This window comes from Streptococcus australis (genome assembly GCF_015553625.1).
In the GTDB taxonomy this organism is placed as follows: Bacteria; Bacillota; Bacilli; order Lactobacillales; family Streptococcaceae; genus Streptococcus; species Streptococcus australis_B.
Genome location: NZ_JADNGY010000005.1, coordinates 1 through 55958, shown reverse-complemented (window position 1 = coordinate 55958; position 55958 = coordinate 1). Strand labels below are relative to the sequence as shown.

The window sequence follows — 55958 nt, the reverse complement described above, 5'->3', positions numbered from 1 at the left end:
GGATCGCGGGATGGTCTAAAAATTCTTCCTCCACTGTTTATTCATGAGGAAGATGGAAGCTATACGCCGGAGATTCATGAGATTTATTATGGAAACTAAAGCTTATATGTATGTAGTCCAGTGTGCGGATGGGACCCTCTATACTGGCTACACCACCGATATCGAGCGCCGTATCAAAACTCACAATGCTGGCAAAGGCGCCAAATATACCCGTCCTAGACTTCCTGTGACCTTGATCTACCAGGAGTCTTTTCCCGACAAAAGAGCTGCTATGTCAGCCGAGGCACTCTTTAAACGGAAGAGCCGAGAGGAAAAACTGACCTATATCAAGCATCAACAATCCAAGATAGATCCCGAACAAAAAAACACCTAGATGGTGTAACAATCATCTGTTTGCATGCTAAAAGGAGCTCCCAAGAGCTCCTTTTTTTAATTATCTAAGATTCGTCATCAAGGGTCTTTAAAAAAGCCCAATTCCCAACGCTTTGTTTCCCATAATCTAGCACCATAGAATCTAATAGGACGAATTCATTTTTTTCATAGAAGAAGACATTTTGTTGCGTACTAGTAATCAAGCCTAGACGCTTACAACCTTTGGCCTTGACGTAAGGTTCAATCCCGTTTTGGAGAAAATGACTACCAACCCCTTGACCCTGAACAGTTGGGCTCACAGCTAATATCATTAGATACCAATCAAAGTTTCCAGATTTTTTTAAATGTTGCTCCGAACGCTCCACTAGGTCCAGATATTTCATCAATTTCCAAGGGCTAATGTAACGGAACAATTTGATAATTCCATTTAGTAGGTAAGAGACCATTGAGAAATCTTTTTGTTGCAAGAGCCCTACTGCTATAATTTCTCCATCTCGTTCAGCAACTAAGCAAGTTTCCCCTTTGATGTACAGCTTGACTAATAAGGTATGCAATAGTTCAATAAAGGCCGGAAAGTATTCAGGCTTTTTTAAATCTTCTTTAATGACGGTTAAAAATGGATAATTCATAAAAGCATCAGAACAGACTTTTCCAATCGTCTTGTACTCGTCTAGCCTCGCTTCTCTATATACGATCCTTTCCATACGCCAACTCCTTTATTCTTATAAATCTATTATACTGTAAAACACTCTTATTTTCGATTGCAATGTGAAATAATCACATAAATTCTTACAAATCAGAAGCTATTTGAATAGTGAAAGAAATGTTAATCAGATTTATGAACATTGGGAACCAATTTTTGACGAAAGACCAAGATGATTCCTTTCTCCAAACAAAAAAATAGCCCTTCTAGATGGCTAGAAAGACTATTTTATACGTTAGGAACAAAGTAATTAAATGCGCTCTTTCCAAGAAGTTGCGACTTGGTCCAAGACTTGGTTGAGTTCTTCAATGTTGCGACGACCTTCGGTACGCAACCATTCACGAGCCGCCTCTTCCCCATTCTTGATGTAGGCTTCTACAGATCCAGCCCAAGTTGCACGACCACAAAGGACCCCGTTGAAGTTCGCGCCTGCTTCATGGGCAAAGACGAGGGTTTCTTGGAAGAGTTTTGCAGAAACACCGGCACTCAAGTAGATGTATGGAAGGTTGGTTGCTTCTTCTTGTTCTTTAAAGAAGGCTGCCGCTTCTTCACGGCTATGAACGATTTCTCCATCGCCAAAACCTTCAACGTATTTGACATTGACTGGCACTTCTACCTTCAAGACATCGATGTTGAAGCGTGGGTCTGAGAAGACTTTCATAGCTTCGATGACCTTACGAGGTTTTACTTTCGCATATTCTACAGAACCTGCATCCGCAATAGTTTCATCATAAGCCAAGATTTCAAGGAAGAATGGAATTTCTTCTGCAGCACATTCTGAACCGATGCGTTCGATATAGGCTTGTTTTTCTTGGTTGAGTTCTTCTGCACTATCCACATCATAGTAGAGCAAGAATTTCACTGCATCTGCGCCCTGTTCTTTGATGCGTTTAGCTGACCAAAGGTTAAGGCAGTCTGGCAGACGTTTAGTGCTAGAAGTGTCGTAGCCGGTTTTTTCATAAGCCAACAAGAGACCTGCTTCTGCATCCAAGACCTTGGTTGCTGGAAGTCCATACTCAGGGTCCAAGAGCATAGAAGATGCGAATGGCGTCAATTCTTCAGCCACCAAGACCTTCAATTCTTCCATTTGAGCTACTGTTGGTTCTGTGTCTTGATATTGAGCCATGAGGCGTTTCAAGGCACCACGTTGGTCAAAGGCCAAGGCTGAGATTACACCCTCTTTGGTGCTCAATTTTTCTAAATAGTTGCGTTTTTGTTCTGTTAATACCATCTTATACCTCTTTTACAATTATATTCTGATACAAATCATCGTAGTGGGCCATATTGACATGCCCTGTTATCTTTTCTTGGGCATTTAGCATCCCTAAGACCATAGCATGGGTCAAGAGGGCCGCGTCATCTTTTCCGCTACTGAGGGCAGCAGAGATCCCAGCCACGGTTGAATCTCCAGATCCCACTGGATTGACCACTTCTATTTTTGGAATATCGACCTTATAGAAGCTGTCTCCATGTTTGGCAAAGGCACCATCTCCACCTAAGGAGACGATAATCCATTCGATTCCTTCAAACAGTGGGTCTTTCAAAACTACTTTTAAGTCCTCAAAATCCGCCGAAACATCTCGTCCTAATAGTTGAGATAATTCTTCGCGATTGGGTTTAATCACCGTTGGTTTGAATGGTGAGTGAAGGACCGCTTCTAAAGATTTGCCTGATGAATCAAGTACAACCTTGCGTCCTGCTTCTTTTGCAATCTCAATTAGGCTCGCATAATAGTCCACTGGTAGCCCTGTAGGAAGACTCCCTGAAATAGCAATCACATCCGCTGTCGGCATGAGGAGTTTGAAATGATGAAGGAATCCTAAAGCTTCCGTCCGGATAATTTCTGGACCCGCTTCTAAGATTTCTGTTTGATTTCCTTCATGCAAGATGGCGATACAGTTCCGCGTATCTCCCAGGATATCATAGAAGAAGGATTGGACATCTCGTGGAAGATGGGTCTTGATGAATTGACCATTGGTCCCCCCAACAAAACCTGTTGCTCCAACTGTTTCACCGCTCTCAGCTAGGACACGGGTGACATTTAACCCTTTACCACCAGCCGTCTTAGAAACTTCCGACACACGATTCACAGTATCCAACTTTAATTCTTCCAAGGGATAAGAAATATCAATGGAAGGATTCAAGGTGACAGTTAAGATCATAAGCTCACCTCTTAGTCGTGGTATTCACCACGGTCCCATTTTTCAAGGAATTCTGTAAAGAAGTCTGCATCTTCTTGGTGATCATTATGGGTTTCCAAATGTTGAATCTTGGCAATCAATTTCTTGTTTTCTTCACTTGGTTTGTATTCTGCATGAATGAAAGCTTCAATGATATCACACATGAGCAATTCACCGGTTATTTTCCCACCAAAACCAATGACATTAGCATTGAGTTCTTCTTTTGCATAAAGAGCCGTTGTCATGTCGCGTACCAAGGCTGAACGAATTCCAGGAACCTTGTTAACAGCGTTGTTAATTCCAACACCAGTACCACAGATACATACTCCAAGATCAGCTTGACCACTAGCGACTGCTTCTCCGACTTTTTTCCCAAAAATTGGGTAGTGGGTACGCGCGTGGTCATAGGTTCCGAAGTCAAGAACTTCATAACCTTTTGATTTCAAAAATTCAGAAACAGCCATTTTTTCATTTGTGACAATATGGTCACATCCAATTGCAATTTTCATTCGTTTACTCCTCCCCTTAGCACATCTTGTTGAGCATATCGACACGGATTTGGTGGCGACCGCCGTCATACTTACCGTTTACAAAACCTTTGGCGATATTTTTGGCCAATTGGTCACCCACGATTTGAGCGCCCATGGTGATCATGCGAGAATTGTTGTGGCCACGAGTCATGTAGGCAGAACGCTCATCTGAAACTTCTGCCGCAACCATTCCTTTAATTTTAGTAGCGACCATGAATGGACCAGCACCATAGGCATCAATGACGATACCAAGATTGTCTTCTGCTTGTTTGACTTCCTTAGCGACAGCCAAAGTCACATCGACAAAGTCTTGCCCTTCTTCTGTCACATCCACTACTTGGAAACCTTCTGCTTCCAAATATTCTTTGACTACTTCTTTTAAGCGGATACCTGCTGCATCCGCACCAATAATAACTGACATATTATGCTCCTTCTTTTAATTCATTTTTCAATCAAATACAGAAACTTCTATATTCAACAACATTATTATCTATAAAATTTCGATTTCAAAACTTAGTTCAGCTGCTTGACCTGCTGGCAAAAGTCGAACTTGCTTTTTATATTCCAAATAATCACTCTCTTCAAGGGAAGTGGATAAACCAGACCAAGGTTCTAATGCGATAAATGGCCCTTTATTTGGCGTTGTCCAGATAATCAAGTTTGAAAAATCTGGAAAATGAAGACTTACCCCCTTCTCGTGCTTTTTAGAGCGAAGGGTCACCCTTCTTGATTGTAAGCAATCTAAGGTGATGGCATCCTTTTGGAAGAGATCGTAATCGAGATTTAGGATTTTCTCTTGCTGTAAGAAAGGTGTCCGATCAAAGACATTTAGCAAGCCTGTCTCTGGATAGGATTTAGGAATACTACAGGTCTCTTCTTGTTCGAATTCCAGGTAGTAATCTTCAAACCCTTCATCCGCCAGTAACGGACAATTAAATCCTGGATGGCCACCAACGAAAAAGGGCATGACTCCTTCCTCACCAAGATGGTGAACCCGATAGGTTACTTGAATCTTCTTACCAAGTAATTGATAAGAAATTTCTAATCTGAAATGATAGGGATATTGCTGATACATTTCTTCCGTATCTTCTATCCCAAAAGTCACCCGATCTTCTGTTTGCTCTACCAGCTCAAAGTTTTTCTTGCGAACCAGCCCGTGGCGAGGGATCTTCCCAACACCTTGAGGGCGATACATGGTTGTATCATTTCGAACCGAACCACAGATAGGAAAGAGAACTGGGGCTTGGCCACTCCAATACTGAGCATCACCCTGCCAAAGATATTCGATACCTTCCTGATCCTTGATAGAGGTCAGCTCACCACCTAACTCCTTGAAACAAACTTCCAGATCATTATTTTTTAAAGCTATCCTCATATTTCACTCCTTAGCATGTTATTTTAGAGAAAAAACTAGGCTACCCCTCCATGTCTGGAAAATTGATACCCTAGTTTTATCAAGTTACATATTTAGGAGCGGATTATTTTGCATTTGCTGCGTATTCTTCGTTACGTTTGATCATTTGTTTTCTGTACCATGCAAAGATTCCAACGTAGAATGCTAAGAAGGCAACAACACCAATAATCAATTTAATATCACCAGTTGTTGCATTACCGATTGTCCAACCAAGCAATTTTTCAACAGGTCCTTCAAGAGTTGAGTGAGTGATCAATTGAGCTTTGTCAACTCCTTCTGGAAAGGCTTTTACACTTTTCGCCAATTCAGTAGCGAATGGTGCGATAAGAGTACCTGAAAGAAGGAAGAGTGGCAACAAGAGTGTTCCAAACACGATCATACGGATCAATTTACCACGTGTTACAACCAACAAAGCTGGAGTCACACCCATAGCGATGATCCCTGCAAGTGGCAAGATACCATTTCCGACTTTAGAAAGAAGCACTGCTTCGATCAACATGATTGGTGCAAGTACGTTGGCACAAGCCCAGATTTCTGCACGACCAGCGATAAATGGCCAGTCCAAACCGATATTGAATTTACGTCCTTGAAGACGTTTAGTAGCAACGTTTGTAATACCTTGTGACAATGGTTCTACCGCTGCGATGAACCAAGAACCGATCAATGAGAACAATTCCAAGCAGACACCGGCAGTCAAACCAAGGCTCAACCAGCCTTTAATAACAAGTTCCCATTTTTCAGCACCTTCAACACCAGCAACTGGATGTGGAGTACCCATGATACCGATGACGATTCCAAGAAGGAAACCGATGAAGAATTTAGATCCCCAAAAACCGATCTTCTTGTTTAATTTAGCAGCATCGAAGTCGTATTTATCAAGACCTGGGAAGAATTTGTCAAAGATTTTATCCAAAACCATGATGATTGGGTTCATCATGTAGTTCATGTGAGTTGATGTCATTGGTGAAGAGCTAGGTGCATTCAACAAGTCATCAAATGTTGGTTTCATCAAGTCTGAGTTGATGATCTTCATAATCCCTACAAGGACAACTGCAAGAGTTGCAACGAAGAGGGAAACTCCTGCGCTAACTCCATTTTTATCCGCATACCATTTAATCAAAAGACCTGTGATAGACAAGTGCCAGATATCAAAGATATCGACATCAAGTGTATCTGTTTTCTTCATTGCAAGCATGACAATATTGACAACCAACATAACTAGCAAGAAGTAAAGTGTCCAGGCAGACCCCCAAGTGATGGTAGCAAGTGGTGCCCAACCAACGTCTGTGATATTCAATTGAATACCAGTGTTCTCAACGAATTTTGCAAGAGACGCTGAGAAAGCGCCATTCAACATACCGATGATCGCACCGATACCAGTAAGGGCGATGGCAAGTTTAATACCACCTTCAAGCGCTTTGGAGAATTTCACTCCAAACAAAAGTGCCAATAGAGTTAGGACGATCAACATGATGATCGGTGCACCCATATCTAGAATGGGTTTGAAAAACTTATTGGCAAAATCGATAATGCCATTCATAATAAATCCTCCCGATTTATATTTTTATATTTTACAAAATTAAGAATGTCAGCAGTTCCAGGCATAGGAATCGCTCACAAAATACAGATGAACAAATTAGCTTAAGCCGTGTTCTTTGATTGCTGCTTCGATATTGTCATATACCGGAGCGCTCATAGCTGGAATACGGAACAAGATTGGACCAGCTTCAACTACTGGAATCCCAGGATCAAAGCCTAAATCTGTTGCAGCGATTGGTGTAAAGATATCATAGCCTTTAATCAAGTCTTCATTCACATCTTTTACCATTACCGCATCACATTGTACATCATATCCACGGTTTGAAAGCTCTTCTTCTAGAGCACTTTTAATTTGGTGGCTTGAGTTAACCCCTGCACCACAGGCAGCTAAAATTTTAATCATTTGAATGACCTCCATTATAAATATATTTAATTGTTACTATTAAGCAATCGCTTCTGTGATATAGCGATATAAGTCTTCTTCAGTTTCCAATTTCGACATGTTTTCAAGATTTCCGTTTGTCGTAAAGAAATCCATCAAATGCGCCAAAATGTTTGTTTGGCTGGAACTAGAATTGTTAATGATGAAGAATAAAAGCGAAACATCTACTTCCTTATCAGGCGCGATCATATTGTGGAAGGTTACCGGATTTTTCAATCGAACAACTACAATATTCTCTGTTAGGTTATGGATGATATCCGTATGAGGAATCGCTACATTCGGAAGATCCTTTCCTAGAAATTCCATATCCAAGCCAGTAGGGAACGATTTCTCTCTCTCTTTTAATGCAGCTTGATAAGAATCTGTCACAATCTGACGTTCTTCCAATAAAGTTGCAACCTGGTCAAACAATTCTTCTTGATTCGAAACATCTAGGCAAAAGACTAATTCCCGATTAAACAGTTGATTTAATCCCATCTTTTCACCCCTTCCACTTTTTAAATATCTTTTAATTACATGATAAGTATATCATTATATGAATGCGCTGTCAATTACAATATGTAATTTTTTGTTCTTTTTTGTTTATTTTTTTATAGATTTATTTATAACCCCTCCCCTATTAAAGGATATAAAAAAGACCAGAATCTGCTTGAATCCTGGCCGTTTAGCTGTTTATTTTCTAATTTTTACAAAATTTTTGTATAAGAATTGTATTTTTCTCGCACCTTATTAGAGATAGAATGATCGGTAATCACCGCATCTAAATCATCTAGACGGTAAAAAGCATAGAAAGAATAGCTGTCAAACTTACTGTTATCTGCTACTACATACTTTTCAATGGCATTGTTAAGAATAATTTTATTACCATTTCCTTCTTCTTCGTTTGCAGTCATTGCTGTATGACCGTCGATTCCATTTACCCCGATAAAGGCTTTCGAAACCTTAATTTCCTTTAAGAGCTTATTAGCAAACTGCCCTACAAAGGTCTGTGTCTTGACCCTATAGCGTCCGCCAACTAGAATGATATCACAATTCGGTTGGTCTTTTAATTTTTCAAAAATCGGCAAGGAATTGGTGACAATACTGACATGTTTCCCATCAAGATAATCGCCAATAAAATCTGTAGTGGTCCCTGCTCCAATAAAAATTGTATCGCCTTCATCAATCAAAGCTGCACATTTTTGAGCAATCTCCCTTTTCTCTTCCACGTTCAACATGTTCTTTTCTGTATGGGAAACTTCTGCCAGACTATCTTTGATTTTTCGATGGGCCCCTCCATGAACACGAACCAACAAGCCTTGTTCTTCTAAGTCCATCAAATCTCGTCGAATTGTCATATCGGTTACACCCAAGAGATCGCTTAGATCCTTAACAGAGACCACTTCATTTTTATCCAACTCTTGTAAGATTGCTACATGTCTACTCTCTTTCATATGACGTCCTACTTTCCTATTTCTGCTTTCATTATACTATAATAGTAAACATTTTCAATAAGAAACAAACATTTTATCGATTTTTTTCTATATTAATCGCTTATTTTGTTGGTCATTTTTGTAGAAAAAATTTATTTTTTGTTCATCTTTTTAAAAAAAGTAGAATTTTTTTAGCAAATCTGTTGACAGGACTTATAAAAAGTTGTATTCTTAATATGTTAACAGAATTGATAGCGCTATCACAGAGTGATAGCAAACGTTTTGTTTACGAATTTCGGTCTCCTTATAAATATACAAGGGTAAACATGTGTTTACCCTTGTATTTTTTATTTATCTCCTTTGTTCCGAATCACAAAGCCTGTTTTCTTCTCGCTTGAAGTATTGCGTGGTTTTTTATTATCCTTACGGTAACGCTTCTCTTTATCAAAGCGATCCTTTGAACGTCCACCTTTACGATAGTCATCACGACGACCATTGCCACGGCGATCACGATCTCGACGGTCATCCCCACGACGGCCTCCTCGACCACCCTTACCTTTGCCACCAAAGCCACCACCAGATGGTTTAAATGGTAACGGTTTTTCACGTGCAATCTCAACCTCTGGAAGACTGTCTGGATCCTGAACCGTCAAGCTAAGGATGTACATAGCCAATTCTTCTGGGCTGAATTCTGAGGCCAATTGACGAGCATCCTTGCCAAACTTCTCAAAGTTTCTACGAATCTCCTCATTAGCAAAATCACGTTCGATTTTCTTAAGAGCGACCTGCTTCTTAGCTTGAAAGGCTTCTTCTGCACTTGCTGGCTTGAGACCTTTCATGCGTTTTTTAGTCAAGTTCTCAATGATTTGGAGATAACCCATTTCATTAGGTGAAACGAAGGTAATTGACTGACCTGACTTACCTGCACGCCCTGTACGACCAATCCGGTGAACATAACTCTCAGGGTCTTGAGGAATATCATAGTTGTAGACATGGGTCACACCTGAGATATCCAAACCACGAGCAGCAACGTCTGTTGCAACGAGGACATCGAGGTTGCCATTTTTAAAATCACGAAGGACACGAAGACGTTTGTTTTGGTCCAAATCTCCATGAATCCCTTCTGCACGGAAACCACGGATCTTCAATCCACGAGTTAACTCGTCTACACGGCGTTTCGTACGACCAAAAACGATTGACAATTCAGGTTGATCAACATCCATCAGACGTGTCATGGTGTCAAATTTTTCTTGTTCCTTAACACGGATATAGTACTGGTCTACCAGTTCTGTTGTTAATTCTTTGGCAGCAATCTTGACATGCTCAGGTTCTTTCATGAATTGAACACCGATCCGTTTGATGGCATCAGGCATGGTTGCTGAAAAGAGGAGAGTCTGACGATTTTCTGGGACACGTGAGATGATTGCTTCGATATCTTCCAGGAATCCCATATTAAGCATTTCGTCTGCTTCATCAAGGATGAGAGTTTCAATATCTTGTAATTTCAAGGCCTTGCGTTTGATCAAGTCTAGGAGACGTCCTGGTGTTCCTACAACGATATGAGCCCCTGATTTAAGTGCCTTAATTTGTTTTTCAATACTTGAACCACCGTATACTGAACGGACTTTCACACCCTTACTACGACCAAAGCGGAAGAGTTCTTCCTGGCTTTGAACAGCCAGTTCACGAGTTGGGGCGATGACCAAAGCTTGGATAGTTGCTTCTTCTGTACGAATTTTTTCAAGGGTTGGCAAGCCAAAGGCTGCTGTTTTCCCTGTACCAGTCTGTGCTTGACCGATTACATCTTTACCTTCAAGAGCCAAAGGAATGGTTTGCTCTTGGATAGGACTTGCTTCTACAAATCCTGCTTTTTCAATTTCTGCTAACAAATCAGCAGAAAGATTAAATTCATTAAATTTCACGTTATTCTTCTTTCTAAAGATGGTGCGAAGCCATCCTATAGCGCTTAGTTTATACTTTTCTTGTCATGACGTACTTTCACCTTTTATGAAAGATCGTGTTGCTTCTTTTCCACGAAAGAAAAGTACTGCTTTCTTTGCAACTTATCTAGTATACCACAGACCTGGGTTAAAAGATAGTAAAACGAAACAAGTTAAAAGCTTTTTATTGCGTAACCCCTTTCAAAAAAGTTCTTTTCACCTTTGATTCATTAGTATAACCCTTTTTATTTCTTTTTAAATTTACAATAATATAAAAGGACGCAAAATCTCTTCTTCGCTTTGAATCCTATCACAAAAAAAGCGTTACAATAGGCTTTCTAAAAGTTTTTTCTCACAAAAAATCCACTTTTATTTTGGGATTGTTTTCTTGATTTTTAAAATAAAAGTATGTATAATGAATTTAGTATTTAGGATATTTCAGAATGATTAAAATGCTTCATTCATTTAACTGATTCAACGATTCAATCCAATTATAAATTGTTTATAATCCACTCAGTACTTTTAAATCTACTCCTACTATTTCCAAGAAGATTATGTACAGTCGATCACTTGTATCAAAACTGCCTCTTCTTCTTAGGGGAGGCAGAGTTAAAAATGAAGGATTTTCTGAAATAGCCAAGATACGAAAGAGGTAAGGAATTTCTTCCCTACCTCTCTTTTTTATCGTTTATGGGCAATCCAGCGCAAAATACGAGACAAGATGATCCAGAGTACAAAGCTTGCTATGGAGATATACAGCCATGCATTAGGATCGTCAGTAAACGGCAATGGAACGTTCATTCCAAAGAAACCAGTGACAACTGCTAAGACTGCTAACAGAGCTTCCAAGATAGTCAAAGTTGTCAAATTGTCATTCAGGTTGTTGTTTAGGATGTTATTGTAGGAGCTAGACAACTGTTGCAAGACTTGACAGTTCAACTCCGTCATATAGACCAACTGTCTGGCCTCGATCATGGCATCATCAAACTGTTCTTTTTCGACATCATCAAATTGGCGGTAGATTAGGTGAGCCTTGATATGTTCCAAGAGCATGCGATTTTGCTTGGCAGCGGATGCCAGATAGACCATACCTGTTTCCACGTCAGAAAGAGCATACAGGTTCTTACTAGTTGTTGTTTTTCGTAAGAGACGAGTGATTTCATCCTTGTGCTTATCTAGACGCTCAATAATCGGATAATAAGCATTACTAATCATCTCAAGCCCTGCAAATAAAAGCTTAAAGGTCGATAAACTCTCGTGATTATCGACATAGCGTTCCATTTGTGCAATAATATAGGCGTTGTCTCGGTTACTAATAGTCACAAGACGTGGTCCCTGGACAATGAAGGTCATCGGAATGGTTTCATAATATTCCTTTTCCTTTTCCATGTCCAAGACATTATAGATAAAAGTCACGGTCCCATTCTCACGGTTGTAATCCATGTGGGCACGTTCGTTTTTATCCAATGCATATTCAATGGTTTCTTGATCAATACCATACTTTTGGTACAACTGGGAGGTTTCCGCAATCAAGTCAGAATCAATATTAATCCAACTCCGGCCATCTCCTAACTTTTTTTCAACGAACATTTTGCTCCCTCTTTACCTTATCTGCCAGTGCTCCTATCCGATTGTCCTAAATCGCTAGATGAAGACTGTTTAAATTTATTTTTTATCAACGCAATACAGCTGCTGCCAAGGCCTGCTGGATTTCGATGACACTATTGTCGCTCTTAAATTGAAGTGTTTCTGATGGTTCTACAGCTGATGAAACCCAAATTTTTAATTCAGCATCCAAATCAAAATGACCAGATGTTTCTACTGAAAAACGCGAAATAGAACGATAAGGAAGGGATTTATAAGATGTTTTCTTCCCTGTCATTCCTTGCTTGTCCACCAAAATCAGACGGTACTCAGTAAAGACAATCAAGTCACGAATCAAACTAAAAGCCAGAGTTACCTGCTCACCTGGAACCAGGATATCCCCTAAATCTTTTTCAACCTTATCGACGTCTTTTTGAGAAGCATTGCCCATCAAACCTGCAAAAATACCCATGATTATTTCCTCCACAATTTGTGCATTTTCTATCTTAATAACTATACCATATTTTTTGCGAGTTAAAAAGTTGCGGGAACGTTTTTTAGATAGTATAATGAAAGAGTCACAAGAGGAGCAGCAGCTGAGATTGGTTAGATGGAATACCAAAAGTGTTCGTTACTGACCTAAACTCTTACCACCTGATCAGGTTAAGACCTGCGTAGGGATGTGTCTCAAAACAGAATGAAATAGAGAACTTCTATGACGTCGTTTTGGTGTGGCAACAAATGAGCCAATCAAAACGATTGGTATAGGAGGTTTTTTTATGTCGAAAACTACAGTTCGACCAATGATTGAGGTTGCTCTTTTAGCGACCATAGCTTATATTTTGGATTTGGTTACTCAACCGATGTCCTTAGGTCCTTGGATTTCTCTATCTTTTAAGATGGTTCCCATCTTTCTCCTCAGTTTCCGCTGGGGTGTGAAGGCTGGTGCCGTGGGAGGCTTCATCTGGGGTTTGTTACAAGTCGTAACAGGGGAAGCAGCTGGTGGTTGGTTGACTCCAATCCAAGGTTTCTTAGAGTACTTTGTAGCCTTTAGTCTGATTGGACTGAGTGGAGCTGTCAAACCTGCTCTTGACAAGGCTATCCGAGAAAAGAAACGACTACAGACGCTTACTTATATCACAGTCGGAGTCATCTTGGGTGGTTTTGCACGCTACACAATTCACTACATTGCTGGTGTCATCTTCTGGGGAAGCTATGCTCCAGCTGGCCAAAGTGCCTACCTGTACTCTCTGATTGTGAATAGCTCGTCCTTCTTAGGCGAGACCATTGCCAGCCTCATTGTCTTCTTTATCTTACAAGAATTTTTGGGAAGACTCCTCATTACAGAACAATAAAAAGCCAGCTCACTTGAGCTGGTTTTTTATTAAAGAAAAAATATTCTTAGAAACTTTCCTTAAGTGAGTACGGACGTCAGCGAACTTCTACGAAGTTCCATGACTTAGTTTTGAACCCCTTCGCTCTTTAATTTCTGGGCTCAGGCTAAAACAGTTTCCCAAACTGTTTTACTTTCAAAACTCCCGAGTGCTTGAAACAACATTGTTTCAAGCATTTTTCTCACAGCGGAAAGTTTCAGTACTGGCTTTAATGACTATAAAAATATGGAATTATTTTTATTTATTGAAAAATCACTTGATTTTTTATGTAAAATGGAAGTTTGTCTTCATCCCAAAACCAGCTCAAGTGAGCTGGTTTTTCAATTTATATATTTTATTCGCCAAAAGTAGTTAGTAAGGCAGTTAGCTAGTTCGCAAAATAGCGACTAGCGTTCAACAATTAGGAACTTTAGTTCCAATTGTTGGTACTGAGTTACATCTTTTCCTCTAGTTCAACATCTGGGTACTTGTCTGCAAACCAACGGAGGGCAAAGTCATTTTCAAAGAGGAAGACAGGTTGGTCAAAGCGGTCTTTGGCCAAGATGTTGCGGCTTGAAGACATGCGTTCATCTAGATCCTCAGGTTTGATCCAGCGAACCGTCTTTTTACCCATTGGGCTCATCACCACTTCGGCATTGTATTCATTTTCCATCCGGTGCTTAAAGACTTCAAACTGGAGCTGCCCGACAGCACCCAACATGTATTCACCCGTTTGGTAGTTGGTATAGAGCTGGATAGCTCCTTCTTGCACCAATTGCTCGATTCCCTTATGGAAGGACTTTTGCTTCATGACATTCTTGGCAGATACCTTCATGAAGATTTCAGGAGTAAAGGTTGGCAGTGGTTCAAATTCAAACTTATTCTTCCCAACTGTTAGCGTATCCCCGACCTGATACGTACCGGTATCGTAGACCCCGATGATGTCTCCTGCTACGGCATTGGTGACATTCTCACGGCTTTCCGCCATAAACTGGGTGACATTAGATAGCTTAGCACTCTTACCAGTACGAGGCAGATTGACACTCATCCCCCGCTCAAATTCACCAGACACGATCCGCACAAAGGCAATCCGGTCACGGTGACGAGGGTCCATATTGGCTTGGATTTTAAAGACAAATCCTGAGAAATCCTTGTCATAAGGATCGACAATTTCTCCATCTGTCTTCTTGTGGCCGTGTGGCTCTGGAGCAAACTTGAGGAATGTTTCCAAGAAAGTCTGCACACCAAAGTTGGTAAGAGCGGAACCAAAGAAGACAGGAGTTAATTCACCTGCAAGGATAGCTTCTTCTGAAAATTCATTTCCTGCTTCATTCAAAAGCTCAATATCATCTTTTACTTGCTCGTAGAATGGATTGTTAGCAAAAAGCTTGTCTCCGTCTTCTAGACTCGCAAAGCGTTCGTCTCCTTTATAGAGTTCCAAACGTTGGTTATAAAGGTCATAGAGTCCTTCAAAGGCTTTCCCCATCCCAATCGGCCAGTTCATAGGGTAACTTGCGATGCCCAAGACCTCTTCCAATTCTTGCAAGAGATCCAGTGGCTCGCGACCGTCACGGTCCAGCTTGTTCATAAAGGTAAAGACTGGAATGCCACGGTGTTTGACAACCTCAAATAATTTCTTGGTTTGAGCCTCGATACCCTTGGCAGAGTCCACCACCATGACCGCAGCATCCACTGCCATCAAGGTCCGATAAGTATCTTCTGAAAAGTCCTCGTGCCCTGGGGTATCAAGGATGTTGACCCGTTTTCCATCATAGTCAAACTGCATGACAGATGAGGTTACTGAAATCCCACGTTGCTTCTCGATATCCATCCAGTCAGACTTGGCAAAGTTTCCTGTTTTCTTTCCTTTTACAGTACCAGCTTCCCGAATCTCTCCCCCAAAGTAGAGCAACTGCTCTGTAATCGTCGTTTTACCAGCATCCGGGTGGGAGATGATGGCAAAGGTACGGCGTTTTTTAATTTCGTCAGTTATTGTCATTCTTTCTTCCTCAGTTATTTTTTTTAAAACGTATTTTTTAGTAAGTAGGATCCTTCTACATTGGTTCTCTCCTTTTACCTTAACTAACCTATTATAGCGGAAATAGAGGCTTTTTTCAATCGTCAGTATAGTTACAAATTAAAAAGCCTGAGTGAGAACTACAATGGTTCTACATCCCAGACTTCATTAAATAACAAGTACTATTAGAAGGCGCCAAATCCTCCACCACCACCTCCTCCAGAGAAGCCACCACCATCAAAGCCACCGTTGCCATCTGAAGAGTTAATAGAGAAGTTTGAAACACTATAGGAATTATCTACATAGCCCATTAAAGTAGAGCCATCTAGGAAGGTATTTGAAGAGGATGTTAGCCAAACAAGAGTATCCCAATCTTCATATGGTAAGGAAATCTGATGATTTTGGAGTACCTGACTCACTTTTTTAGCTTGACCATACAAGGTTGCGTACACCAAAATACGATTCCATAGGACCACACTCTCAAGTTCTGCTTGGTTGAAATTTGGAATACTTTCGATCATATTTCTAAAAGCCATCCATTGGAATTGCGAATCCAAGTTCTCTAAGGATTGTAGATGATCTTCACGGATTTTCACAACAATATAAAATGGAATGAATAACAGAACCAAAAGTAAAATGATCCAAAAATAGAATGAAGATAGGTGTGAACCAAATCCAAATGTTAAGAAACACATGCTCACAAATAAGATCAGTAAGAGCCAAAAGTGTAAGGCACAGCCTGTTTTTGAAAAAGCTTCTTCTTTCTCAGTTAAGTCTCTAAAATAAGAGGGCAATCCTAATTTCGCAATCTCCTTGTCAACACCTTTTGACAATTGCTGGGCATCTTTTTTTAAAAGCGATTGAACATCACTTCCGACCTTTCGAATGCGATCTCGTTGTGCCTCTGTTTTAGCAGCCCGAAAATCTTTTTTTAGAGCTACTTGATTAATTTTATATTTTGAGAATACCTCGCTGATATTGATTTCCGTTTCTTGATCAAAGATCATGTCAATAAACTTCAATTCAAAATCAGCCAAGCCTTCATGGTGAAGACAGGTCAACCTTTCCCCGTTTTCATCCCTAGTCAAACGAAGATTTCCTCGGTCAATGAGATCTAACATTGTTGCTTGAATGAGATGGTTAAATTTTAATTGACCTTTCTCTCTAAATATCACCATTTGTTCAAAATCAAGTTGATACAGCGCCTTAGCTAGAACTAATGGTGGTAAATTCTGCGGTGGTTCGTATAATCTTACTCCTTTTGCAATCCGACGATTTCTGGTACTGATCATATAGCGAATCCATGGAATAAAAGCTAGGACAAATAAAAGAATCGATACAATTGGCACGACTCTGAGAAACAGTGTCTTGTAGATGAATGTTTTTTGTTGAATGGATCTCTCTTTTTTTAGGAATTTATCTTTTCTATTTTCTTTTTTTATCTTATTAGATTGGCCTCGACGCAGAGCTTCTGTCATGGGCCAGTATGCGTGGAGTTCCAATTTTCCATTCTTTGGGAAGTTCCGTAACTGAATGTGATAGCCAGTCGCAGTCCGGTCAATCTGGGCTGGTGGGTTAAAATAACCGGTATGAGCATACAATTCTCCCTGCTTGGCATCCAAACCATCCACATAAAAATCTAATTTCGCGATATCCTCATCCCCATCTGAAAGAGGGAACCAATTGAGCTCCGCTATATCGGAATACAGGTCTAGAATATGATCAATCTTCCATACAACCTTGATGGTAACTTTGCCTCCAACAATCCTCGAATTGTAGATTTTTAATAGACGACCATCTCCGAGATCCGATTCTTCTACACGAATATCTCGTTTTTCCCCGTCCACATAAGCTTCAACTTGAGGATTTTCATGGATTTTAAATCCTTTAGGAAGGGGATCTGCACTCCCTAAAGTTACATACTGACCATTGTAGCCCGTATGAAAATCATAGGTAATCTCTTGAGTGAATGTTGCCTGGCTATCTTCCTGCAAATGGAGGTGTCCTACATAGGACTCAATCGAATACTGAACGTCATCCTCTGCCTGAGCCGGACTAACTGTGCAAAATAAGCCACACAAGATACAAATGACTAGTAAAAACCTCTTCATTTCAAACTCCTATTAACTAAAAGAAGGTTGAGACTGATTGTCTCAACCTCCTTCAACTTTTTATCGACTGACTCTTTTTCTAACAGGTCTGCGACTGAAAAATACATTAAAGAGAAGCAAGGCTGCTGCTAGGATGCTGGAAACCACGACATAATTCACCAAGAGACTATCCCCTTTGATAATTGGTGGTCGCGCCATGAGTCCATAATTGCCTCCAGTGACTTGGTTGACTCCCACAAGGAATAAATCCAAGACGAAAGTATAAAGAACAATCTCTCGATTTTTTAAGAGACTCGAATCATAGAATCTCAAGAGATAAATCAAGGAATTAACCAAGAGACAGTAATGCCCGAGGAGGAAAGAAAAGCTCGTAATATGAGGGAAGGTGTAGGGATCAAAGACTGGATAGCCCAAGGCAAAGATCGCTCCACTCACTCCCATCAAGGCAAAGAACTGCTTGCTCTTCCATCGGTCTGGCAACAGCAAGACAGCAAACATAGCCAAACGACAATGGTACAAGGGTAAACTATTGGACCAGGGAAGCTGAAAAGCAAAATACCAGATATAGAGACAGATCAATTGAAATATTTGTAGGTTTCGAAAGATCTTCCGAAATTGTTCATTTTGGTAGTAACGTAATGAAGCCCATACTGCCATTACGATTAAAAGAACCATGACCCCATACCAAAGGAGCGGTATAACAGGTGGTACAGTGGATTCAGTTGTAAAAAAATGATGCATAAGGTCTCCTTATTAAACGGATTCAGATGTTCTTTTTCTTTTCTTACTGGACTTAATAAGATGATTGATCAGGATGAGGGTCCCTGTCATCAGGATAGTCACGATCAAGTAATTGAGCACGAGCCCATGATCGCCAATTACAGGAGGACGACGCATAAAGCCGTAATTTCCACCCGTTACGAGATTAGCAAGCTGAATAATAGCGTTGACACCAAAGGTCATCTGACAGATTTTCCAAGCATCTCCTTCTTCTACTTGGTAGAATTGGACCAGATAGATCAAGCAATTGGCCAAGAGGGCCCAGTGGCCAAAAACATTGTTGATCGAGGATACGTGAGGAAAAGGATAGGGATAAAAGACGGGATGAACCAAGGCCATGATGGACCCAAAGACACCAACAAGAGCAAAATATTGCTTGAAGCTTCCCTTAGGAGCCAAAAGAATCATCCACATAGCCATCCGGCTATGATAGAAGGGCAAGCTCTCTGAAAAAGACAAATGTGCTGCAATATACCAAGAGTTGATTATCAGCAACTGAATCAATTGCCCCCAATACCAAAAGTTTTGATAGCCTTTGGAAGAAGCAAATCGAATAGACAGATAGCCTACCACCATCAATGAGACCGGCAACAAAAAGTACCAAGCTCCCAATTGAGGAGGGGCCGTTGGTTGACTGGTGAAAAATAAATCCCAAAGTGGCATGATTTCCTAACCTCAGCTCATCAATTTTCTATTCTGAACGTGAAACGACCGTCTCTTCAACCATCTTGTATTTGTACTTATAACGCTGGTTGACCAAGCAAATTCCAGCTACCATCACCAAGCTAACCAAAAGGTAGTTCAAGAGAGCACCATGGTCCCCAATGATGGGTGGACGCCGTAAGAAGCCGTAATCCCCTTTCGTCAAAAGGTTGACCAAGAAAATCAAGGCATTCATGCCAAAGGTAATCTTGAAAATTCTCAAACTGTCTTGTTTTTCAGATTGATAATAATCTTGCAGATAAATCAAGCTATTGGCAAGCAAGGCCCAGTGGCTAAAAATTAGATTCAGAACGGTGATATGAGGGAAAGGGAAGGGATCAAAGGCTGGGTAAACCAAGGCCGCAATCGATCCTAGAACTCCCAAGAGAGCAAAATATTGCTTGATATAGGTCCCTCTAGGTGCAAAAAGAATCACTAGCATGGCCAAGCGGCAATGATAGAATGGCAAATTATCCGTCAACGGCATGTGGGCAAGAATATACCAAGCATTAATGGTCAAGACTTGAATCAACTGTGCCCAATACCAAAAGCGTTGGTAGCTTTTGGACTGTGCATATCTAATGGAAAAGTAGCCAACCACCAACAAAGAAGTTGGCAGAATGAAATACCAGAGCCCAAATTCAGGTGGGGCTGATTTTTGGTTTGTAAACAATAAATCCCAAAGTGTCATTTTCATATTCCTTTAATTTATAGATCGTTTTTAATCACAATACAAATCTCGTTTCCCATCATAGACCTCCCAAAGGAAGTTCAATTGTTCTTCTGTATTGCGCTTGGTAGAAAGAGCAGGTATTTTTTCTCTCTCAAAAAAGGCAAGGTCGGAAATTTCCTGGTTCTTTTCAAAATTTCCATCTAATAATTCACATTCAAATACCAATTTCACATATTGGCGACTTTGCAATTGGTAGCGATTGGTATCAAATACTGCCAACAATCTGATTACACGCGCAGAATAGCCCGTTTCTTCTTGGATTTCCTTTAAAATGTTTTCCGTCGGAGAATAGCCAACCTCACCAAAGCCACCCGGCAAGGCCCAGGTCTCTTCTCCCTGACCTTTCACCAGACAAAGTTTTCCATCTTTGACAATCCATGCCCTAACATCAATCAAGGGAGTGTCGTAATGGTCTGTCGGGCGAAACAAATCCGATAATTCTTGTGGATTCAAATCAGTCGCTTCTCTCACAAGATCCTGTAAAATGGCACGAATATCCTGATAGCGCTCTTGATCAAATGGATCTTTTGAGAACGCTAAGCCTGTATTAGTGATTGAAATCAAGCGCTGAATGTTCTTTAGCACATTATTACTCGCCATTCTCCAACTCCTCTACCAATTTGGCTAAATTCATAGAATTGCTTCCCTTGATGAGGATTTGGTCCTGCTCTTTTAAGCTTTCCTTGACTTGTTTGACCAGGTCCTCAAACTGGTCTTTCTCAGCGGTCTTTTTGAAATAATAGACATGTCCGAGTGGGAACATCTGACTCGCTAATTGAGCCAGTCCCGCAATATCTTGACCGTAGAAAATAACGGTATCCAAGACATCCGGTGACAGGCTGAGAATCATTTGGTTGTGCAGATCAATAGATTGCTCCCCTAGTTCTTTCATATCCGCTAAGACCGCTAGCTTGCGGCCATTTGGATTGGCAGGAATGGTCGAGAAGGTTTCTAAAATCAGGCGCATGGCCGTCGGATTGGCATTGTAGACATCGGATAGGATATCCGCTCCGTTACTTGCCTTCTTCCATTCTGTACGGTTCTTAGTAAGCTCTAAGCCTTTAAAGCTTGCACGGATGGCCTCTTCACTGACTCCTTCTTTCAAGGCAACATAGGCCGCAATCATGGCATTGGTCGCATTGTATTTGCCTGTGACAGGTAAGTCAATAGCATCTGATAAGAAATTCGCTTCAAAGGTTAGGCTGTCCTTGCGTTCCTCCAACTTGGTAATACTGATATCTGCTCCTTCACCAAAGCGCACAAGCTCTTGTTGACTCGGTAAAAAATCCTCGACAATAGGATCGGCCGGCACTAGAAGCAAGCCACCAGCTGGCATCCCATCCGCAATTTGCAATTTTCCTTTAGCGATTTCTTTGCGGTCTTTGAAAAACTCAAGATGAGCTTCCCCAATAAGGGTCACGATGGCTGCTTTTGGATGGGCAATTTCTGAGAGGAGATGGATATCTCCCAGATGGTCCTGCCCCATTTCAAGGACAAGCTTCTCTGTCCCTTCTGGCATATGGAGAACCGTATAAGGGAGGCCAATTTCGTTATTGTAGTTCCCTTGTGTTTTATAGGTTTTGTAGGTAGTTGACAGCAATTGAGCCAACATATCTTTGGTCGTTGTCTTACCGTTTGAACCGGTGACCGCCAAGACATCTACTTGACTTTTCTCCAAAACATATTGGGCTAATTTTTGAAAGGCCGCTAGAACATCATCTACCAACAAATATGGGTGGCCTTCTACTTCTTTTTCAGACAAGGTCGCTACAGCCCCATTTTCAAAGGCCGTCTCGATGAAATCATGGCCATCACGCGCCCCCTTAAGAGGGACAAAAAGATCTCCAGGCCCAATCAAACGGCTATCGAATTCAGGCTTGGCAAGAGTTACATCTTCAAATTGACTGATATCATTGCTAGCAGCCAGGACACCTGCTACTTCGTGCAAGGTTACATTCATGGTATTCTCCTCTAAAAAGTGGGAGCAGGAAGAAAAGTGACTCCTCTATGAGTTGACTTCATCTCCCACTCCCGCTAGGAACAGTTTCTTAAAGCAAGTGCGCTTCACGCTTTTCAAAGGTTTCTTTGGCTAATTCTACCAAGCGCTCGATTAAATCAGAATAGGCCAAGCCCATGTTATCCCAAAGTAAAGGATACATAGACCATTGGGTAAATCCTGGCATGGTATTGAGCTCATTCAAGTAGATGCCTCCATCCTCTGTGTAGAAGAAATCACAACGAGAGAGACCTTTGCCACCAATAGCACGGAAGGCCAATTCGGCATTCTGACGCATAGTCGCTGCAACTTCTGCTGGGATTTCAGCCGGAATTGCCATCGTAATCTTATTATCGATGTATTTAGCTTCGTAGTCATAAAAGGCTACATCTTTGACCACTTCACCAGGGAGGGTACTTTTCACATCGTAGTTGCCTAATAGTCCCACTTCGATTTCGCGCGCTACGACACCTTGCTCAACCAGAACACGGCTATCGTATTTAAAGGCCAATTCCAAAGACTGACGGAGTTCTGCTTGGTTCTCTGCTTTTGAAATCCCAACACTAGAGCCCATATTAGAAGGCTTGGTAAAGACCGGATAGGTTAATTCTTTTTCGATCAAGGCAATCTTAGCCTCTAGGTCGTCTCCTTCAAGGACAGCCACATAAGGAACTTGTGGAATCCCTGCAGATTCTAGGACCCGTTTCGTAGTAATCTTATCCATAGCTACACTAGAAGAAAGGATATCACAACCCACATAAGGGAGTTTCAAGACTTCTAAGAATCCTTGAACCGATCCATCTTCGCCCATCGGTCCGTGAAGGACTGGAAAGACAACCGCTCCTTCTTGGTAGATGCTGCTCGGAGATACTTTTGCGTCCCAATCAATGGTTTCATTGGTCATTAAGCGTTCGGTTTCAGCAGGCTTCTCTTCAAAGCTTTGGGTCTTGATGAAGTCCCCAGCCTGAGTAATGAAATAGGTCTCGACCGAATACTTGTCATAATTAATCGCCCGCATGACGCTTTCAGCTGAAAGTACCGACACTTCACGCTCTGCGCTACGGCCACCATAAAGAAGTACTATTTTTTCTTTTGCCATCGTTTGGTCCTAATCCTTTGTTTAATTTTGTGCTTCATAATCGACTTATCAAAAGCACTCCTCACATACGAGTTCGTCCCTCTAGTATACCACACTTTAAAAAGAAAGAAAACGAGGGAGAACACCTAAAAAACAAAAAGAGAGTGGGACAGAAATCAGTCATTCGTTAGAATTCGATTTCGTCGTCCCACCTCCGCACAGCTTCAACAGTCTGGGAGACTGTTGAAGGTTGCAGATAAAGGAAACTTTGTTTCCCTCATTAGGTCATATTTGGAGCTTAAAAAGCGAACAAAGAGCCCACTCAACCACTGCGTCTTGCTCGACAATCAAAAAATAATTGAGAGGCTAGGACTTTTGTCCCAGCCTCTCTGTAACCGCTTATAACTCGGTTCGATTTTCAATCGCTCGAAGAAGGGTCACTTCATCCGCATACTCGATATCGGCTCCGACGGCTAATCCACGTGCCAGGCGGGTCACTTTGATACCAGCTGGTTTGAGGACGCGTGAGATATACATAGAAGTTGCTTCCCCATCTGCTGTTGCATTGGTCGCCACAATCACTTCTTGGACCTCATGATCCATTAATCGTGTGATCAAGGACTTGAGATTAATATCATCCGGTCCGACCCCATTCATGGGCGAAATCAAGCCATGAAGGACATGGTAGCGTCCGTGGTACTCCTGGATATTTTCCATGGCCGACACATCTCGACTATCTTCCACCACTAAGATGGTCGATGGATCGCGAGTCTCGTCTCGACAAATGGCACACTCTTCTTCATCTGTTAGGTTCCCACAGATGGAACAATAGCTTAATTCCCGCTTTGCTGACAAGAGATTTTTAGCAAACTCATTGACATCATCATCACTCATTCCGATGGTATAAAAGGCCAGACGAGTTGCCGTCTTGATCCCAATACCAGGGAGCTTCGAATAACTTTCAATTAATTTTGCGATAGGTGTTGGATAGAGCATAGCTTCCTTTCTAATTCATAGGATGTTTTTGCTGGTAGAGATTGATAATCTCTCTGGTAATACTGTGACTAACTGTCGCTTGGAGATTGGTGTTGTGAGGAAAGACCACTGCAACTGCAATCTGAGGATTTTCAGATGGAGCATAGGCGATGACATTGGTATTTACAGCAGGGGTCCCACCATTTACAAATGTTTCTGCAGTCCCGGTCTTCGCACTGATTGGAACTGACGCACCTTCTCCGATGGTTTTACCAGTTGTTAAGCCACTGGTTCCGTATACAACCTGATAAAAACCTTGTTTGATGATGGCTAGATTTTCGGGGGTTAGAGCCACTTGATTGAGTTCTTTTGTTGCAATCTCTTCTTTCAGAGGGCCCAAGCCTCCCTTGGCGTCATTTTCATAGATCCCTTGGACCAGGTGTGGAGCCACGCGCTTCCCATCGTTGGCAATGGTTGCAACATATTGAGCCAACTGCATAGGCGTATAGTTATCAAACTGACCAAAAGCGTCTGTTAAGTAATTGCCAATAGTATACTCTTTGGGAACGTAGCCCGTCGATTCGTTCGGAAGGTCAATCCCTGTTTCTGTTCCCAGACCATAGGAGGCGAAAGTCGAACGCAGTTTCTCCATAGCAGGATCCAATTGATCCGTCTTTAAGGTCATATTGGGCTGATAGGGTTGGCCCATTAAATTAAGAGCAATCTGCACCATATAGGTATTGGAAGAATATTCTAACGCTTGTACCGCATTGATTTCTCGGCTTCCAAACTGGGTGAACCAGGAAGTGATTGGAGCTGAGCCAGAAAATGAAATTGGTTGATCCAATAAGACTTGATTCCCAGAAATCACCCCATTTTCCCATCCCGCTGTCAAGGTAGCCGCTTTAACGACAGATCCTGGGACAAAGACATTGGTCACTGTTCCTAAAGCATCAGGGGTAAGATCTTGTGAACCTGCTTCATGCTTCATCCCCGCCATAGCAAGGATTTTACCCGTTTTTGGATCCAAGGCAACAGCATAGACTCCTTCTGAGTAGGTCGCATTGCCAGCAGCTAATTCTGCCTGGAAGGACTTCTTCAAGATGTCTTCCACTCCTCTTTGGAAATCCAAATCAATCGAAAGCTTGATATTATTTCCCTTGCTTCCTTTTGAGAGGGTTTCGATCTTTTCGACATTGCCGTTCTTGTCCAAATGGATCTCTTTTTCAACCCGTTCTCCTTGGAGGACAGACTCATATTGTTTTTCTAAATAAGAAGTTCCGACGCGATCATTTAAGGCGTAGCCTTTTTCCAAATAATCATCGGCTTCTTCAGCTGGTAGACCGGCTTGCTCTGTCGACACACTACCGACAATAGAAGCCAAAGGACTATCGACTACTTTTCGATCCCAACTCGTGATCACTTCAAATCCTGGAAATTCTTTTAAATGATCTTTGACTGTCGTCACCTGCTCATCGGACATCGGATCCGTCACAATCGTAGCACTGGCGAAGTTTTCGACTGCATTCATTTGGCTAAAGAGATAGATGGCCTTTTTTTCTTCATCCGTATAGCCTAATTTAGCTGGGTCAATACTGTCCACCGCATACTGGTAGATTTTCGCTTCTGGAAGTGGGTTACCATCCGTATCGATGCGTTCCTCCTTCGGCAGTTTGTCCACTACTTCTTTGTAGACTTCTGTGTTTGCGAGATAAAAGTCAATTTCTTGACGCTTGGTGACTTGAGGATTTGACACGCTTACGTAATTTAGGAGAAGCTGTGCTGTTTGACGCATCTCTTCCGCAGTAAATTTATTGCTACGTGTAAAGGACAAGACCTTCTTATCGACATTCTCTACCAGCGGCTGACCAGAAGCATCATAAATCTGTCCCCGGATACTTCCTCTTGTTAAATGTTTTTTGGTAGCTTTTGCTAATTTTTGTGTATAAAAGCCTTGATGAGTAATCTGCATGTACCCTAGTCGAGCAATTAAAATCAGAAAGAGGGTACAAACAATGCTGAATAGTAAATAAAGTCGCCTAGTAATCCACCGATTATCAAATTTTCTCACCTTCGCATTCGCTTTTTTTGAACGTTTCGATTTTCGAGCCATACCTCTCCTTTCATCTGGATTCTCAGCCCCAGCCCCTATCAAGGCAACCTAAAAATAGGATAACTTTAAAGGGAACCTGAGGAATATTTCTATTTTAAACTCAACCTCCATTATAGCACATTTCATCCAGACGCGAGTCGCTAGACCGGATAAAAAAATAGCCATTGTGAACTCCATGGCAACTATTCTTTTAGCAATATGAACAATATAAACAATTTTCTACCAAAAGCGGATCCTTCATCAAATCACAAGAGACAGGAGACTGGATATTTTTTGGTATAATAGAAGCATCGACAAAGTTAGTAAAGGAAACGATATGAAACTAATCTCATGGAATATTGACTCATTGAATGCCGCCTTGACGAGTGACTCTGCGCGCGCGAAGCTCTCGCAAGACGTCCTCCAAACCTTGGTAGCCGAGGATGCGGATATCATTGCCATCCAGGAAACAAAATTATCTGCCAAAGGACCAACGAAAAAACACTTAGAGGTCTTAGAAGAACTTTTCCCTGGATATGAAAACACTTGGCGGTCATCTGTAGAACCCGCTCGTAAAGGATATGCAGGAACCATGTTCCTCTACAAAAAAGAATTGACACCAACAGTAAGCTTCCCAGAAATCGGTGCTCCTTCTACTATGGACCTCGAAGGTCGCATTATTACTCTTGAATTTGATGACTTCTTTGTGACCCAGGTCTATACTCCGAATGCTGGAGATGGGCTCAAACGCTTAGAAGAACGCCAAATCTGGAATGCCAAATATGCAGACTACTTGGCAGAACTAGACCAGCAAAAACCTGTCCTGGCAACAGGAGACTACAACGTAGCCCACAAGGAAATCGACTTGGCCAATCCAGCCAGCAACCGTCGTTCCCCAGGCTTTACCGACGAAGAGCGCGCTGGCTTCACCAACTTGCTAGCCAAAGGATTCACTGATACTTTCCGCCACTTGCATGGGGACCTTCCAGATCAATATACTTGGTGGGCACAACGTAGCAAGACTTCAAAAATCAACAATACAGGATGGAGAATTGACTACTGGCTCACTTCTAACCGAGTTGCGGATAAGGTGACCAAATCAGCTATGATTGACTCCGGTGCCCGTCAAGATCATACACCGATTGTCATGGAGATTGAGCTCTAAGGAGAACGCTAATGGACTATCAAGCTGTCATTCCTGAATTTGTAGTATCTGACATCGAAAAATCCCACCACTTCTACTGCGACTTGCTGGGATTCTCCGTCGAATACGAACGTCCAGAGGAGAAATTTCTCTTCCTCTCGCTTGAAGACTGCCAACTTATGCTAGAAGAAGGCAGTACAGAAGAATTATCCCAATTGACTTATCCTTTCGGACGCGGTGTCAATATTTCCTTTGGCATCAAGGATGTCCCTCAGCTCCACCAAAAACTGCTGGAAGCTAAATATCCTATCCATCGTCCCCTAACAAAAAGAAAATTTCGAGTGGGGGATAGCTTTATTTATCCCCATGAATTTGCGATTTTGGATCCAGATGGTTACTTTTTACGATTTAGTGAATAAGAAAAAGGAGGCTACTGGCCCCTTTTTCAATAGGGAAATATAAATTGACAGACCTGTAAATCCAGTGGTAAAAACCTTTGTTAAAGCCTATGAAATCAACATGTCAAAGAACTTTGATAGCCCTTTTTTATAAAATTTAGTAGAATGAAATCAGGAAGCGAGGAAATCTTATGCAAGTCGGGAAACAAATCCAGCACTATCGTAAAGAGAAAAACTTATCTCAAGACGAATTAGCTGAAATCATCTTTGTCAGCCGTCAATCCATTTCCAACTGGGAACGCGGCGCAACCTATCCTGATATTCAAAACCTTCTCTTACTAAGCAAGGTCTTTGAAGTGTCATTGGACAAACTAGTCAAAGGAGATTTGGAAACCATGAAACAAATTATTCACGACCAAGAATTTATGAGCTATAAAAAAGATGAAGTGGTCTTTAGCTTACTGCTAATTGGCAGTCCTATCATCAGCACTCCCCTCATTCTTTATTTGGATGGATACGGCATCGCTATTAGTTGCTTGATTCTTGCTGTCGCTTTATTCTATGCCCTACGCATTGAGAAATTCAAGAAAAAGCATAATCTTCGTACTTATCGCCAGATTGTCGCCTATGAACAAGGACGCAGTCTGAGCGAGATTGAAGAAGCGGAAGAAAGGGGTAAAGCTCCCTACCAAAGAATCATCCTTCCTATTCTATTTTGCCTTGGAGTTGGCGCTATTACTCTACTGATTTCTTGGCTCTTACTTACTTTCTTCCCTATCAAATAAAAGCGAAGTCATTAGACCTCGCTTTTTAAATGTCTTTAAAGTTATAGAGTTGCGGATAGTGATCACATTCGGGATTTTTAGGATGGCAGATAGCCCGTCCAAAATAGATCATCGCCTGATGAGCTGGGAGCCAGCGTTCAGGAGGAAGAACGTCCATCACCCGTTTTTCCACTTCTAATGGGGTTGCTGATTTCTTGACGATGTCATGGTGCTTGCAAATCCGCTCTACATGGGTATCAACAGCAAAGGCAGGAATTCCGAAACCTACACTCATGACCACATTGGCTGTTTTGCGTCCCACTCCGGCTAAACTCTCCAGCTCCTCCCGTGTCTGAGGCACTTGGCCATTAAAGTTATCCAACAATTGTTGGGCACATTTTTTGAGAAATTTAGCCTTATTGCGATAGAGGCCTAATTTGGAAATATGCTTGGCAATGTCGGCTTCACTGGCGACCGCCATGGCTTGAGGAGTTGGGAAGGCTTCAAACAAGGCAGGAGTTGCCTTATTAACCGCCGCATCCGTTGTTTGAGCAGAGAGCATCACCGCTACTAATAATTCAAAATGGTTGCGAAAATCCAAACTTGGTTGAGCATCCGGAAATAGGGCAATAATTTCTTCAATCACATGACGTGCCCTTTTTTTTGATAAGACCATAACTTCTCCTTTGCATTTCTAGACTTTATTATAGCATGAAGTCAGTCTATTTCTGAAGGAATCGGCTTCAGAAAAGGAAGTGGGACAGAATGAATTGTAAATGATCTTCATTCTATCCCACTTTCTACTTATATTAGAGACATCTTGACTCTATTGTTTATTTTACACCAATCTCTTCAAGAAAGTAATCAAGGTTTGAGCAGAGCGCTCGCCAGCCTCTACGATAAATTCATCAAAAGAGATATTAGCTGCATGATCTGCCGTGTCACTCATAGCCCGAATGACCATGAAAGGACGGCCGGCTGCATGAGCCGCTTGGGCAATGGCTGCCCCTTCCATCTCAACGGCCAATACTTCTGGGAAATGTTCTCGAATCGCTGCGACTTTTTCTTCACTCGCGATAAAGCTATCTCCAGTCGCAATCAGGCCTACATGGGTTGGTGTTTGTTCCTCAGCTAGAACTTTTTTCATCTCTGATACAAAATAACGGCTGGATTCAAAGTAGAGTGGTTGCCCTGCCATCTGGCCATAGGCATAACCAAAAGCTGTCACATCAACATCGTGGTAGACCAATTTGTCCGCAAGGACGATATCTCCAACATCCATCCCTGGTGCTACAGCACCTGCAGAACCTGTATTGATAATGGCTTCCACTTTAAAATCATTGGCCAAAACAGCCACACTCATGGCTGACATGACCTTGCCGATGCCACTTTCAACCAAGACCACCTCATGGCGCCCAATCGATCCTGTATAGTAAACTTTTCCTAGGCGAAGATGTTTCTCTCCATTCTTCAAAGCTTCCACTAAGATTTTTAACTCTTGGGGCATGGCCGCAATGATTCCAATTTTCATATTCGTTACTCCTTTGGTAGACGCTCCTTATAGGCGCCAAATTGCAAGAATTAACAAGATGAGGAGCAGGATGACCCAAAATAAGATCTTATTCAATTTTGATTGAATCACCTCATCTTTTTGGTTCTCAATCCGACGGCTCTTGGTCACAGTAGGTTGGACTCTGATCGGAATAGTCTCCTGAGGATACGATGCTCCACGTCCACTATCTACTTCCCTTGAAGTCACTGGCCGTTCATAACCAAATCCCCTGTTTCCTGTCGGGAGAATTTTTGTTTCTTCCTCATCAAAGAGCGGGGGACCAGAGATAGCTTCTCCCCGGTTTGCCCGCTCAATCATTTCATCTGTTAATAAAGGTTTGCCCATCGGTGTCTCCTCTATTCTTTATTTGTTTTGTAGGTGTTTCCAATATTGAACTGCCATGATGGTTTTAGCATCACAGATATCACCCGTTTGGATCAAATCCTCAGCTTCTGCTAAAGTCACCTCAAGGAGTTCCAAGGTCTCGTCTTCATCTTGAGGGCGAGGATTTTCCACTTTTTTTAAGTTGGTCGCAACATAGAGTTTGATCCGCTCGTTACAAAATCCAATGGCAGAATAAAAATCATACAACAACTCTAGATCCGCTGTGTAACCAATTTCTTCTTCCAATTCACGCAGAGCAGCTGCTTGAGGATCCGCATTTTCACCCTTTTCCAACTTCCCTGCTGGAATCTCTACAGAAGTCCTTTCGATCGCCTTGCGGTACTGCTTGACCAAGATCGTTTTACCATCTTCTGTGATCGGCAAAACCGCTACTGCTCCATTATGGAAGATTAAATCACGCTGCGCTTGACCTTTTCCGCTAGGTAGTTCCACTTGATCTGTGACGACTTGGAAAATCGGTCCTTGATAAATCTCCTTGCGCTCAATGGTTTTTTCTTCAAATTGCATGAAAATCTCCTATTTATTTTTAGGATGGTGAGGAAGGCGAGTCGCGTACTCATCCTTATTGACTTGACGACCACGACCAATCGCAATCGCGTCTGCTGGCACATCCTTGGTAATGGTAGATCCAGCACCGACTAGAGAATTATCTCCTAGCTCAACTGGCGCAATGATGGTCGAATTCGAACCGACAAAGACATTGTTCCCAATTACTGTCTTGTATTTATTTTTCCCATCATAGTTGACGGTGATGGTCCCCGCACCAAAGTTGACGTTGCTGCCAACTTCACAGTTGCCAATGTAGGTCAAATGACCAGCTTTGGTATTTTCGCCAATAGACGAACCTTTGACTTCGACAAAGTTTCCAATATGGACATCTTTTGCCAAGCTAGACCCTGGACGAATATGAGCGTAAGGTCCTACTGTCACGCCATCGGCTACTGTGCTTTCTTCAATCATAGAGTTGGTAATAACGGCACCTGAACCGATTTCACTGTTCACGATATAGGTTCCATTGGTTAAGACTGTCTCAGCCCCAATTTTTGTTTGGCCTTTTAGAGTGACATTGGCTTCGATTTGCACTTCTGGTGCGATTTCAACATCGATATCGATATAGGCCGCATCTGGATTGACAAAGCTCACTCCATTGACCATATGAGCTTGGTTAATGCGGCGACGCATGATACCTTCTGCTGTCGCAAGGGCTACGCGGTCGTTAACCCCGAGACTTTCATCAAAGTCTTTGAGCGTATAGGCACCAACTTTTTCACCAGCTTCACGGAAAATCCCAATCACGTCTGTGATATAGTATTCGCCTTGAGCATTGTTGGTGTTGACATTCTTCAAAGCTTCAAAGAGGCGGGCATTGTCAAAAACATAAGTCCCTGTATTGATTTCTTTGATTTGCTTTTCAAAATCTGTCGCATCTTTTTGCTCGACGATGCGAAGCACTTCTGCATTGTCATTACGGACAATCCGGCCATAACCAAATGGATTGGCTGCTTCTGCTGTTAAAATCGTTGCCACATTTTTGTGGTTGATATGAAAATCGATCAAGTGTTTGAGGCTTTCACCCGTAATCAAAGGTGTATCCCCTGCGATGACAAGGGTGTGGCCTTCAAGAGCTTCCAAGACTGGCTCTGCCATCATAACTGCATGACCAGTTCCCAATTGTTCGATTTGTTTGACAAACTCTGTTTGGCCTTCTAATACCTTTTCTACCAATTCCGCCTTGTGGCCGACAACCGTTACAGTTTTCTCAGGTGAGATGGCTCCGACACTTCGGAAAACATGCTCCAACATAGAGATCCCCGCAACCTTGTGTAGAACCTTGGGCAAATCTGATTTCATACGGGTACCTTTTCCCGCTGCTAAAATAATGGCATAATTTGGCATATACATTCTCTTTTCTGTACAATATCGCTTACATTATACCATTTTTTAGCCCTTTTGGAAAATTAGATCCGAACCAAAGGGAGTGGGAAAGAACTTCGACTAATTAAAAAGAGTTCGTTTTCCCACCCCCGCACAGCTCCAACAGTCTGGGAGACTGTTGGAGGTTGCAGATAAAGAAAACATGGTTTTCCATCTTCATAGGTCATCTTTGGAGCTAAGTAGCGAACAAAGATGCCAATCAACCACTGCGTCATACAGTTATTCCTATTAAACATCGAAGGCTGGACAGTTTTTGCCCAGCCTCGTTCTATAATGGATAAACCTTGCGAAATTCTTCTAAAACCACCTTACTGTCAGGTGTAAAAGCCAGACCGGCTTCTCCTAACCAGTCTTTGAAAAAGTCCTCATGAACCTGACGCCAATAGGCCAGAGATTTGTCTCCTTCACCTTCCTTGAAGGCATGGTCAGCAGACACTTGATGGAAGGGCTGAACAGAAACCTTGGTAATTTCGACAATGCAGACAGCCTGATTTTGACTGTCTAAAATGACATCGAAGGTCCCTTCTTGGGGAAGGGGTTCGTCCTCTAGTGCGTAAAGGTCGTAGGCTGAAACCGTAGCCGTTTTTTCACCTTTTAGAACCAAATCAGCCAAGAGATCAGCTTCCACTCCAAAAGCCCAGACATCGATTTCATCTCCAATCAAGGGGTTGATTTGTTTGTAGACATTCCACATTTCTTGCGGTGTCATGGGTTCTCCTTTGTAATTTTTTACTTTCTTCTTTTATATGTTTAAGATGGTCTGGATGGTCAATTTCTAAATCAAAAATCTCTGGAATAGAGCTGTAATGGAGAATACATTCGATACCCATCTGATTCATTTTTTGTATGAAAGAAGTATTCAGATAGCCTGCTACAGCAAAATCAATCTTTTTCATCCTTGCTTTATCCTGCATCTGTCTCAACATATCTAACATAATTGGACTTTCCATATCATGCCATTGACTGTTTCTCACAGTCGCAAAAATAAAAGAAGTTAAATCATTCATTCCAACTACAATCTTTGAAATACCAGTTTCCAGTATCCTGTCCAAGTCGAAATAAGCTGATGGTAATTCAATCATCGTGCCGACTTTCCCGGTAAAACCATACTGACGCAATACTGTAATAGCTTGTTTTAATTGGTCGGCATCATTCACAAAAGGAAAAATAACAGACAGATTGGGATTGGTTTGAAAAACTTCTGTAACAACATTTGTCTCAGCCTGAAATTCATCTGGACACGCCAACAAACGCCTGATACCTCTGTATCCAAATAAGGGGTGGCGTTCGTCAAAATACTCTTTAGTCCCGTCTAGAATATTTGCTTCTGCATTTGTTAACTCTGAAAAGCGATACCAGACTTCTTCATCTGAGTACAAATGACAAATAGTGTCTAGATAATCTTTCACAAATTGCTGACAATTTGGTAATAGGATGTTTTGGTTTAGTTCTCTCAACAAGTATTCCCCACGAATCAAGCCGACGTGGTGCAATAAATGGGGATAAACTTTTTCAACAATTTTTTCGCCACTAAGAGCTAGTTGATTTTGCATGTTCATTCACCTCGTCTTAAAAGCTACACTATCAGCTATCATTATATGACGCTTTCCTTTAGTTCAAAGGCTTCATAAGGTTCAACTAACTCATATCCTAAAAATTCTGCTACTTTTTTGGAAGCCTCGTTATGAGCATCCCAAAGTGGAAACATATCTCTATTTAAACTCTCTAGAATCATTGCAGCACCAAGCTTTTTAGCAAATCCATTTCCTTGTTCGTTTGGTCTAGTTGCAACTTCCACTTCAACTGCTCCATGGTAAACTAACCCTGAGGAAATCCCAGCAATCACTTTATTATTTTTAAGAATCACAAAGCCAAATCCACCTTTTAAAGCAAAATCCTGATAGGATTCAAAATCCCCTTGTAAATCTTGTGACCATTCTTCCTCAGAAAAGCTGTCATAAATATGATTATCAATAGGCATAATATTGTAATCTTCCTCTAACTGACTAACTAGATCATTTAGAAATTCAACTTGAAAATTTGCCTTATCTTTAAAAGAATAGCGAGTAAAAGAAATTAGCTCCACTTTCCGATATAGAAAATTTTGCCAATTGGTATTTTCTGAAATGATAATCTTATAATCTAAACCATATTTCCTAACAAAATCTTCCCAAAATCTGGAATCCAACTCCCCTGCTAGGAATAGAAAATTCCCAACATCATAAAAACTTGTTGTCCTATCACTGTTTCGGTAGACAGTTCCGATTTGAGATTTAAGACCATAGAGAACCATATTTTTCTTCCATGTTTTAAATAGTTCCATAATTCTCCTTCTTTACCTTCCAATTCATGTAAGAGGTCTTATCTAATTCTGGAAATCCTCGCAACTCTGCCTTGGCCTTCAATACTACAGGCGAAGCATTGTCTGCAGTAACTTCTTCCAAATTCAACCAAATTGCATTTGCTGAATCATTGCTTCCATCAAGAAGCTCCTGAGGAAGGGATTGTTGAGAGCGTTCGAAATCGAGGACGATATCATAAAAGGCCATGATATGGTGTACTGCGAAATCTTGCCCTTCTTCCTGAACCAGCACATCATAAATCCTAGGTTTTGAATAAGAGCTTATCGCATATCCTGTCTCTTCCTGAACTTCTCTCTTGAGAGTTTCTGTCAACCCCTCACCGAGTTCCTGACTACCACCCGGTAAATCAAAACGATACTGATAAGGTCCTCTCGTTTTCTCAATGCAGAGAAGTTTCCCGTCTTGAAAACAGACTCCATATACACCAAAGTGTTTTTTGATTTCCATATTCCATTCTTTCTAATACTCAATGAAAATCAAAGAGCAAACCAGGAAGCTAGCCGCAGGCTGTACTTGAGTACGGCAAGGCGAAGCTGACGTGGTTTGAATTTGATTTTCGAAGAGTATAAAAATCCAAGATTGCTAGCTCACCTTATCCTTTAAAAGGAAAGAGGCTATAAATTTCATGCTCCTTGATATACTTCTTTAGTATCTCCATATTCTCTTCGATTTTTGTCTGAATATCTGTCTCTTCACAAGTTGACTCAGTAATAAAGAGGTGAATCTTCAACAAATCTGCCAAGTATAGCAGACGACGTTCCATTTCTGATTCAGGGCTTGGAGCCTTTTCGATTTTTGCAAGCTTTTGCTCCAGGCTATCGCCATTCAAAAATCTCTGATGAACTCTCCTTCTAATTTTTTGAGTTAATTCCTCCCCTTGTTCTAACGGAGACAAAAGGAGTTTTTTATAGACGAATACCTGATTTTCTACCTCTCTTTCCAGATAAGCCAATAAAACCAGAGAGCTATCAATAAAGGTCCAGGTGTTAAAATTCCCTTCAAATGGAACCTGTATGATCCTATCTAATAATTCCTTAGCCGTTTCCTCTTGACCATCCAGATAAAGTAAATAGGCCAGATGATTCAGTGATTCGAGATAGACAGCTTGGGTCTTCTTATTCTTTTTGGGTACAAGACTGATATAGGATGCTAAATCAACATCATTTTCAACCTCTTCAATTAGTTCTTTAACATTCATTTCTTTTCTCCTATCCAGTTCATTTTTTGTTATAGAGAAGGGCTTTAATTGCAAATCTATCTCAGCTCACTCTTACCTTAATAGAAATTCTTTCGCTGTCGCTTGGACGTCTGGGGAAAGGTAGTGCTCTATTAAGTCACCTGTCCCAGCAATAAATTCCTCCAGAGGGACATCTTCTCTTTGGCCCCAAAAATTTGAAAAAGCGAAATAGAACTCCAAAAACTCCGTCAAACTATCGCTGAGTTTGTAGAAAATAGGATCTCCAGGCCTGCCCGCGTAAACTGGAGAACTTTCATCTTGCATATCACAGAAAAGAATATCGTCTGTATCTGTAGTAGCATATCTGGTATTGCCCTTCACTAAACTGAAGAACATCTTGTAAGGCCCAACATTCGACTGTCCTGGTAGGAGAATCTAATGGCAACAAAATGATATTAAAATTTTGATTGGCAAAAGATAAATTCTCTTTGAACACTATATGTTGATAGTAATCAAGTAATTCTCCTGTCAAATCTGAGGACTGAATCCTTAAATTTTCGTTTGAAAAACTCACTGGTTGGGGAATAAACGTTGTTTCCTTATAGAGTCTAATGATCTTTTTTAATACAGTCACTACTGCCATTTTTCTCTCCTTGGTCATTCCTCTTATATCTCCTTTAAGAATTCAAGCCATATCTTCACCTCTGGATTTATGTCATGCGCTATCTCAGCATGCTTCCTATAATCCATATCCAAGTAGCCTTGTTCATTCCGGAAAATAATGCCTTGTTCATAACATGCTTTAAGGGTTGCAAGCATAGATTTCAATGACCGGTATTCGACCTGGGTCTCTTCTTCAAATACATAAAAACCAAGAATTTGTCCCTGAGCTTCTGAAGCTAGGTTCATGGCATAAAAATCTCCACCTCCACTGGCAAAAATTGGGAACCAAGATTTGTCCCAAGCATCCGTTTCTCTTAGTTCTAAGTAGGTCTGGATACTTTCTTCCAGAGACATCAAATAGAAACCAGGAAAAAATGCCAGCTCACCGAGTGCGATTCCCTCACAATCTTTTGACCCGTTTCTCCAAGTATAAAGAGCACGCAAGTCCTGAGTTGGCTGCAATGGGATTTCCTCAAACAATTCTTGGATTTTTAGAGAAGATATGCCCGGATTTAGATGGTCTACACAAGGATGATCTAGCTGTTGGAGACTTTTTTCAATCTCATTTAATAATTGGGGGATCATTTCCATTTGTTCTCCTTACCTTGTAAATCATTAGAGACGAGTTCCTTCGTCCCTAGAAAAGAGCTTGCGATTATTCAATCCCATCCTCTTTATTGTACTCTATCATGCATTTGACCGCATATTCTACCCATTCCCAAAAATCGTTAAACTCTTTTCGTTGTTCCCAGCCTTCTGCAGCAAAATCATGAATGAGTTGGACCTTATTGCCCTTTCCTATTTCAAAACAAGCTGTATCATCACAATCTCCTCTTTTAGCAAATGGAATCAACTTTCGGGTTGGGTACCTTTCCTGCAATCCCTCATACAAAGACAGGGCCCATTCTGAATCTAACAGATACCAAATATCAAAATCAACTAAATTGAGTTCGATCAATTTTTTAAACGATTCAGGATACTGAAATATCCTTTCATCCAGTAAATAGTTTTTCATCTCTTATTTCTCCTTTTAGAATCATCAAACCATTCTTTCTTGCCTATCCGCTATTTTGCGTAAGTACTCTTCCCATGTGAGGATTATAAACCTTAAATAGATCATCCTCACTCAGCTAAGTCTTGGGTTGAGGCTGTCAACTACTCTTAAAATACGCGACCTCGAAGTCCATAAATTTCATTCTTAAAATTCAAAGGAAAATAGATGACTAGTCTGAGATGGACAAATAAGAGACTAATATATCCTTAACCAATTCTAGAAAGGCAACTTTATTTCTTGGCTCTTTTGAAGCAAAACCAAATTCATATTCAAAAAAATGCTCAACCACTTTATCTCCAGCCCGTATAACATCCTCAATGGTCTCAAGCACTTGCTTCTGCTTCTCTTCTTCTAGGCTCAAGAAATCCTCTTTCACAAATGCATCAAATACTTTAAGGACATCTTCCTTTTTACTCATATCAAAAGGATATAGAAACTCAGCCTCTTCACTGGTTACAACATTACTTTCTATGGACATCATTAGGTTCCACAATACTAAATAGTGTCTATGAAAATTATCTCTACTTTTCAACTTTTCCCCCAATTTTTGCGACACATCCTTTACTGAACAGGTTTAGACTAGCATTCTTGACTATTACTTACTTTATTGAGAAACTCTCCCCTTTGACCATCATCCCTTCCTAATCTCAAATTACTGGTAATATTATTTTAAAACTTCTCCCGAACGAATATAGGTTTTAAAGAAGTTTTTAGGTACAGAGGCAATCTTAGGTGTAATGGATAAGCCATAGTTTGCAAAATCTAAAGCTACCTTCTCAGAATCGATGGTATCATAATACTCAACATACAATCTGCATAAGTTCACTTTGGTGATAGAGAATTCTTTTAGCAACCCATCCTTCTCAAGATCCTTCTCGGGATTTATGCTTGAAAATACGGTAGGATACGATGAATACTGAGTAGTAAAATCGATGGCCTCTTGGACAGCATTTTCCAATTCAGCTTGATCCATGCCATTTCTATTATCGATAGAACCTAATCGAGTCCTTAGAGCACAATCCACTTCTTCTAACAGTCCCGAGTCCAGAAAGAGGGGATGAATGCCAATATTAACGAAATAGGCAGTACCATCTGATTTTCGTTGAAAATAGATCACCGTGTAAAAATCATGATTGATTTTATAATAGTTATTGGTTCGCTTTAGTCGCGAAAAGCCATTTTTTACGAAGAGTTCTTTGGCCTCTTTCATTTCATTACCTGCTCTTTCATAGGATGTTAAGAGTTGTTCGTTACAGTTTACTAGGAGTCTAAATGGATATAGATCATTCCTACAACTTTTCCATTCTCAATATTGTATTGTTTCACTGTATCTATGTAGCCAATCAATCCTTCATCACTAATCTCTTCTAGCGTTGCTGGTACTATGTTATCTTTTAATTTAAAATCCCTAGCTTTATTCATGTTACCTACATCCTCAATGGAGGTCCAAAAAAGCATATATTCATCGCAATAAAAATAGATCTGATCATCACAAAACTCCGGTATTTTACAGAACTCAACTCCGTCACTTTGCCTTTCTATCGCTCCACTATCTTGATAAACAAAGTATGTTTTCTTCATATCTTATCTCTCCTTTTAGAAGCATTTTCTTCTGATATTTTCTGCCTGAAATCTCGAATGATGTAGACTAGAGTCTTATTTTTTAAAGGAATACTTAATGTTAGGGTAATTTAGGCTTTGCTCTTTTTAATAAACTAGTAAAATCCTTAAAACTATTCTTACAATATTCTTCTTGAGCTGTTTCAATCGGTAAAAAACGAATGCCTCGACCACAGTGATTCGTTTCGATGGCTTCTTTTACTTCCTCCGTAACGACAAAGCCAGCCGCTGCAAGTAATTCAACCCTTCCAGGCTTAAAAATATCATAGTCAACATCCTCTTTTAAGACCAGTTTTCTTGAAACTGTATACATCGTTTTAGAAGGTAATGATTCTGTTTTCTCATAATCAATAAAATCAGGAGCAGGATTATCTTTGGTATAGGTATTAAATTTTAATAGATAAAAGTCAGGAGATTCCATGACATCGCCATTCACTGTAAATTTAAGCTTTTTCCAAACATGACCTTGAATCTTGAATTGTTTAAAAATGGTTGCTAACTTTTTAGAAAGGATAAAACCATGGGAATACCAATAATAATCATAATCAAAATTTATTTTATTTATGTATTGTTTTTTATTCACAAAATTATAATAGATCACATCAGGACAATTTGGATTGTAAATATAATCTATTGGTTTAGTCCATTCTTCTTCGTAAGGTTTTTTTTGTATTTCAAAATCAACTCGCCCATATTCAACATCAAAATTAAAAGTCTTATTGGATTTATCATCCATTATAAAATAATAATTCATCGTTTTCTCCTAGCTTAATCTACCTTTACAATTAATAATTCTAGATTTTGGTTTTACCATTGCCCCTATCAGTAACTTCTATACTTTTTACCAGCTTTTAATGCATCTAAAGCAGCCTCTGTTACAGAAAGCTGTTCATTATCAAGAGCAAAATCTCTGGCTTTTAGTATTTGCTGATTGCTGTTCGTTTACTTTTTTTATTTGAAATTCTTTTGTTCCTATTGACTTCTCCATGTATTCTACATTGCTACTCTAAGATTGTTCCAAGTATCATCTTATTTTGCTCGGATATCTGAAAGTCATCCATGAAATAGGGTAAAAAGTCATCAAGCAAGGGATGGCTAAGACCGTCGATTGGGAGGCCTCTTTTCTGACGTTCTTTTAGTAAAACTAAGATTTCAATTGGGAAATACTGCCATAGTAAGGTATTGAAGTCTACTAAATGACTATCTTTGGTGTTCGCTAAATGATAATCACACATGGATAAAATTGTTTCTCTAAAAACATCAACATCCTCTGAAAAAATAGTTTCCATAACCTGTTTATAGGCATCATTCACATTATGATAAGGGTTCGAGTCCAATGGTTTATATTTAGGATCATAAGCATTCTCCAGTAGGCTAGCAAGTCGATTATGCTCTCCATTTCCATAAAGAAAAACGACTAAAGGCAATAAACTACTGGATGAAAAGAAAATAGGTTGCTTCCCTTTTTCAACTTGAGCTTCTTTAAAATAGACTAATTTATCAATTAAAAACTCTACATAAGCATCATCTAAATAGGCAAGGGCAAATAAGATATTCAAACAAATATCTGTATCAAAGTTTGAGCCACCTTTAGCTAAATATTTAGCAGAAGCCATATCACCCATTACAGAACAAAAACAGCCGTTTAGTAAAGATTGATAGGTTTCTGATGTTTTACTTTCTATAAAGTTAGAGACTAGAGGATACGGACTTATAGAATCAATCATATCTACATAATCATACAGGTATGATCTTATCTCACCATTTTCTTCGTAGTTAACTTGAACGCTTTTCTTATCAGATTTTAGAGCTGTTAAAATGGACTCAGTATTAGATAGGTTTTCTGCCTCTAAGTGAAAATCTCTGGCCTTCAGTATTTTATTTTTGATAGTTGTTAGTTTTCTTTTTTGATTTGAAAGTGTTTTATTCATATTGACCTCTAAAATTTCATTTCTTACACTCAACTACCGGTGTTTTTGAGGTTCATCTCTTTCTGTTTTCCTACATTATCCATGTATGTCACAAGGAAGAATTGATCCACTTCCCATCATCGAGCCATTCTTTCTTATCAATCCACCATTTCCCCTTTTGAAACACCATTTGAAAACGATAGAGAGTTTCTATACCAGAATGATTCTCCTTGATATAAATATAAGCTTGATTCCCGTCATGCTCTTCATCAACGATGGGATGTGTTTCTAATTTATAGTCAAACGGAAACCGGACAGATAAAGATACTTCCCTTGCTCTGAGTGGTTTTTTTGATGTACAAAACTGATTAAAAATAGTAGCTAATTCATCCTTCAACATCTCTTTATAGGCTTGGTTTCTTAGGTTCCTAGTGGCTTTTCTTTCCCAAGAATACATAGCCTGCATAAACTGGAGTAAGGTTTCTTTTGCTAGATTTGTATGGCTCATATTTCCTCCTACTTAAACAACAGGGATAATGCTTCGTTTATTATGAAAACATAGGTCATAAAAACCTGTATTGAACTCTTTTTTTAACCCTCTCTCATGCAAACATGTGGTAACTCACTTCTAAGAAGTTCCCTTTGCTTCTGATTTGTTCTTCCCGTTGTTAAAAATCGGAGATGTTTCAGACTCTTCAAGTAGCTAACTGTTGATGCGTAGTTAAAAATATTCGTATCGACAAAATCCAAAAAACGAAGCTCACTAGAGGGCTGGATAAAATCCAATTCTGGTAAATTTTTATTTGCTGTAAATGAAAGATAGAGCAACTGATTTAAATCCCTTATAAAATCAAAGTCCGGCAACTTTACACCATAATCAACGTGCAGATAACGCATACCTGTATGAAAAGAAATGTTCTCTATCGTTTCCAAATTTGTCATAGAAGATATCCCTAGAGCTTTCACACAATCATTTTGGGGTAAGATGATCTTTCTTACTTTACTAGCCCCAACTATTAAAATCTTTTCTACTTGTTCATATGTTGAAAAGTCTAGCACGTCAGATTTACTTCCCATCAAGTAAATCACTCTCGTCTTGCTAGGTAACGAAAGCTGATTAAAATCCACATCCTTCAGCATATCCTCTGGGTTTTCAACAATGTACTTTTGTCTTAATAAGCGATTGATATCGATGAATTCTTTATAAGTCAATTTTTTGTCCAATAATGGTGCAATCTCTTCTATAGAATGCAGAGGCTCCATTGCCATTAGATTCTCTCTTTCGGAAAATCCTTCTTTTATGATTTCTAAATATTTATCTAAACTGGTCATCGTTCACCTCTTTTCATGAAAGTAATGCTTCGTTTTCTTTGTTCAACCTATCTATTTTTACAATGACACTTTTACAAGAAGACTACAGCACCGCTTGTCGCAAAAACTAAAATCGTGAATTTTAAGACTATTCTTTTCTATATAAACTTTATCCTGCTTGCTCAATCTCGATCAAAGATAACCTTGACTCTAGCTCTACCCAAAGCGTCTAGATATTGCTCCAGTTTCGTAATCGACTCCTCCGAATCAGATAATTGAACAAGCAAATCCCCATTGATAGTCATGACATCCTTTGTCGGTAAAAGCATGAGATTCTCAACGCTTGGATCATTCACAATCATTAAGGAAGGGGAATAAATACAGCTTGTGGAGAGGTCTAGATTTCCAAATCGCTCCCTAGCAGACACAAAAATAGATTCCATCCCACCTTGGGCTTTCAGAATAAATTCCCTCTCGAAAAATGCTTCAAAACTGTCGTAAATCTCGATGACATCCATAGTAATCCCATCTAAATAATAAACTTGATGACTTTGAATGTTCCCATCCTTCAATCTATAAGCGAATTGATCTCCAATAGCAGACATACCAAAAAAATAGTAGTCTGATGCATAATCTCTCCAGACATCTTTCCATAGCCTATCCGAATTCCAAGAGTCCAGCGTGATGGCTTGAGCAGAATCTGTCCCAAACAAACGATAATAACCACCATAAAAATCCAAGCCGTTGGTTATGGAGAGCAAATCCAGGTGAGCTTGCGGAAACTGTTTGGCTTTGAGTTTTTCTAGCTCAAGAGCTGAGACCCCACTTTCTTGTATGACCAGATCCTCACAACATTTTAAAAAATTCTTCATTTCCATTTGCTTCTCATCTCTCTATTTGGCTTTAACCCAGCATAAATGCTATAAAATCATTTAGATAGTCTTCAGGAAGTTGCTCCTCGATAATATCCATAATTCCCTCCAAGAATCCCTCTTTGTAGTCCAATACATCCTCATCAATATAGATATTGTTCTCAAACTTGGTGATTTCTAGCTTTTTCATCTGACTATAGGTAGACAAGAAAGTAGATAAAGAGGGGCTTAAGCTATAGAGCTTAGAATTTCCAGGAATCTTGCCAAATACAGGACTAAGCTCGCTAGTTAGATCACAAAAGATTGGCTCATCGCCCATCATGTGGGCAAAAATCACATAACTATCTTTCCAGCTAGAATCCTGCCATCCTTCTGATGCAGCTTCACATAGAGGGAGAGGAATTAGAGCAAGATCATAGGGAGCTCCTCTAAAATAAGCTTCTTCATCAAAGTCTAAATGCTGGTAGAACTCTTTCAATTGACCAGACAAATCTGGCTTTTCGACATGGAGACAGTCACTAGTAAATACAAGCTCTCCTAAGCCCTTATTTCTATGATAGACTTCTACGAATTCCTTCAACAAATTGAGCATCATTATTGGACTCCTCTCACATTTTTGGGATTATATTTGGCTAATTTCAAATGACGATTACGCATCATTCTGACCGCTAGCGACAGCCTGAGTCCAAATTCGTTCAAATTCCTCTTGACTAATCTTGATGGAGTCTGATAGATCCAACTCATCTTTTCGACCATCATAGAGTAGAAACCCTACTTCTGGAACATAATCCTGTAGGCAAGAGGAAGCATAAGAGTGCCCATTCAAAACGTTAATTTGTCGACTTGCACGCTGACCAGTAAACTCTGTATAAATAACTCCTAGGCCTGACATAAACTCACTATTGCCATAATAATAATATTCTTTTTCACTCATTAGAACCACCTTTACCATTTGTCTCTCCAAGACTCTCACTTCTACTTTATCCTCCGCTAAATGGAGATCCAATACTTTTTCCTGGTCTTGAAAGAAAAGTGTCAGGTCTCTGGTAGAAAATTCAGTAGAATAAGAGGGCAAAAGTCATCCAAAGACTCCATTTGAAACAAGACATAAACTGGTAAAAACTCCCAAAAAACTAGGATAAACTGACTACTATTGTCAACTAGACTTTGAATTGACCTACTTAGATCTTTAGTAGTAAGATTGGCAGAAAACTCATAAAGGCAAGGAATCGGAGAGTCGATAGGATTCAACTCCCCAGCATACCAATCAATTTCTTTAGGTTTATCGGTCAGAAAATGAACATCCTTTATTCCCTTCAAACTCTTGATTCGTCTTTCAACTTTTAATAAGGATAATTTCTTTTTTAAGTTACTCATTATTCTTGCTCCATCATTTTAAAACAGAAATTCTGCTCACAACCTCATTCTGTTTATCCAACAGATAAAGGAAGTCCCCTTTTGTTTCCAGTTTACCAAGCTTAGCCCCATAGTCCATCTCGTGAGCAGGGCAGGATTGAATCAACTGACGGATGCTCTTGTCCTTGTGCTCTATCTTCCAAAACAACTCCACCTTATCCAGCTGATGCTCCACTTGAATGGAATAGGTCGTGGATTGGATCTTCTTCCTTTTCCACTCCCAGCTATTTTCATAATCGTTTTTCTCTATTTCATTGACTACATCCTCTATCAAAGAGCAGGGAATAGAGAGCTCCTGAAACACGCTCTTTACCCCTTTTAGCAAGGCTTCTAAGAGCAGCTTTTTCTGTTCCAATGGACACAAAGTTTCATAGCTAGAAAAATCAAATGGGACCTGGACAGTATAGACACCAAGTAGGTTCATGATAGCTGGATTGCTAATCGTATCTACACATTCTACGATGATTTTCCAACAATCCTTGGTCACAACTGGTTTGAAGAGGCGCTCTACCATAGAGGTCATACATTTGGATTCATATACGAACGCTCTTCGCAGGTCTTTCCAATTCTGTCGATAATCCTTAATTCTAGCTTCCTCGTAAGTTAGCGCAGATGAGTCCATCAGCTCCTCAATCCTCTGTTGATTTTCCACATAGGGCTTATCTAATTCAAAATACTGTAACTTCATATTCGTGGTCTCATAGTTTTTTTCTTGTAGAAAGGTCTAGCCTTAGGTCAAGGTCTAATGTTTGTGCTCTTTTAAATAAGTAATAGTTTTTTCCTTTAAATAGACTTTAAAAGAGACTAATCCTCCTGCCGTCCTTTCCTTTTGTAACGTCATTGATTAAGTCCTTGACGGTAGATATATCGAACTGACGGGAAAAGTCTACAATTTTCTCTCGATTTTTCTCAGAAAATAAATAAGATGCAGCTAAAATAAATAAAAATGGATTTATGACTTGACCAATATGCTCAAGGTATTTAGGCTGAGTCACATAAGACATAATTTTGTTAAAATCGTCATCTTTCAGCACAATCTTTCTCTGATATATCGCTGCACAGGCACCTGCAGCTTGAGATGAGTTATTCGATTCCAAGGACTCATAAACAAAAGACAAATTCTCTGTTTCTAAATTTTCTAGATAAGCAATCGCTACCGCTAGAGAGCGATAGGTTACAGGGGTTGGAATATCTCTCAGCAGCAATGACTTGAGATAGGGGACTTCTTCTGTACAATCCGTTGCGGCTATGGCGTAGAGTAAGTACATTTGTGATTCCCATGATTTAGGTTTTTCCATCTCGCCTTCCAAGGCTTGATGTAAAAATGGTCCATATCCTTTTAGTCTGCCCTTTAAAATTTTTTTCGCAGCTTTTTTTACCAAGGGCGTACGTCCTGAAGTTAACTCATCTACATAGTCCATCTCAAACTCCTTTATTTCATTTGCTTGTCCAGTTTTTCTTCCAATATTCTGTTATAAACTATACTTCCGACACAGGCTTCCCAGTCCAGATCGTCAACTTCTTCCCTAGAAAAAATCTTAGGTTCGCGCCTACCATCTAGCCAGACCTTCCCAAAGTGAAGACCATTTGGATCTCCCCACTTAAAGGCTAAATCCTTAAAAGGGATTGGATCAAAATCCGCTTGGTGACCAATTATCTGCCAAGACCATACTGGACTTCGATCAAACAAGGTGTAAGAATCTACAATGATGGGCTTACCTATAAATTGAGCACGATTTAGCTCCTCAACTGTTATAGTAGGACTTGCTTGAAAGATATCGAAAAATCTGGGGCAATTTTTTCTCCATGATTAATTTAATTCTATTCCTACTGCTCTTTATTTATGATATGAAAGAGATCATCTCTTAGAACAGTTCCATCGTCTTCTATCAAATAAGCCATATGCTCCCAGAAGGACAATTCTTGTTCAAGAGGTTCTTCCAAGGCAAGTATTTGATCCTTCAAGTTTGCTGCAATCTCTTCGACTTCATCTTGCTCAATCTCATAAAACTTTGCTTTCAAAAGAAAGATGTCTGATAGAAAAAGTGAATAAGAGGAAACAAAAGCTTGCAAGGAAGAGTTGACATAAATCCTCGCTTCTTGAAAAACTTCCCTTCCTTCTTGATTGCAAAGTAAGAAGACTTGCTCCCCTTCTCCTATTACAAAGGCACCTAAAAAACACTGACCAAAAAGCCTATAGACCTCTTGCTTTCTCCTAAGTTCGACTAGTTCGTTAGCTACTTTGACAAAAGAGAATCCCATTTTCGGATAATCCTCTAAATAAGCCAAAAGGTTAAAACGGGCCTCATCCAAACTAAATGGTTTCTCATCTGTAGGCACCGCACAAAAGCCAAGCTCCTTCACTAATTCATCGATATTGACTGTCATTTTTCTCCTTATCACTATCAGTCATTGAATACCATTTCTCTAATCGGCCTAGCTAATCTTCAAATGGCATAAAGCTATCATGCTGCTGATAATAATTAAAAGCCTCGACCAAGTCATTGTGACTAGCATTTGGTTTTTCCTCAAGTGCGACTGCAAGAACATCAATCAACTGCTCTCCATAGTAGACTAGCTGCAGATCTTGCTCCGTCACTTCTGTCGGGTAGACATCACGGTCTTCCACGACATCCGGATAATCGGATACCCAATAGAGCCTAGCTAGTGCCAGTTCTCCATCCTCCTTGCCATAGAGGCAAAAATCATCTGATACTAATTGATCTACGCGCACCTGCTCAATTATCTGCTCTAGTGAAAGTTCTTGGTGTTTTCGCATCCCGTCTCCTTTTGAGTCTCTCTTCCCAAAGGCTTTTTTTATTTGACCTCCATATTACAGGTCCCTTTTAGGCTATCATACCATAAGATTTCCTTTCCATAAAGCTAAAATAGAAAATGAGTCCAGCTGTTCAACTAGACTCATTTCATTCTTATCTTTTATGCTTATCTCAGCCCTTACTTCAAACTCCAGCCACCATCAATGGTCAGGATTTGCCCCTGCATGGCAGAGGCCTTCCCACTGGCCAAAAAGAGGCTGACTTCTGCCACTTCTTCTGGCTCTATCCAGCGTTTAATAGGGGTCTCACTAGCCACCCAGTCTGCTAGGCCTCCTGGTTCAAAGTCCGCTGCGGTCATGCCTGTTTTGACAGCACCTGGTGCAATGCCAAAGACTTGAATACCAGCTTCTGCATAATCTAGGGCCAACTGCTTGGTAAAGCCCGCTAGGGCATGCTTGGAGGAGGTATAAGCGTGACCGCCTCCACCCGCTAGGCTAGATGCAATGGAGCACATATTGATGATGATCCCTTGCTTCTTCTCCAACATTTGAGTCAGATAATGCCTTGTCAACTCTACCGGAGTCACATAGTTGATCTCAAAGATCTCCTGAATCTCCTGAGCGCTTTGCTCAAGAAGTGGTTTGTAGTCATCCAAAACGCCGGCCGTATTGCACAAGACGTCGACCTCAGGACACCAGTCAAAAATCGGCGTCAAATCCAAGGTCAAGTCCCGCTGCAAGAAGTGAAACTCACCTGGCAACTGGGGATCAGCTCCCTGGTCCACCCCATAGACCTGGTAGCCCTTTTCTAGAAAGAGATGGGCTTGAGCCAGACCAATCCCGGAGCTCACGCCTGTAATAAGGACACGTTTAGTCATGAACTTCCACCCAATCTGTCGCTAAGACATCACAAGGAGTTGGACTCCACATGGAAAATCCTTCGCCTTCACCAGAAACGTTAATGAGAAAATAAGGCGTCACTTCCAGAGCCACTCCATTTTGCTCGATGGTATCAAAAAGCTGAACATAGTTCTCTGCTCCACCCCAACCCGTACGGACATATTTCTTTTTTGCCTTTAGTCCCGGCAAGATTTCTTCAAATGTCATCATCTTCTCCTTTGATTTATAGTCCCTTTCATTATAACAAAAATCAAGCTTGCTCGTTGTTTTTCAACAGAAAAAGGGGAGTTTCCTCCCCCTTTTCACTCTATTCACCATTTTCTGTCTTGTTCTTTTTCAAGGCGCGAATCGTGAACCAATAGTAAATCATCAATCCTATAACAATGATTACCGTAGGCAGAATGATAGTCATGGTAGAATTCTGAATTCCTTGCGCCAAGGTCCAGCGATGCAAGAATCCCACTACTAAGAAGGACAGAATAGGAAAGATGAAGGCACGAGCAAACTCTTCTTTCCATTGCCACAGGATAAGACCTGCAGAAGCCCCTGTCATCAGGAAAGTATCCCATGGATTCGGTACCGTCAACCAGGCAAAAGCTGGCAAGAAACGGACCCCAACTATTTCACTGATAAAATAGATCCCCAGAACGAGAACGACTGCTACATAGATTGCTTTTTTTGACTTCTCTTCTGCAAAAATGAGGCGACGAAGGAGATAGAATAGCAACCCAACGGCTAAAAGTCCTAAAATACTATCCGTTAGATAGACGAGGGGCTTGAGAACCAGGACTGCTTGCGAAGCAAAATCACTTAAGAGGCGATAAAAAATCACAATTCCTGAGACGATTGCACCATATTTTAGAACAGATCGCGTGGATTCTTTAGGCATGTTCTCTATGATTTGGTCTGCCATTCCCTTAGGATCCTGTCCAAAATAGTCCTTGGCCGTCCATCCATCTCCACTTGCTTGCGAAAAATCCAGCGCTAGATTATAGACCTGCTCTTTTAAAGCCTTCTCCTCATATAAGAAGCCGGCGAAATTAAAATAATCCCAGATATCTTGGAAGTAAGCTTGGTCCTCCTGGCTAAAGGTTTCAACCAAAGCCTGCGTTTCTTCATAATAAATAGCTGATGTCATATTGCTTCCCCCTCCTTTTTCACGCGTTCTACTTTAATGACCAGATCCTGCCACTGGTTCCAAAATTCCTCTAGGCGCTCTCTTCCTTCCATGGTTAGAGAGAAATATTTGCGATCAGGTCCATCCGGAGAGGGCCTCATCTCTCCTACGATGACTCCTTGCTTCTCTAGCTTCTGAAGCAAGGGATAAACGGTCCCCGCAACGATCTTATCGAAGCCGGTTTCCTTGAGACTTTGGATCAATTCATAGCCATAAATAGATTTTTTTGAAATAATTTCTAAAACACAACCTTCCAGGACACCCTTGAGCAATTGCGACTCTTTCATTCTGCTCCCCCATTCTATACCGCCTCTTTTCGGCTAGTTTGTTTTACATACTAGTACTTTCATTGTTAGTATACTCCTCCTTAGCTAGTTTGTAAAGCATAATAGTTAAAAATACTGCATGAAACTCGATAAATACGAACATTATGACTAAATATACAATTAATTTCAAATAAAATTTGCTTTTTATAAAAAAAGGTGTATAATAATACAAAATCTTTATTAAAGGAGATAAGTGATGAAAAAATCTAAACTAGCTTTCCTAGCAGGTGTCACGGTTGCTTCAGCCCTGTTCCTTGCTTCTTGTGGATCATCTGCAAAGTCTTCTCAGACAAACACTTTTTCATACGTGTATAGCACTGATCCAGACTCTTTGAACTACCTCCTTTCAAACCGTTCAACAACAAGTGATGTCACAACTAACTTAGTAGATGGACTTTTTGAAAACGACCAATACGGTAACTTGGTCCCTGCTCTAGCAGAAGATTGGTCTGTTTCTAAGGATGGATTGACTTATACTTACAAACTTCGTAAAGATGCAAAATGGTATGACTCAGAAGGGAACGAATATGCAGACGTCACTGCACAGGACTTCGTCACTTCTCTGAAATACGTAGCAGACAACAAATCAGATGCCCTCTACTTGGTTCAAAACTCAGTAGCCGGCCTGGATGACTATGTCACTGGTAAAAATACGGACTTCTCTAAAGTTGGAGTAAAAGCCGTTGACGACCATACCCTTCAATACACCTTGGCTCAACCTGAGTCTTTCTGGAATTCTAAATTGACAACTTCGACCATGATGCCCGTCAATGAAAAATTCCTCAAGTCTGCAGGTAAAGACTTTGGTAGCGTCAAACCTTCTGGAATCCTCTACAACGGTCCTTACTACTTGAAATCCTTCACTTCAAAATCGTTAATGGAGTTCACTAAGAACGAGAACTACTACGACAAAGACAATGTGAAGATCGATGATATCAAATTGACCTACTTCGATGGTTCTGACCAAGACTACCTAGCTCGTAACTTCTCTGATGGAAACTTAACCACTGCGCGTCTCTTCCCAACGAGCTCAACCTTCAGTACCATTGAGAAAAAATTCAAGGACAATATCGTTTATTCACCGCAAGATGCGACTGTCTACTATGTCTACTTCAACGTAAACCGTCAAAACTACGGTCATACTGAGAAAACAACAGACGACCAGAAGAACCAAACCAAAACAGCTCTTCAAAACAAAAACTTCCGTCAAGCCATCAACTTTGCCCTTGATCGTACTTCTCTAAGTGCCCAATCAAACGGGAAAGATGGGGCTAGCAAAACCCTTCGTACGCTTCTTGTACCTCCAACATTTGTGCAAGTAGACAACAAAGACTTCGGTACTGTTGTTGAAGAAAAACTTGCTGCAACAGGAGATGATTGGAAGGATGTCAGCCTAGCTGATGCACAAGATAGCATGTTCAATGCGGACAAGGCTAAAGCACAATTTGCTAAAGCAAAAGAAGAGCTCCAAGCGCAAGGTGTCCAATTCCCAATCCACATCGACTATGTGGTTGACCAGTCTTCTGCTAGCATTGTGCAACAAGCTGATTCAATGAAAGACTCCATCGAAAAAACATTAGGAAAAGAAAATGTTGTCGTGGATGTTCAGAAATTGTCTACGGAAGATGCGGACAATGCAACCTACTTCGCTCAAAGTCCTGATCAAAAAGACTTTGATATGGATATCGCTGGTTGGGGACCTGACTTCCAAGATCCATCAACTTACTTGGATATCTTCAATCCAGTCGATGGTTCAGCCTTAGCAGGAATGGGAATCAATCCGGCAACTGACCAAGCCCTAATTGAAAAACTAGGTTTGAACGAGTACAAACAACTATTGGATGATGCCAATGCAGAACAATTGGATACCAAAACTCGTTACGAAAAATATGCTGTTGCTCAAGCTTGGTTGACAGACAATGCCTTTGCACTTCCTGTCTACTCTAAAGGTGCTGTTCCTTCTATCACGAAGATTAAACCATTTACAAAAGCATTCTCCTTGATTGGTATCAAAGACGGGGCTAGCTACTACAAGTACATGGAATTACAAAGTGATACAGTCACAACGGCTGACTACGACAAAGCTTATAAGAATTGGTTGAAAGAAAAAGAAGAAACCAATAAAAAAGCACAAGAAGAACTTGCAAAACACGTGAAATAATCACGATAAAAACACCGGGGATGTAATCCTCGGTGTTTTTGGTTGAAAAAAGTGTTCCAGTTAATTTCTTCTTCACCTATTTTCCTAAGAGCTTCCATCGTATCAAACGCTACCTCACGACAATCTTCCGATAACTTCTAGAAGTTAGAAGAAAGACGAGGACATAAGAGATGAAAAAGACAGCGCAGATAGAAAGAGTTGTTTGAAGAACCAAGCCCGCATTGGTCGCTCCTAAGATGGCTACGATCTTTGCGATCATCTTGTAGGCTACTCCTAGGTATAAGAAAGAGAAGAATAAAGGAAGGAAAAAGACGGTGAGAATCTGTTTGCGAATAGTGGTGCCGGTTTGCTTTTGGTCCAATCCTACTTGTTGCAAGATCACAAAATTATCTCGATCCTCATGACCCTCTGAAATCTGCTTGTAGTAAATCACGAGAACTGTAGCTAATAGAAAGATGACTGATAGGAAAATCCCGATAAAGAGGAGAGTCCCTGCTGTTTCACGCCACTCTTTCTCTATACTGTATCGATCAAATCCACCAAAATAAGTCGCACCATATTGACTCATTTTGTCTGTCGAATACAGCTCTTTGATCAAGCCAGAGATAAAATCTTGGTTATCTTTATTTTTAGCAGTAATAGAGAATTCCAAATTTTTATCAACTTTTAGTCCCAGTTGGTTCAAGTCAGGAAGAACCAGGTACAAACCCATTTGGTGTTGAAACAGGTCGGATTGAGGAATCTTTCCTTGGATAAAGTTGGAATCTAGTTTTTGTTTAATCGTGAAGGTCTTCCCATTGATTTCTAATTGCGAATCTAATTTTCCTGGATACTGATACCCATAGGCTAGGATTTCATTTTCTCCAAGCTCAACTTTTTGACCGGTCAGTTGTTCATAAGTCGCCTGATCAAAAAAGTAGACTGTTCCCTCTGTCTTCAACTCCTGACCAGTTGATGGAGTGGACTGGTCATTCACCTCTAAGCTCCTTCCATCAATCTTTCGAATTTCAGCCGACCAGTATGTTGTCTGTGCCACCTGATAATCGGACAGATTCGTCGCATCGGCTGTTTTCTTAATTTGAGCTTGAACATCCTTGATAACCGGTTCTGTCTCAGCATCTGAAGGCATATGCCCCACACTAATCATGTAATCCGAAGGGTAAACAGTATCTAGGTAATTCTGCCCTCCAATAAAGATATTGAGCGACCCGGTTAAGGTGACTAAGACCATGGTGGATAGAATACTAATCGTCGCAAGGCCCGCTGCATTTTTTCGCATCCGAGCTATTAAGTTGGAGACAGATATAAAATTCTCTGGCTTGTAATAATAGGATTTCCGACCTTTGAGAAATCTTAAGAAGGTAATCGAGCCTGCGTTGAATAAGAGATAAGTCGCTAGAATGACCAAGATGACGGCAATAAAGAATCCTTGGACAGCTGCAACTGGCCTCTCAACGGTTAGCGCTATATAAAAAGCAATTCCTAAGAGCCCTAGTCCTAACAGAGTTTGAACCAGCAAGAAGCGTCCCTTCTTCTCCCCCGCCTTTTTCTGTTGCATGAGGTGGAGGGAACTGTAGCGCAAGAGGCGGAAAGAATTCAACAAAAGAATGAGGCCAAAAGCTAAGGCTAACCCAAGTAAAGTGTTAAGAACAGCCTCTATCTGGAAGGTTGATTGAATGACGACTGGTAGCCCCATACATTTTAGGAGCAAGGCAAAAATCAAGCGATCAAACAAGAGTCCCAAGCCCAGTCCTACTCCAACTGTGAGAACATAGAAGGAGAGCAATTCCCATAAGGTCATGACGAGAAGGTGCTTCTTCTCCATTCCCAGTACACTGTACAGTCCCAGTTCTTTGGAACGATTTTTCATGACGTAGCCATTGGCATAAGCCACTAAAATGATGACGACTAATTGGACAACGAAACTACCAAAACCAAGAACAGTTCTCGCCGCTCCCCCTCCGTAAGAATCCTCTAAATGAGGGGTCGATGACAAGGCGATAAAACTATAAAGGATCATAGTCGTTAAAATAACAGCCAAGGCAAAGGGATAATAGAGCTTGCGATTTTGTTTGAGGTTGGAAAGAGCTAATTTACTTGTTAATTTAAACATCACGATCCTCCTTTCCCGCCATGACCGTCAAGGTATCTGAGATTTCTTGGAACATCTGACGCTCTGTTTTTTCCCCACGGAAAATCTGGTTGTAAAGAATCCCGTCCTTGATAAAGAGCACGCGCTTGGCCCGAGCTGCTGCTGCGGTTGAGTGGGTCACCATGAGAATAGTTTGCCCCATGCTATTGATGTCTTCAAAGACGTCGAGCAACGCAGCAGATGATTTGGAATCTAGCGCCCCTGTTGGCTCATCCGCAAGGAGGATTTCTGGCGAGGTGATGATAGCCCGTGCTACGGCTACCCGTTGTTTTTGCCCACCAGAGATTTCGTAGGGATATTTTTCAAGCAGTTGGTGGATGCCCAATTCCCGACTGACGCTATCGACCTTACTCATCATTTCCTTGACCGCTCTGCGAGAAAGGACCAGAGGGAGAAGGATATTGTCCTTGACAGACAAGGTATCAAGCAAATTGAAATCTTGAAAGACAAAGCCTAGTTTTTCCCTACGGAAGCTCGACGCGTCCTTGTTCTTGATGGTCGAGGTGTCCATGCCATTGAGGTAGACCCGTCCTTCGGTCGGCTGATCCAGCATGGCTAGGATATTGAGAAGGGTCGATTTACCGGATCCTGATTCCCCCATGATAGCGACATACTCCCCCTTCTCCACGGTAAAATGGATATCCTTTAAGGCTTCAACCTGAGTTCCTTGAAAGCGGGTTTTGTAAATTTTTTTCACATGTTGTACATCTAATAAGGCCATTTTCATTCTCCATTTCTATCCGGTTATATGATTGACATCCATAAAACTTTTTTACACCTCTATTGTAACGATTTGGAGAGAGATCTACAATAAGCTAACCTTTCATTTTGAGCCTGATTTCTTACATTTCTGTAAGGTATAAAAAAACTAGCTTCCTTGCGGGAGCTAGTTCCTTCTTATAAAGCTGTGATGGCTGTGATCAAACCAAAGATGATCCCTGGTGCATTGGCTGCAGCAAGTGGGATATCACGTTCTTTTTTAAAGAGTCCGTAATAGACCCAAAGGCTACAGTTGATAGCGGCAACTAAAGGTTGAACAAAGTTTCCTTTGTGACCTGAGAGGTTATCCATGATTTGTGGGAAGTAAGATACATACATCATGACAGACATAAAGGTCGCAACCCAACCAAGAATTTTCATTTGTTTATCATTCATTTTGAAACTACCATTTCCTTTTCTTTTTTAAAGTATGCACTATTCTAGCGCTTGCCCTCTTAAAATTCAAGTGCTTTTTTCAAATGTTACCGAACTGTAAAGTGTCACAATCTTGTGATTTTGCAGGAAGATGGATTTCTCTTCGAGAGAGTCTTCTCTCTAGTAATTATTTTAGACACTTTGTCTAATTTTTTTGCAAATATAATCATTTTCATCTTGAATAGCATGCAAATTAATTGCATTATCTTTCTATTTATGCTATTTTGATACACAGAGGTAAAATTTTATGAATAAACAAAAAATCAACCAAATCGTTGGCTCGATCGGTGCCTTTATTGGGATTATCGTTTTCATTGCCTACATCCCACAAATTATTGCCAATTTACAGGGACATAAGGCCCAACCTTTCCAACCCTTGTCAGCTGCTATTTCTTGCTTGATCTGGGTCATTTATGGTTGGACAAAGGAACCTAAAAAAGACTGGATTTTGATTATTCCGAATTCAGCAGGTGTCATCCTAGGAGGATTGACTTTCCTAACATCACTCTAAAAGAAATCGATAAAAAACCGAACTCTAGTGGTTCGGTTTTTTTGTATATCCCTTTGAAAAGCAAAAACAATCGCTGTCGGTTTTCGCACAAAAAGAGGCTGGGACAAAAGTCCTAGCCTCTCAATTATTTTTGGATTGTCGAGCAAGACGCAGTGGTTGAGTGGGCTCTACTACGCTGATTTCATCAGCTTTTACAGCCCTACT

The 55958-nt window shown here is 40.6% G+C and carries 68 protein-coding genes and 1 riboswitch (1 of these 69 running past the window's edge); of the genes, 8 read left to right on the top strand and 60 right to left on the bottom strand.

Annotated features, from left to right (window positions below):
• A protein-coding gene (locus I2D56_RS05605; RefSeq protein ID WP_061563751.1) for a tRNA1(Val) (adenine(37)-N6)-methyltransferase crosses the window boundary here: on the top strand, positions 1–99 show its 3' portion. The gene continues 648 nt to the left of window position 1, outside the view; only the last 99 of its 747 coding nucleotides appear in the window; its start codon lies beyond the left edge, outside the window; its stop codon occupies positions 97–99.
• Positions 89–373: a GIY-YIG nuclease family protein gene (locus I2D56_RS05600; RefSeq protein ID WP_048717147.1), complete on the top strand. Its 285-nt coding sequence runs from the start codon at positions 89–91 to the stop codon at positions 371–373. The genes I2D56_RS05605 and I2D56_RS05600 overlap by 11 nt, the downstream gene beginning before the upstream one ends.
• Positions 374–437: 64 nt before the next feature.
• On the opposite strand, the gene I2D56_RS05595 is transcribed toward I2D56_RS05600, so the two are convergent.
• The 13 genes from I2D56_RS05595 to I2D56_RS05535 all read right to left on the bottom strand — a co-directional run bounded on the left by I2D56_RS05595 (position 438) and on the right by I2D56_RS05535 (position 12588).
• On the bottom strand, positions 438–1076 hold the full coding sequence (locus I2D56_RS05595; protein ID WP_195348163.1) for a GNAT family N-acetyltransferase: 639 nt from the start codon (positions 1074–1076) through the stop codon (positions 438–440).
• Positions 1077–1325: 249 nt separating this feature from the next.
• On the bottom strand, positions 1326–2306 hold the full coding sequence (lacD, locus tag I2D56_RS05590) for a tagatose-bisphosphate aldolase (protein ID WP_023022661.1): 981 nt from the start codon (positions 2304–2306) through the stop codon (positions 1326–1328).
• Between the two features lies 1 nt (position 2307).
• Positions 2308–3237, bottom strand: coding sequence for a tagatose-6-phosphate kinase (locus tag I2D56_RS05585; protein WP_023022660.1), 930 nt, complete (start codon positions 3235–3237; stop codon positions 2308–2310).
• Between the two features lie 11 nt (positions 3238–3248).
• Entirely contained in the window at positions 3249–3764 is a 516-nt protein-coding gene (lacB, locus tag I2D56_RS05580) for a galactose-6-phosphate isomerase subunit LacB (RefSeq protein WP_023022658.1), read from the bottom strand.
• Between the two features lie 16 nt (positions 3765–3780).
• On the bottom strand, positions 3781–4206 hold the full coding sequence (gene lacA / locus I2D56_RS05575) for a galactose-6-phosphate isomerase subunit LacA (RefSeq protein WP_023026584.1): 426 nt from the start codon (positions 4204–4206) through the stop codon (positions 3781–3783).
• Positions 4207–4275: 69 nt separating this feature from the next.
• Entirely contained in the window at positions 4276–5160 is an 885-nt protein-coding gene (locus tag I2D56_RS05570; RefSeq protein WP_195348162.1) for an aldose 1-epimerase family protein, read from the bottom strand.
• Positions 5161–5263: 103 nt separating this feature from the next.
• Positions 5264–6739 carry a PTS galactitol transporter subunit IIC gene (locus I2D56_RS05565; RefSeq protein ID WP_195348161.1) on the bottom strand — a complete coding sequence of 492 codons (1476 nt, stop codon included), beginning with the start codon at positions 6737–6739 and terminating at the stop codon, positions 5264–5266.
• Positions 6740–6835: 96 nt separating this feature from the next.
• Positions 6836–7141: a PTS sugar transporter subunit IIB gene (locus I2D56_RS05560; RefSeq protein ID WP_006148587.1), complete on the bottom strand. Its 306-nt coding sequence runs from the start codon at positions 7139–7141 to the stop codon at positions 6836–6838.
• A 39-nt stretch (positions 7142–7180) separates the two neighbouring features.
• Complete coding sequence (locus I2D56_RS05555) at positions 7181–7657, bottom strand: PTS sugar transporter subunit IIA (RefSeq protein WP_195348160.1); 477 nt, start codon at positions 7655–7657, stop codon at positions 7181–7183.
• A gap of 209 nt (positions 7658–7866) precedes the next feature.
• Complete coding sequence (locus tag I2D56_RS05550; RefSeq protein WP_195348159.1) at positions 7867–8613, bottom strand: DeoR/GlpR family DNA-binding transcription regulator; 747 nt, start codon at positions 8611–8613, stop codon at positions 7867–7869.
• Positions 8614–8939: 326 nt separating this feature from the next.
• A complete protein-coding gene (locus tag I2D56_RS05545; protein WP_195348158.1) occupies positions 8940–10514 on the bottom strand; it encodes a DEAD/DEAH box helicase in 1575 nt (524 codons plus the stop codon).
• A gap of 699 nt (positions 10515–11213) precedes the next feature.
• On the bottom strand, positions 11214–12122 hold the full coding sequence (locus I2D56_RS05540) for a magnesium transporter CorA family protein (RefSeq protein ID WP_117745012.1): 909 nt from the start codon (positions 12120–12122) through the stop codon (positions 11214–11216).
• 85 nt (positions 12123–12207) lie between these two features.
• The gene (locus I2D56_RS05535) at positions 12208–12588 is read right to left on the bottom strand and encodes a PH domain-containing protein (RefSeq protein WP_006596927.1); all 381 of its coding nucleotides are present in this window, start codon (positions 12586–12588) and stop codon (positions 12208–12210) included.
• A gap of 101 nt (positions 12589–12689) precedes the next feature.
• Positions 12690–12814, top strand: a riboswitch (TPP riboswitch).
• An 81-nt stretch (positions 12815–12895) separates the two neighbouring features.
• Between I2D56_RS05535 and thiT the strand changes: the two genes are divergently transcribed.
• Positions 12896–13471, top strand: coding sequence for an energy-coupled thiamine transporter ThiT (gene thiT / locus I2D56_RS05530; RefSeq protein WP_120702202.1), 576 nt, complete (start codon positions 12896–12898; stop codon positions 13469–13471).
• A gap of 472 nt (positions 13472–13943) precedes the next feature.
• Here thiT and I2D56_RS05525 read toward each other — a convergent pair whose 3' ends face one another.
• The 10 genes from I2D56_RS05525 to pbp2b form a co-directional block, all read right to left on the bottom strand.
• Positions 13944–15488 (bottom strand): peptide chain release factor 3, encoded by a 1545-nt coding sequence (locus I2D56_RS05525; protein ID WP_195348157.1) that lies wholly within the window; start codon positions 15486–15488, stop codon positions 13944–13946.
• Between the two features lie 203 nt (positions 15489–15691).
• Positions 15692–17617 carry a DUF2207 domain-containing protein gene (locus I2D56_RS05520; protein ID WP_195348156.1) on the bottom strand — a complete coding sequence of 642 codons (1926 nt, stop codon included), beginning with the start codon at positions 17615–17617 and terminating at the stop codon, positions 15692–15694.
• A 60-nt stretch (positions 17618–17677) separates the two neighbouring features.
• Positions 17678–18358 carry a TIGR02206 family membrane protein gene (locus I2D56_RS05515; RefSeq protein ID WP_195348155.1) on the bottom strand — a complete coding sequence of 227 codons (681 nt, stop codon included), beginning with the start codon at positions 18356–18358 and terminating at the stop codon, positions 17678–17680.
• Between the two features lie 12 nt (positions 18359–18370).
• Complete coding sequence (locus tag I2D56_RS05510) at positions 18371–19060, bottom strand: YwaF family protein (RefSeq protein ID WP_123159373.1); 690 nt, start codon at positions 19058–19060, stop codon at positions 18371–18373.
• Positions 19061–19088: 28 nt separating this feature from the next.
• Positions 19089–19790: a YwaF family protein gene (locus tag I2D56_RS05505; protein ID WP_123159374.1), complete on the bottom strand. Its 702-nt coding sequence runs from the start codon at positions 19788–19790 to the stop codon at positions 19089–19091.
• A gap of 30 nt (positions 19791–19820) precedes the next feature.
• Positions 19821–20432 carry an NUDIX hydrolase gene (locus I2D56_RS05500; RefSeq protein ID WP_023022628.1) on the bottom strand — a complete coding sequence of 204 codons (612 nt, stop codon included), beginning with the start codon at positions 20430–20432 and terminating at the stop codon, positions 19821–19823.
• A complete protein-coding gene (locus tag I2D56_RS05495; protein ID WP_195348154.1) occupies positions 20422–21792 on the bottom strand; it encodes a UDP-N-acetylmuramoyl-tripeptide--D-alanyl-D-alanine ligase in 1371 nt (456 codons plus the stop codon). The genes I2D56_RS05500 and I2D56_RS05495 overlap by 11 nt, the downstream gene beginning before the upstream one ends.
• An 88-nt stretch (positions 21793–21880) precedes the next feature.
• Positions 21881–22927 carry a D-alanine--D-alanine ligase gene (locus tag I2D56_RS05490; RefSeq protein WP_195348153.1) on the bottom strand — a complete coding sequence of 349 codons (1047 nt, stop codon included), beginning with the start codon at positions 22925–22927 and terminating at the stop codon, positions 21881–21883.
• Between the two features lie 378 nt (positions 22928–23305).
• Positions 23306–23902, bottom strand: a complete 597-nt coding sequence (gene recR / locus I2D56_RS05485) for a recombination mediator RecR (RefSeq protein ID WP_006596694.1) — start codon at positions 23900–23902, stop codon at positions 23306–23308.
• Between the two features lie 10 nt (positions 23903–23912).
• Entirely contained in the window at positions 23913–25994 is a 2082-nt protein-coding gene (gene pbp2b, locus I2D56_RS05480; protein ID WP_195348152.1) for a penicillin-binding protein PBP2B, read from the bottom strand.
• Between the two features lie 316 nt (positions 25995–26310).
• On the opposite strand from pbp2b, the gene I2D56_RS05475 reads away from it, so the two are divergent.
• From I2D56_RS05475 to I2D56_RS05465, 3 genes are all read left to right on the top strand, one after another.
• The gene (locus I2D56_RS05475; protein WP_195348151.1) at positions 26311–27138 is read left to right on the top strand and encodes an exodeoxyribonuclease III; all 828 of its coding nucleotides are present in this window, start codon (positions 26311–26313) and stop codon (positions 27136–27138) included.
• Positions 27139–27149: 11 nt separating this feature from the next.
• On the top strand, positions 27150–27536 hold the full coding sequence (locus I2D56_RS05470; protein ID WP_195348150.1) for a bleomycin resistance protein: 387 nt from the start codon (positions 27150–27152) through the stop codon (positions 27534–27536).
• Between the two features lie 170 nt (positions 27537–27706).
• The gene (locus tag I2D56_RS05465; RefSeq protein WP_195348149.1) at positions 27707–28300 is read left to right on the top strand and encodes a helix-turn-helix domain-containing protein; all 594 of its coding nucleotides are present in this window, start codon (positions 27707–27709) and stop codon (positions 28298–28300) included.
• A 25-nt stretch (positions 28301–28325) separates the two neighbouring features.
• Here I2D56_RS05465 and nth read toward each other — a convergent pair whose 3' ends face one another.
• From nth to I2D56_RS05295, 34 genes are all read right to left on the bottom strand, one after another.
• Positions 28326–28955, bottom strand: a complete 630-nt coding sequence (nth, locus tag I2D56_RS05460; RefSeq protein WP_195348148.1) for an endonuclease III — start codon at positions 28953–28955, stop codon at positions 28326–28328.
• A gap of 162 nt (positions 28956–29117) precedes the next feature.
• Positions 29118–29810, bottom strand: coding sequence for a 5'-methylthioadenosine/adenosylhomocysteine nucleosidase (locus tag I2D56_RS05455; protein ID WP_195348147.1), 693 nt, complete (start codon positions 29808–29810; stop codon positions 29118–29120).
• Positions 29811–29837: 27 nt separating this feature from the next.
• A complete protein-coding gene (gene macP, locus I2D56_RS05450) occupies positions 29838–30176 on the bottom strand; it encodes a cell wall synthase accessory phosphoprotein MacP (protein WP_023022604.1) in 339 nt (112 codons plus the stop codon).
• 18 nt (positions 30177–30194) lie between these two features.
• Positions 30195–30743, bottom strand: a complete 549-nt coding sequence (locus I2D56_RS05445; RefSeq protein ID WP_195348146.1) for an NUDIX hydrolase — start codon at positions 30741–30743, stop codon at positions 30195–30197.
• A 9-nt stretch (positions 30744–30752) separates the two neighbouring features.
• Positions 30753–32132, bottom strand: coding sequence for a bifunctional UDP-N-acetylglucosamine diphosphorylase/glucosamine-1-phosphate N-acetyltransferase GlmU (gene glmU, locus I2D56_RS05440; RefSeq protein ID WP_023022600.1), 1380 nt, complete (start codon positions 32130–32132; stop codon positions 30753–30755).
• A gap of 62 nt (positions 32133–32194) precedes the next feature.
• Entirely contained in the window at positions 32195–32386 is a 192-nt protein-coding gene (locus tag I2D56_RS05435) for a hypothetical protein (protein ID WP_229050189.1), read from the bottom strand.
• Positions 32387–32439: 53 nt separating this feature from the next.
• The gene (locus tag I2D56_RS05430) at positions 32440–32880 is read right to left on the bottom strand and encodes an ASCH domain-containing protein (RefSeq protein WP_195348145.1); all 441 of its coding nucleotides are present in this window, start codon (positions 32878–32880) and stop codon (positions 32440–32442) included.
• On the bottom strand, positions 32822–33724 hold the full coding sequence (locus I2D56_RS05425) for a putative PEP-binding protein (RefSeq protein ID WP_195348144.1): 903 nt from the start codon (positions 33722–33724) through the stop codon (positions 32822–32824). Before I2D56_RS05425 ends, I2D56_RS05430 begins: the two co-directional genes overlap by 59 nt.
• A 41-nt stretch (positions 33725–33765) precedes the next feature.
• Positions 33766–34494 (bottom strand): GNAT family N-acetyltransferase, encoded by a 729-nt coding sequence (locus tag I2D56_RS05420; protein ID WP_195348143.1) that lies wholly within the window; start codon positions 34492–34494, stop codon positions 33766–33768.
• On the bottom strand, positions 34481–34981 hold the full coding sequence (locus I2D56_RS05415; RefSeq protein WP_195348142.1) for an NUDIX hydrolase: 501 nt from the start codon (positions 34979–34981) through the stop codon (positions 34481–34483). Before I2D56_RS05415 ends, I2D56_RS05420 begins: the two co-directional genes overlap by 14 nt.
• A gap of 145 nt (positions 34982–35126) precedes the next feature.
• Entirely contained in the window at positions 35127–35732 is a 606-nt protein-coding gene (locus tag I2D56_RS05410; RefSeq protein WP_195348141.1) for a DUF6707 family protein, read from the bottom strand.
• A 304-nt stretch (positions 35733–36036) separates the two neighbouring features.
• Positions 36037–36354, bottom strand: a complete 318-nt coding sequence (locus I2D56_RS09810; RefSeq protein ID WP_229050188.1) for a hypothetical protein — start codon at positions 36352–36354, stop codon at positions 36037–36039.
• A 23-nt stretch (positions 36355–36377) separates the two neighbouring features.
• A complete protein-coding gene (locus I2D56_RS05400) occupies positions 36378–36965 on the bottom strand; it encodes an SMI1/KNR4 family protein (RefSeq protein ID WP_195348140.1) in 588 nt (195 codons plus the stop codon).
• 64 nt (positions 36966–37029) lie between these two features.
• On the bottom strand, positions 37030–37389 hold the full coding sequence (locus I2D56_RS05395) for a hypothetical protein (protein WP_123159388.1): 360 nt from the start codon (positions 37387–37389) through the stop codon (positions 37030–37032).
• 208 nt (positions 37390–37597) lie between these two features.
• Positions 37598–37960: a hypothetical protein gene (locus tag I2D56_RS05390; protein ID WP_224781601.1), complete on the bottom strand. Its 363-nt coding sequence runs from the start codon at positions 37958–37960 to the stop codon at positions 37598–37600.
• A gap of 132 nt (positions 37961–38092) precedes the next feature.
• Positions 38093–38638, bottom strand: a complete 546-nt coding sequence (locus tag I2D56_RS05385; protein WP_023022580.1) for a DUF4304 domain-containing protein — start codon at positions 38636–38638, stop codon at positions 38093–38095.
• Between the two features lie 50 nt (positions 38639–38688).
• Positions 38689–39009 (bottom strand): hypothetical protein, encoded by a 321-nt coding sequence (locus I2D56_RS05380; RefSeq protein ID WP_023022578.1) that lies wholly within the window; start codon positions 39007–39009, stop codon positions 38689–38691.
• A 100-nt stretch (positions 39010–39109) separates the two neighbouring features.
• Positions 39110–39802, bottom strand: a complete 693-nt coding sequence (locus I2D56_RS05375) for an Imm43 family immunity protein (RefSeq protein WP_023022576.1) — start codon at positions 39800–39802, stop codon at positions 39110–39112.
• Between the two features lie 247 nt (positions 39803–40049).
• On the bottom strand, positions 40050–40979 hold the full coding sequence (locus tag I2D56_RS05370) for a hypothetical protein (RefSeq protein WP_123160046.1): 930 nt from the start codon (positions 40977–40979) through the stop codon (positions 40050–40052).
• An 88-nt stretch (positions 40980–41067) separates the two neighbouring features.
• Positions 41068–41466, bottom strand: a complete 399-nt coding sequence (locus tag I2D56_RS05365; protein ID WP_195348139.1) for an NTF2 fold immunity protein — start codon at positions 41464–41466, stop codon at positions 41068–41070.
• An 83-nt stretch (positions 41467–41549) separates the two neighbouring features.
• Positions 41550–42290 carry a hypothetical protein gene (locus tag I2D56_RS05360; protein WP_195348138.1) on the bottom strand — a complete coding sequence of 247 codons (741 nt, stop codon included), beginning with the start codon at positions 42288–42290 and terminating at the stop codon, positions 41550–41552.
• 161 nt (positions 42291–42451) lie between these two features.
• Positions 42452–43147, bottom strand: a complete 696-nt coding sequence (locus I2D56_RS05355; RefSeq protein WP_195348137.1) for an SMI1/KNR4 family protein — start codon at positions 43145–43147, stop codon at positions 42452–42454.
• A gap of 25 nt (positions 43148–43172) precedes the next feature.
• Positions 43173–43736 (bottom strand): hypothetical protein, encoded by a 564-nt coding sequence (locus tag I2D56_RS05350; protein WP_195348136.1) that lies wholly within the window; start codon positions 43734–43736, stop codon positions 43173–43175.
• A gap of 54 nt (positions 43737–43790) precedes the next feature.
• Entirely contained in the window at positions 43791–44075 is a 285-nt protein-coding gene (locus tag I2D56_RS05345) for a hypothetical protein (RefSeq protein ID WP_195348196.1), read from the bottom strand.
• Positions 44076–44176: 101 nt separating this feature from the next.
• A complete protein-coding gene (locus tag I2D56_RS05340; protein ID WP_229050187.1) occupies positions 44177–44518 on the bottom strand; it encodes a hypothetical protein in 342 nt (113 codons plus the stop codon).
• A 13-nt stretch (positions 44519–44531) separates the two neighbouring features.
• Complete coding sequence (locus I2D56_RS05335) at positions 44532–45245, bottom strand: hypothetical protein (protein ID WP_195348135.1); 714 nt, start codon at positions 45243–45245, stop codon at positions 44532–44534.
• A 106-nt stretch (positions 45246–45351) separates the two neighbouring features.
• Positions 45352–45978 (bottom strand): hypothetical protein, encoded by a 627-nt coding sequence (locus tag I2D56_RS05330; protein WP_195348134.1) that lies wholly within the window; start codon positions 45976–45978, stop codon positions 45352–45354.
• 11 nt (positions 45979–45989) lie between these two features.
• Entirely contained in the window at positions 45990–46247 is a 258-nt protein-coding gene (locus I2D56_RS05325) for a hypothetical protein (RefSeq protein WP_195348133.1), read from the bottom strand.
• Between the two features lie 137 nt (positions 46248–46384).
• The gene (locus I2D56_RS05320) at positions 46385–46945 is read right to left on the bottom strand and encodes an SUKH-4 family immunity protein (protein ID WP_195348132.1); all 561 of its coding nucleotides are present in this window, start codon (positions 46943–46945) and stop codon (positions 46385–46387) included.
• 52 nt (positions 46946–46997) lie between these two features.
• On the bottom strand, positions 46998–47336 hold the full coding sequence (locus tag I2D56_RS05315) for a DUF7716 domain-containing protein (RefSeq protein WP_023026507.1): 339 nt from the start codon (positions 47334–47336) through the stop codon (positions 46998–47000).
• 176 nt (positions 47337–47512) lie between these two features.
• Positions 47513–48211, bottom strand: a complete 699-nt coding sequence (locus I2D56_RS05310; RefSeq protein WP_195348131.1) for a 3-oxoacyl-ACP reductase — start codon at positions 48209–48211, stop codon at positions 47513–47515.
• Positions 48204–48440 (bottom strand): DUF2829 domain-containing protein, encoded by a 237-nt coding sequence (locus I2D56_RS05305; RefSeq protein WP_000141913.1) that lies wholly within the window; start codon positions 48438–48440, stop codon positions 48204–48206. Before I2D56_RS05305 ends, I2D56_RS05310 begins: the two co-directional genes overlap by 8 nt.
• Positions 48441–48540: 100 nt before the next feature.
• Positions 48541–49371 (bottom strand): hypothetical protein, encoded by an 831-nt coding sequence (locus tag I2D56_RS05300; RefSeq protein WP_195348130.1) that lies wholly within the window; start codon positions 49369–49371, stop codon positions 48541–48543.
• On the bottom strand, positions 49368–49697 hold the full coding sequence (locus I2D56_RS05295; RefSeq protein WP_195348129.1) for a PadR family transcriptional regulator: 330 nt from the start codon (positions 49695–49697) through the stop codon (positions 49368–49370). Before I2D56_RS05295 ends, I2D56_RS05300 begins: the two co-directional genes overlap by 4 nt.
• A 235-nt stretch (positions 49698–49932) precedes the next feature.
• Between I2D56_RS05295 and I2D56_RS05290 the strand changes: the two genes are divergently transcribed.
• On the top strand, positions 49933–51897 hold the full coding sequence (locus I2D56_RS05290; RefSeq protein ID WP_195348128.1) for a peptide ABC transporter substrate-binding protein: 1965 nt from the start codon (positions 49933–49935) through the stop codon (positions 51895–51897).
• Between the two features lie 109 nt (positions 51898–52006).
• Here I2D56_RS05290 and I2D56_RS05285 read toward each other — a convergent pair whose 3' ends face one another.
• The 3 genes from I2D56_RS05285 to I2D56_RS05275 form a co-directional block, all read right to left on the bottom strand.
• Positions 52007–54010, bottom strand: a complete 2004-nt coding sequence (locus I2D56_RS05285; RefSeq protein ID WP_195348127.1) for an FtsX-like permease family protein — start codon at positions 54008–54010, stop codon at positions 52007–52009.
• Complete coding sequence (locus tag I2D56_RS05280; protein WP_195348126.1) at positions 54003–54770, bottom strand: ABC transporter ATP-binding protein; 768 nt, start codon at positions 54768–54770, stop codon at positions 54003–54005. The genes I2D56_RS05285 and I2D56_RS05280 overlap by 8 nt, the downstream gene beginning before the upstream one ends.
• Before the next feature lie 176 nt (positions 54771–54946).
• Complete coding sequence (locus I2D56_RS05275; protein ID WP_048789737.1) at positions 54947–55204, bottom strand: SemiSWEET family transporter; 258 nt, start codon at positions 55202–55204, stop codon at positions 54947–54949.
• A 286-nt stretch (positions 55205–55490) separates the two neighbouring features.
• Between I2D56_RS05275 and I2D56_RS05270 the strand changes: the two genes are divergently transcribed.
• Positions 55491–55754, top strand: coding sequence for a SemiSWEET family transporter (locus I2D56_RS05270; RefSeq protein ID WP_003006096.1), 264 nt, complete (start codon positions 55491–55493; stop codon positions 55752–55754).
• Positions 55755–55958 lie beyond the last annotated feature (204 nt).

Excerpts from the sequence above, each read along its gene's own strand:
- I2D56_RS05515 (WP_195348155.1), bottom strand. The coding sequence starts at position 18,358 with ATGCATCATTTTTTTACAACTGAATCCACTGTACCACCTGTTATACCG.
- I2D56_RS05280 (WP_195348126.1), bottom strand. The coding sequence starts at position 54,770 with ATGGCCTTATTAGATGTACAACATGTGAAAAAAATTTACAAAACCCGC.
- lacB (WP_023022658.1), bottom strand. The coding sequence starts at position 3,764 with ATGAAAATTGCAATTGGATGTGACCATATTGTCACAAATGAAAAAATG.
- I2D56_RS05475 (WP_195348151.1), top strand. The coding sequence starts at position 26,311 with ATGAAACTAATCTCATGGAATATTGACTCATTGAATGCCGCCTTGACG.
- I2D56_RS05270 (WP_003006096.1), top strand. The coding sequence starts at position 55,491 with ATGAATAAACAAAAAATCAACCAAATCGTTGGCTCGATCGGTGCCTTT.
- I2D56_RS05400 (WP_195348140.1), bottom strand. The coding sequence starts at position 36,965 with ATGGAAATGATCCCCCAATTATTAAATGAGATTGAAAAAAGTCTCCAA.
- lacD (WP_023022661.1), bottom strand. The coding sequence starts at position 2,306 with ATGGTATTAACAGAACAAAAACGCAACTATTTAGAAAAATTGAGCACC.
- pbp2b (WP_195348152.1), bottom strand. The coding sequence starts at position 25,994 with ATGGCTCGAAAATCGAAACGTTCAAAAAAAGCGAATGCGAAGGTGAGA.
- I2D56_RS05305 (WP_000141913.1), bottom strand. The coding sequence starts at position 48,440 with ATGACATTTGAAGAAATCTTGCCGGGACTAAAGGCAAAAAAGAAATAT.
- I2D56_RS09810 (WP_229050188.1), bottom strand. The coding sequence starts at position 36,354 with ATGGCAGTAGTGACTGTATTAAAAAAGATCATTAGACTCTATAAGGAA.
- I2D56_RS05310 (WP_195348131.1), bottom strand. The coding sequence starts at position 48,211 with ATGACTAAACGTGTCCTTATTACAGGCGTGAGCTCCGGGATTGGTCTG.
- I2D56_RS05285 (WP_195348127.1), bottom strand. The coding sequence starts at position 54,010 with ATGTTTAAATTAACAAGTAAATTAGCTCTTTCCAACCTCAAACAAAAT.
- I2D56_RS05535 (WP_006596927.1), bottom strand. The coding sequence starts at position 12,588 with ATGGGTATTTTTGCAGGTTTGATGGGCAATGCTTCTCAAAAAGACGTC.
- I2D56_RS05375 (WP_023022576.1), bottom strand. The coding sequence starts at position 39,802 with ATGAATTATTATTTTATAATGGATGATAAATCCAATAAGACTTTTAAT.
- I2D56_RS05425 (WP_195348144.1), bottom strand. The coding sequence starts at position 33,724 with ATGCAAAATCAACTAGCTCTTAGTGGCGAAAAAATTGTTGAAAAAGTT.
- lacA (WP_023026584.1), bottom strand. The coding sequence starts at position 4,206 with ATGTCAGTTATTATTGGTGCGGATGCAGCAGGTATCCGCTTAAAAGAA.
- I2D56_RS05600 (WP_048717147.1), top strand. The coding sequence starts at position 89 with ATGGAAACTAAAGCTTATATGTATGTAGTCCAGTGTGCGGATGGGACC.
- I2D56_RS05490 (WP_195348153.1), bottom strand. The coding sequence starts at position 22,927 with ATGGCAAAAGAAAAAATAGTACTTCTTTATGGTGGCCGTAGCGCAGAG.
- I2D56_RS05345 (WP_195348196.1), bottom strand. The coding sequence starts at position 44,075 with ATGAGTGAAAAAGAATATTATTATTATGGCAATAGTGAGTTTATGTCA.
- I2D56_RS05415 (WP_195348142.1), bottom strand. The coding sequence starts at position 34,981 with ATGGAAATCAAAAAACACTTTGGTGTATATGGAGTCTGTTTTCAAGAC.
- I2D56_RS05495 (WP_195348154.1), bottom strand. The coding sequence starts at position 21,792 with ATGAATGTAACCTTGCACGAAGTAGCAGGTGTCCTGGCTGCTAGCAAT.
- I2D56_RS05470 (WP_195348150.1), top strand. The coding sequence starts at position 27,150 with ATGGACTATCAAGCTGTCATTCCTGAATTTGTAGTATCTGACATCGAA.
- I2D56_RS05540 (WP_117745012.1), bottom strand. The coding sequence starts at position 12,122 with ATGTTCGTTGAAAAAAAGTTAGGAGATGGCCGGAGTTGGATTAATATT.
- I2D56_RS05435 (WP_229050189.1), bottom strand. The coding sequence starts at position 32,386 with ATGACGCAGTGGTTGATTGGCATCTTTGTTCGCTACTTAGCTCCAAAG.
- I2D56_RS05385 (WP_023022580.1), bottom strand. The coding sequence starts at position 38,638 with ATGAAAGAGGCCAAAGAACTCTTCGTAAAAAATGGCTTTTCGCGACTA.
- I2D56_RS05510 (WP_123159373.1), bottom strand. The coding sequence starts at position 19,060 with ATGCCACTTTGGGATTTATTTTTCACCAGTCAACCAACGGCCCCTCCT.
- I2D56_RS05565 (WP_195348161.1), bottom strand. The coding sequence starts at position 6,739 with ATGAATGGCATTATCGATTTTGCCAATAAGTTTTTCAAACCCATTCTA.
- I2D56_RS05300 (WP_195348130.1), bottom strand. The coding sequence starts at position 49,371 with ATGACATCAGCTATTTATTATGAAGAAACGCAGGCTTTGGTTGAAACC.
- I2D56_RS05320 (WP_195348132.1), bottom strand. The coding sequence starts at position 46,945 with ATGACAGTCAATATCGATGAATTAGTGAAGGAGCTTGGCTTTTGTGCG.
- I2D56_RS05560 (WP_006148587.1), bottom strand. The coding sequence starts at position 7,141 with ATGATTAAAATTTTAGCTGCCTGTGGTGCAGGGGTTAACTCAAGCCAC.
- I2D56_RS05430 (WP_195348145.1), bottom strand. The coding sequence starts at position 32,880 with ATGACACCGCAAGAAATGTGGAATGTCTACAAACAAATCAACCCCTTG.
- I2D56_RS05315 (WP_023026507.1), bottom strand. The coding sequence starts at position 47,336 with ATGCGAAAACACCAAGAACTTTCACTAGAGCAGATAATTGAGCAGGTG.
- I2D56_RS05380 (WP_023022578.1), bottom strand. The coding sequence starts at position 39,009 with ATGAAGAAAACATACTTTGTTTATCAAGATAGTGGAGCGATAGAAAGG.
- glmU (WP_023022600.1), bottom strand. The coding sequence starts at position 32,132 with ATGCCAAATTATGCCATTATTTTAGCAGCGGGAAAAGGTACCCGTATG.
- I2D56_RS05370 (WP_123160046.1), bottom strand. The coding sequence starts at position 40,979 with ATGAATAAAACACTTTCAAATCAAAAAAGAAAACTAACAACTATCAAA.
- I2D56_RS05550 (WP_195348159.1), bottom strand. The coding sequence starts at position 8,613 with ATGAAAGAGAGTAGACATGTAGCAATCTTACAAGAGTTGGATAAAAAT.
- recR (WP_006596694.1), bottom strand. The coding sequence starts at position 23,902 with ATGCTCTATCCAACACCTATCGCAAAATTAATTGAAAGTTATTCGAAG.
- I2D56_RS05505 (WP_123159374.1), bottom strand. The coding sequence starts at position 19,790 with ATGACACTTTGGGATTTATTGTTTACAAACCAAAAATCAGCCCCACCT.
- I2D56_RS05595 (WP_195348163.1), bottom strand. The coding sequence starts at position 1,076 with ATGGAAAGGATCGTATATAGAGAAGCGAGGCTAGACGAGTACAAGACG.
- I2D56_RS05335 (WP_195348135.1), bottom strand. The coding sequence starts at position 45,245 with ATGAAGTTACAGTATTTTGAATTAGATAAGCCCTATGTGGAAAATCAA.
- I2D56_RS05465 (WP_195348149.1), top strand. The coding sequence starts at position 27,707 with ATGCAAGTCGGGAAACAAATCCAGCACTATCGTAAAGAGAAAAACTTA.
- I2D56_RS05350 (WP_195348136.1), bottom strand. The coding sequence starts at position 43,736 with ATGATGCTCAATTTGTTGAAGGAATTCGTAGAAGTCTATCATAGAAAT.
- I2D56_RS05570 (WP_195348162.1), bottom strand. The coding sequence starts at position 5,160 with ATGAGGATAGCTTTAAAAAATAATGATCTGGAAGTTTGTTTCAAGGAG.
- I2D56_RS05585 (WP_023022660.1), bottom strand. The coding sequence starts at position 3,237 with ATGATCTTAACTGTCACCTTGAATCCTTCCATTGATATTTCTTATCCC.
- I2D56_RS05275 (WP_048789737.1), bottom strand. The coding sequence starts at position 55,204 with ATGAATGATAAACAAATGAAAATTCTTGGTTGGGTTGCGACCTTTATG.
- I2D56_RS05555 (WP_195348160.1), bottom strand. The coding sequence starts at position 7,657 with ATGGGATTAAATCAACTGTTTAATCGGGAATTAGTCTTTTGCCTAGAT.
- I2D56_RS05445 (WP_195348146.1), bottom strand. The coding sequence starts at position 30,743 with ATGCAATTTGAAGAAAAAACCATTGAGCGCAAGGAGATTTATCAAGGA.
- I2D56_RS05500 (WP_023022628.1), bottom strand. The coding sequence starts at position 20,432 with ATGGCGAGTAATAATGTGCTAAAGAACATTCAGCGCTTGATTTCAATC.
- I2D56_RS05360 (WP_195348138.1), bottom strand. The coding sequence starts at position 42,290 with ATGACCAGTTTAGATAAATATTTAGAAATCATAAAAGAAGGATTTTCC.
- I2D56_RS05355 (WP_195348137.1), bottom strand. The coding sequence starts at position 43,147 with ATGGAAATGAAGAATTTTTTAAAATGTTGTGAGGATCTGGTCATACAA.
- I2D56_RS05395 (WP_123159388.1), bottom strand. The coding sequence starts at position 37,389 with ATGAAAAACTATTTACTGGATGAAAGGATATTTCAGTATCCTGAATCG.
- nth (WP_195348148.1), bottom strand. The coding sequence starts at position 28,955 with ATGGTCTTATCAAAAAAAAGGGCACGTCATGTGATTGAAGAAATTATT.
- I2D56_RS05295 (WP_195348129.1), bottom strand. The coding sequence starts at position 49,697 with ATGAAAGAGTCGCAATTGCTCAAGGGTGTCCTGGAAGGTTGTGTTTTA.
- I2D56_RS05365 (WP_195348139.1), bottom strand. The coding sequence starts at position 41,466 with ATGAGCCATACAAATCTAGCAAAAGAAACCTTACTCCAGTTTATGCAG.
- I2D56_RS05525 (WP_195348157.1), bottom strand. The coding sequence starts at position 15,488 with ATGACAATAACTGACGAAATTAAAAAACGCCGTACCTTTGCCATCATC.
- I2D56_RS05290 (WP_195348128.1), top strand. The coding sequence starts at position 49,933 with ATGAAAAAATCTAAACTAGCTTTCCTAGCAGGTGTCACGGTTGCTTCA.
- thiT (WP_120702202.1), top strand. The coding sequence starts at position 12,896 with ATGTCGAAAACTACAGTTCGACCAATGATTGAGGTTGCTCTTTTAGCG.
- I2D56_RS05330 (WP_195348134.1), bottom strand. The coding sequence starts at position 45,978 with ATGGACTATGTAGATGAGTTAACTTCAGGACGTACGCCCTTGGTAAAA.
- I2D56_RS05455 (WP_195348147.1), bottom strand. The coding sequence starts at position 29,810 with ATGAAAATTGGAATCATTGCGGCCATGCCCCAAGAGTTAAAAATCTTA.
- I2D56_RS05520 (WP_195348156.1), bottom strand. The coding sequence starts at position 17,617 with ATGAAGAGGTTTTTACTAGTCATTTGTATCTTGTGTGGCTTATTTTGC.
- macP (WP_023022604.1), bottom strand. The coding sequence starts at position 30,176 with ATGGGCAAACCTTTATTAACAGATGAAATGATTGAGCGGGCAAACCGG.
- I2D56_RS05420 (WP_195348143.1), bottom strand. The coding sequence starts at position 34,494 with ATGGAACTATTTAAAACATGGAAGAAAAATATGGTTCTCTATGGTCTT.
- I2D56_RS05410 (WP_195348141.1), bottom strand. The coding sequence starts at position 35,732 with ATGAATGTTAAAGAACTAATTGAAGAGGTTGAAAATGATGTTGATTTA.
- I2D56_RS05340 (WP_229050187.1), bottom strand. The coding sequence starts at position 44,518 with ATGAGTAACTTAAAAAAGAAATTATCCTTATTAAAAGTTGAAAGACGA.